This window comes from Actinoplanes couchii (assembly GCF_016862075.1).
Classification (GTDB): domain Bacteria; phylum Actinomycetota; class Actinomycetes; order Mycobacteriales; family Micromonosporaceae; genus Actinoplanes; species Actinoplanes couchii.
Window position 1 is genome coordinate 1 of the sequence record NZ_BOMG01000125.1, and the last position, 51476, is coordinate 51476.

The 51476-nt window shown below is 69.7% G+C and carries 52 protein-coding genes and 1 pseudogene; 25 read left to right on the top strand and 28 right to left on the bottom strand.

All coding sequences use genetic code 11. The features are described 5' to 3' along the window. Positions 1-11: 11 nt before the first annotated feature. Positions 12-152, bottom strand: coding sequence for a hypothetical protein (locus Aco03nite_RS48425; protein ID WP_203809221.1), 141 nt, complete (start codon positions 150-152; stop codon positions 12-14). Positions 153-565: 413 nt separating this feature from the next. Between Aco03nite_RS48425 and Aco03nite_RS48430 the strand changes: the two genes are divergently transcribed. From Aco03nite_RS48430 to Aco03nite_RS48440, 3 genes are all read left to right on the top strand, one after another. Continuing rightward, positions 566-880, top strand: a complete 315-nt coding sequence (locus Aco03nite_RS48430; protein WP_203809223.1) for a calcium-binding protein — start codon at positions 566-568, stop codon at positions 878-880. Then, positions 877-2016: a hypothetical protein gene (locus tag Aco03nite_RS48435; protein ID WP_203809225.1), complete on the top strand. Its 1140-nt coding sequence runs from the start codon at positions 877-879 to the stop codon at positions 2014-2016. Before Aco03nite_RS48430 ends, Aco03nite_RS48435 begins: the two co-directional genes overlap by 4 nt. Before the next feature lie 201 nt (positions 2017-2217). After that, positions 2218-2790 carry a GIY-YIG nuclease family protein gene (locus Aco03nite_RS48440; protein WP_239146049.1) on the top strand — a complete coding sequence of 191 codons (573 nt, stop codon included), beginning with the start codon at positions 2218-2220 and terminating at the stop codon, positions 2788-2790. Here Aco03nite_RS48440 and Aco03nite_RS48445 read toward each other — a convergent pair. Then, positions 2779-3786 carry a hypothetical protein gene (locus tag Aco03nite_RS48445; protein ID WP_203809229.1) on the bottom strand — a complete coding sequence of 336 codons (1008 nt, stop codon included), beginning with the start codon at positions 3784-3786 and terminating at the stop codon, positions 2779-2781. The genes Aco03nite_RS48440 and Aco03nite_RS48445 overlap by 12 nt on opposite strands. Positions 3787-3803: 17 nt before the next feature. After that, positions 3804-4655, bottom strand: coding sequence for an SDR family NAD(P)-dependent oxidoreductase (locus tag Aco03nite_RS48450; RefSeq protein WP_239146050.1), 852 nt, complete (start codon positions 4653-4655; stop codon positions 3804-3806). 231 nt (positions 4656-4886) lie between these two features. On the opposite strand from Aco03nite_RS48450, the gene Aco03nite_RS48455 reads away from it, so the two are divergent. Next, positions 4887-5738 carry a helix-turn-helix transcriptional regulator gene (locus Aco03nite_RS48455; protein WP_203809231.1) on the top strand — a complete coding sequence of 284 codons (852 nt, stop codon included), beginning with the start codon at positions 4887-4889 and terminating at the stop codon, positions 5736-5738. An 11-nt stretch (positions 5739-5749) separates the two neighbouring features. Here the strand turns inward: Aco03nite_RS48455 and Aco03nite_RS48460 are convergent, their stop codons facing one another. Further along, positions 5750-6160, bottom strand: coding sequence for a DUF4190 domain-containing protein (locus Aco03nite_RS48460; RefSeq protein WP_203809233.1), 411 nt, complete (start codon positions 6158-6160; stop codon positions 5750-5752). Positions 6161-6342: 182 nt separating this feature from the next. Here Aco03nite_RS48460 and Aco03nite_RS48465 point away from each other — a divergent pair, with 182 nt between their 5' ends. Both Aco03nite_RS48465 and Aco03nite_RS48470 read left to right on the top strand, forming a co-directional pair. Beyond that, positions 6343-7377, top strand: coding sequence for a GGDEF domain-containing protein (locus Aco03nite_RS48465; protein ID WP_203809235.1), 1035 nt, complete (start codon positions 6343-6345; stop codon positions 7375-7377). A 107-nt stretch (positions 7378-7484) separates the two neighbouring features. Next, positions 7485-7913, top strand: coding sequence for a response regulator (locus Aco03nite_RS48470; protein ID WP_203809237.1), 429 nt, complete (start codon positions 7485-7487; stop codon positions 7911-7913). On the opposite strand, the gene Aco03nite_RS48475 is transcribed toward Aco03nite_RS48470, so the two are convergent. Both Aco03nite_RS48475 and Aco03nite_RS48480 read right to left on the bottom strand, forming a co-directional pair. Beyond that, entirely contained in the window at positions 7880-11317 is a 3438-nt protein-coding gene (locus Aco03nite_RS48475) for an ATP-binding protein (protein WP_239146051.1), read from the bottom strand. The two genes, Aco03nite_RS48470 and Aco03nite_RS48475, sit on opposite strands and share 34 nt — an antisense overlap. Before the next feature lie 158 nt (positions 11318-11475). After that, complete coding sequence (locus tag Aco03nite_RS48480) at positions 11476-12069, bottom strand: TetR/AcrR family transcriptional regulator (RefSeq protein WP_203809239.1); 594 nt, start codon at positions 12067-12069, stop codon at positions 11476-11478. Positions 12070-12170: 101 nt separating this feature from the next. Between Aco03nite_RS48480 and Aco03nite_RS48485 the strand changes: the two genes are divergently transcribed. Then, complete coding sequence (locus Aco03nite_RS48485) at positions 12171-13556, top strand: MFS transporter (protein WP_203809241.1); 1386 nt, start codon at positions 12171-12173, stop codon at positions 13554-13556. Between the two features lie 90 nt (positions 13557-13646). Next, positions 13647-15230, top strand: a complete 1584-nt coding sequence (locus Aco03nite_RS48490) for a cellulase family glycosylhydrolase (RefSeq protein WP_203809243.1) — start codon at positions 13647-13649, stop codon at positions 15228-15230. Positions 15231-15342: 112 nt separating this feature from the next. On the opposite strand, the gene Aco03nite_RS48495 is transcribed toward Aco03nite_RS48490, so the two are convergent. The 4 genes from Aco03nite_RS48495 to Aco03nite_RS48510 all read right to left on the bottom strand — a co-directional run bounded on the left by Aco03nite_RS48495 (position 15343) and on the right by Aco03nite_RS48510 (position 18545). Then, the gene (locus Aco03nite_RS48495; RefSeq protein WP_203809244.1) at positions 15343-16167 is read right to left on the bottom strand and encodes a GNAT family N-acetyltransferase; all 825 of its coding nucleotides are present in this window, start codon (positions 16165-16167) and stop codon (positions 15343-15345) included. Between the two features lie 84 nt (positions 16168-16251). After that, positions 16252-16578, bottom strand: a complete 327-nt coding sequence (locus Aco03nite_RS48500) for a DivIVA domain-containing protein (protein ID WP_203809246.1) — start codon at positions 16576-16578, stop codon at positions 16252-16254. A gap of 260 nt (positions 16579-16838) precedes the next feature. Continuing rightward, positions 16839-17660 (bottom strand): hypothetical protein, encoded by an 822-nt coding sequence (locus tag Aco03nite_RS48505; RefSeq protein WP_203809248.1) that lies wholly within the window; start codon positions 17658-17660, stop codon positions 16839-16841. Next, on the bottom strand, positions 17661-18545 hold the full coding sequence (locus Aco03nite_RS48510) for an oxidoreductase (protein ID WP_239146052.1): 885 nt from the start codon (positions 18543-18545) through the stop codon (positions 17661-17663). It lies immediately after the preceding gene. Between the two features lie 122 nt (positions 18546-18667). Here Aco03nite_RS48510 and Aco03nite_RS48515 point away from each other — a divergent pair, with 122 nt between their 5' ends. Beyond that, positions 18668-19537 (top strand): helix-turn-helix transcriptional regulator, encoded by an 870-nt coding sequence (locus tag Aco03nite_RS48515; RefSeq protein ID WP_203809252.1) that lies wholly within the window; start codon positions 18668-18670, stop codon positions 19535-19537. Between the two features lie 73 nt (positions 19538-19610). Further along, a complete protein-coding gene (locus tag Aco03nite_RS54475; protein WP_275415994.1) occupies positions 19611-19739 on the top strand; it encodes a hypothetical protein in 129 nt (42 codons plus the stop codon). On the opposite strand, the gene Aco03nite_RS53825 is transcribed toward Aco03nite_RS54475, so the two are convergent. After that, positions 19723-21954 carry a HelD family protein gene (locus tag Aco03nite_RS53825; RefSeq protein ID WP_239146053.1) on the bottom strand — a complete coding sequence of 744 codons (2232 nt, stop codon included), beginning with the start codon at positions 21952-21954 and terminating at the stop codon, positions 19723-19725. The two genes, Aco03nite_RS54475 and Aco03nite_RS53825, sit on opposite strands and share 17 nt — an antisense overlap. Before the next feature lie 49 nt (positions 21955-22003). Here Aco03nite_RS53825 and Aco03nite_RS48525 point away from each other — a divergent pair, with 49 nt between their 5' ends. Next, positions 22004-22612, top strand: a complete 609-nt coding sequence (locus tag Aco03nite_RS48525) for a TetR family transcriptional regulator (protein WP_203809254.1) — start codon at positions 22004-22006, stop codon at positions 22610-22612. Between the two features lie 28 nt (positions 22613-22640). Continuing rightward, positions 22641-23438: pseudogene (lgt, locus tag Aco03nite_RS48530) on the top strand (prolipoprotein diacylglyceryl transferase); the annotation flags it as partial. On the opposite strand, the gene Aco03nite_RS48535 reads toward lgt, so the two are convergent. From Aco03nite_RS48535 to Aco03nite_RS48565, 7 genes are all read right to left on the bottom strand, one after another. Then, a complete protein-coding gene (locus Aco03nite_RS48535; protein WP_203809258.1) occupies positions 23424-24437 on the bottom strand; it encodes a heme-binding protein in 1014 nt (337 codons plus the stop codon). The pseudogene lgt and the gene Aco03nite_RS48535 sit on opposite strands and share 15 nt — an antisense overlap. An 89-nt stretch (positions 24438-24526) precedes the next feature. Then, the gene (locus Aco03nite_RS48540) at positions 24527-25261 is read right to left on the bottom strand and encodes an ABC transporter ATP-binding protein (RefSeq protein ID WP_203809260.1); all 735 of its coding nucleotides are present in this window, start codon (positions 25259-25261) and stop codon (positions 24527-24529) included. Next, positions 25258-26040, bottom strand: coding sequence for an ATP-binding cassette domain-containing protein (locus tag Aco03nite_RS48545; RefSeq protein WP_203809263.1), 783 nt, complete (start codon positions 26038-26040; stop codon positions 25258-25260). Before Aco03nite_RS48545 ends, Aco03nite_RS48540 begins: the two co-directional genes overlap by 4 nt. After that, positions 26037-26831, bottom strand: a complete 795-nt coding sequence (locus Aco03nite_RS48550) for an ABC transporter permease (RefSeq protein WP_203809265.1) — start codon at positions 26829-26831, stop codon at positions 26037-26039. The genes Aco03nite_RS48545 and Aco03nite_RS48550 overlap by 4 nt, the downstream gene beginning before the upstream one ends. 73 nt (positions 26832-26904) lie before the next feature. Next, complete coding sequence (locus Aco03nite_RS48555; RefSeq protein ID WP_203809267.1) at positions 26905-27861, bottom strand: ABC transporter permease; 957 nt, start codon at positions 27859-27861, stop codon at positions 26905-26907. Further along, complete coding sequence (locus Aco03nite_RS48560) at positions 27861-29345, bottom strand: ABC transporter substrate-binding protein (RefSeq protein ID WP_203809269.1); 1485 nt, start codon at positions 29343-29345, stop codon at positions 27861-27863. Before Aco03nite_RS48560 ends, Aco03nite_RS48555 begins: the two co-directional genes overlap by 1 nt. A 28-nt stretch (positions 29346-29373) precedes the next feature. Further along, positions 29374-30045: a DUF1684 domain-containing protein gene (locus Aco03nite_RS48565; protein WP_203809271.1), complete on the bottom strand. Its 672-nt coding sequence runs from the start codon at positions 30043-30045 to the stop codon at positions 29374-29376. 123 nt (positions 30046-30168) lie between these two features. On the opposite strand from Aco03nite_RS48565, the gene Aco03nite_RS48570 reads away from it, so the two are divergent. Next, entirely contained in the window at positions 30169-31287 is a 1119-nt protein-coding gene (locus Aco03nite_RS48570) for an LLM class flavin-dependent oxidoreductase (RefSeq protein WP_203809273.1), read from the top strand. After that, positions 31284-32609 (top strand): NtaA/DmoA family FMN-dependent monooxygenase, encoded by a 1326-nt coding sequence (locus tag Aco03nite_RS48575; protein WP_203809275.1) that lies wholly within the window; start codon positions 31284-31286, stop codon positions 32607-32609. The genes Aco03nite_RS48570 and Aco03nite_RS48575 overlap by 4 nt, the downstream gene beginning before the upstream one ends. On the opposite strand, the gene Aco03nite_RS48580 is transcribed toward Aco03nite_RS48575, so the two are convergent. Continuing rightward, positions 32596-33144, bottom strand: a complete 549-nt coding sequence (locus tag Aco03nite_RS48580) for a dihydrofolate reductase family protein (protein ID WP_203809277.1) — start codon at positions 33142-33144, stop codon at positions 32596-32598. The genes Aco03nite_RS48575 and Aco03nite_RS48580 overlap by 14 nt on opposite strands. 48 nt (positions 33145-33192) lie before the next feature. On the opposite strand from Aco03nite_RS48580, the gene Aco03nite_RS48585 reads away from it, so the two are divergent. Continuing rightward, on the top strand, positions 33193-33741 hold the full coding sequence (locus tag Aco03nite_RS48585; protein WP_203809279.1) for a TetR/AcrR family transcriptional regulator: 549 nt from the start codon (positions 33193-33195) through the stop codon (positions 33739-33741). Here Aco03nite_RS48585 and Aco03nite_RS48590 read toward each other — a convergent pair. After that, complete coding sequence (locus tag Aco03nite_RS48590) at positions 33722-34189, bottom strand: GNAT family N-acetyltransferase (protein ID WP_203809281.1); 468 nt, start codon at positions 34187-34189, stop codon at positions 33722-33724. The genes Aco03nite_RS48585 and Aco03nite_RS48590 overlap by 20 nt on opposite strands. A gap of 53 nt (positions 34190-34242) precedes the next feature. Between Aco03nite_RS48590 and Aco03nite_RS48595 the strand changes: the two genes are divergently transcribed. Then, complete coding sequence (locus tag Aco03nite_RS48595; protein WP_203809283.1) at positions 34243-36135, top strand: ankyrin repeat domain-containing protein; 1893 nt, start codon at positions 34243-34245, stop codon at positions 36133-36135. An 18-nt stretch (positions 36136-36153) separates the two neighbouring features. Further along, positions 36154-36744, top strand: coding sequence for a DUF4291 domain-containing protein (locus Aco03nite_RS48600; RefSeq protein ID WP_239146054.1), 591 nt, complete (start codon positions 36154-36156; stop codon positions 36742-36744). A gap of 108 nt (positions 36745-36852) precedes the next feature. Here Aco03nite_RS48600 and Aco03nite_RS48605 read toward each other — a convergent pair whose 3' ends face one another. From Aco03nite_RS48605 to Aco03nite_RS48615, 3 genes are all read right to left on the bottom strand, one after another. Beyond that, on the bottom strand, positions 36853-37134 hold the full coding sequence (locus Aco03nite_RS48605) for a hypothetical protein (RefSeq protein ID WP_203809285.1): 282 nt from the start codon (positions 37132-37134) through the stop codon (positions 36853-36855). Positions 37135-37228: 94 nt separating this feature from the next. Beyond that, positions 37229-37432 carry a transcription antiterminator/RNA stability regulator CspE gene (gene cspE / locus Aco03nite_RS48610; RefSeq protein WP_203809287.1) on the bottom strand — a complete coding sequence of 68 codons (204 nt, stop codon included), beginning with the start codon at positions 37430-37432 and terminating at the stop codon, positions 37229-37231. 233 nt (positions 37433-37665) lie between these two features. After that, a complete protein-coding gene (locus tag Aco03nite_RS48615) occupies positions 37666-38847 on the bottom strand; it encodes a UDP-N-acetylglucosamine--N-acetylmuramyl-(pentapeptide) pyrophosphoryl-undecaprenol N-acetylglucosamine transferase (protein WP_203809288.1) in 1182 nt (393 codons plus the stop codon). Positions 38848-39017: 170 nt separating this feature from the next. Between Aco03nite_RS48615 and add the strand changes: the two genes are divergently transcribed. The 4 genes from add to Aco03nite_RS48635 all read left to right on the top strand — a co-directional run bounded on the left by add (position 39018) and on the right by Aco03nite_RS48635 (position 42865). Beyond that, positions 39018-39950 (top strand): adenosine deaminase, encoded by a 933-nt coding sequence (gene add, locus Aco03nite_RS48620; protein ID WP_203809290.1) that lies wholly within the window; start codon positions 39018-39020, stop codon positions 39948-39950. Positions 39951-40055: 105 nt separating this feature from the next. Next, a complete protein-coding gene (locus Aco03nite_RS48625; RefSeq protein ID WP_239146055.1) occupies positions 40056-40772 on the top strand; it encodes a L,D-transpeptidase family protein in 717 nt (238 codons plus the stop codon). After that, a complete protein-coding gene (locus Aco03nite_RS48630; RefSeq protein WP_203809295.1) occupies positions 40769-41383 on the top strand; it encodes a class I SAM-dependent methyltransferase in 615 nt (204 codons plus the stop codon). Before Aco03nite_RS48625 ends, Aco03nite_RS48630 begins: the two co-directional genes overlap by 4 nt. A 9-nt stretch (positions 41384-41392) precedes the next feature. After that, entirely contained in the window at positions 41393-42865 is a 1473-nt protein-coding gene (locus Aco03nite_RS48635) for a DHA2 family efflux MFS transporter permease subunit (protein WP_203809297.1), read from the top strand. Here Aco03nite_RS48635 and Aco03nite_RS48640 read toward each other — a convergent pair. After that, a complete protein-coding gene (locus Aco03nite_RS48640; protein ID WP_203809306.1) occupies positions 42825-43580 on the bottom strand; it encodes a formylglycine-generating enzyme family protein in 756 nt (251 codons plus the stop codon). The two genes, Aco03nite_RS48635 and Aco03nite_RS48640, sit on opposite strands and share 41 nt — an antisense overlap. Positions 43581-43637: 57 nt before the next feature. Between Aco03nite_RS48640 and Aco03nite_RS48645 the strand changes: the two genes are divergently transcribed. Further along, complete coding sequence (locus Aco03nite_RS48645; RefSeq protein ID WP_203809308.1) at positions 43638-44132, top strand: hypothetical protein; 495 nt, start codon at positions 43638-43640, stop codon at positions 44130-44132. Between the two features lie 28 nt (positions 44133-44160). Here Aco03nite_RS48645 and Aco03nite_RS48650 read toward each other — a convergent pair whose 3' ends face one another. From Aco03nite_RS48650 to Aco03nite_RS48660, 3 genes are all read right to left on the bottom strand, one after another. After that, positions 44161-45552, bottom strand: coding sequence for a dihydrolipoamide acetyltransferase family protein (locus tag Aco03nite_RS48650; RefSeq protein ID WP_203809310.1), 1392 nt, complete (start codon positions 45550-45552; stop codon positions 44161-44163). 73 nt (positions 45553-45625) lie between these two features. Further along, positions 45626-46591, bottom strand: coding sequence for an alpha-ketoacid dehydrogenase subunit beta (locus Aco03nite_RS48655; RefSeq protein ID WP_203809326.1), 966 nt, complete (start codon positions 46589-46591; stop codon positions 45626-45628). Between the two features lie 10 nt (positions 46592-46601). Then, positions 46602-47681, bottom strand: coding sequence for a thiamine pyrophosphate-dependent dehydrogenase E1 component subunit alpha (locus Aco03nite_RS48660; protein ID WP_203809312.1), 1080 nt, complete (start codon positions 47679-47681; stop codon positions 46602-46604). Between the two features lie 114 nt (positions 47682-47795). On the opposite strand from Aco03nite_RS48660, the gene Aco03nite_RS48665 reads away from it, so the two are divergent. Genes Aco03nite_RS48665 through Aco03nite_RS48675 form a run of 3 tightly spaced genes read left to right on the top strand, consistent with a single transcriptional unit; the run spans position 47796 to position 50481 of the window. Further along, positions 47796-48257, top strand: coding sequence for an Lrp/AsnC family transcriptional regulator (locus Aco03nite_RS48665; RefSeq protein ID WP_203809314.1), 462 nt, complete (start codon positions 47796-47798; stop codon positions 48255-48257). A 10-nt stretch (positions 48258-48267) separates the two neighbouring features. Beyond that, positions 48268-49530: a PQQ-dependent sugar dehydrogenase gene (locus Aco03nite_RS48670; RefSeq protein WP_203809316.1), complete on the top strand. Its 1263-nt coding sequence runs from the start codon at positions 48268-48270 to the stop codon at positions 49528-49530. A 36-nt stretch (positions 49531-49566) separates the two neighbouring features. Then, positions 49567-50481, top strand: a complete 915-nt coding sequence (locus Aco03nite_RS48675; protein ID WP_203809318.1) for an SDR family oxidoreductase — start codon at positions 49567-49569, stop codon at positions 50479-50481. Here the strand turns inward: Aco03nite_RS48675 and Aco03nite_RS48680 are convergent. Next, a complete protein-coding gene (locus Aco03nite_RS48680) occupies positions 50472-51413 on the bottom strand; it encodes a helix-turn-helix transcriptional regulator (RefSeq protein ID WP_486303520.1) in 942 nt (313 codons plus the stop codon). The genes Aco03nite_RS48675 and Aco03nite_RS48680 overlap by 10 nt on opposite strands. Positions 51414-51476: the final 63 nt, after the last annotated feature.

Below are 51476 nucleotides of genomic sequence, written 5' to 3' on the forward strand. Positions count from 1 at the left end.
AGGGCCGTTCCTCAATCGTCCAGGTCGGTTTCCCGGTCGGCTACCTTGTCGACTTCGGTGCACTCGCTCTCCTCGCCGTCGATGACGTGGAAGCCGACCCGACCATCGTCGAGGACGATCGCGGAGGCGAGGATCTGCTGCGTCTGTTCCATCGGCGGGAGTTCAAGGTCTTGCTCTACTCGGCTTGGGTATGGCCTGATCCGGCGGGTGGGAGACGGTGTGCCCGATACCCGCCCGTGCGCGCCACGTTGTGCGCGCCGAACGGGCTGCCGATGTGCCGAAACCATCGTTAGCTACGTGCCCGCCGCGTGCCCGGACGTCTGCGGACCCGTTGGCATGTGATCGGATTCGTAATTACCGAGACGGGTGCCTACCTGGATAGATAGGCACCCGTCGGTATTGCTCGGTGCCGTTAAACCTGCCAAGTACCTAGCTCATAATCCCTCGGTCGCGGGTTCGAGTTCTGCCCGCCCTGCTTGATCTTGCGTGTGATCCGTCGGCCTGGCATTTGGCGCTGCTGTCGGCTGCAGACGGGAGGCCGGGGGCGCTTCTCTATCCTGCGCAGGTGTCTTCGTTCAGTGATGCTGAGCTCGAATCCTTGGTGGCCGAAGCGGTGGTGGACTGCTATGACGAGCATGAGCAGCTCAGTGGCCTCTTCGCCATGATCCAGGACAATTTGGCTGTGCCGTTCGACGCCGAGGTCCTTGGAGTGCCGGTAGTCGTCCGGAAGGTGGATCTGCGGTCGTCGGGGATCGTGGCGATTTGTCACCGTGGGCGGCTGCGGCAGGCTGTTGGCATTCTGGATCTTCCGTTGCCGGATCCTTTACCTGATGGTGTGCAGTGGATCGAGGCGTACCGGTGGTGGGTGGCCGGCTCGTGAGCGAGTACCAGTACTACGAGTTCGTGGCGCTTGATCAGGCGTTGACCGTCAAGCAGCAGGGCGAGTTACGGGCGGTGTCGTCGCGGGGGCGGATCACGTCGTCGAGTTTTGTCAACGACTATCAGTGGGGTGATCTGAAGGCTGATCCGGCCAAGTGGATGGAGCGGTACTTCGACGCTCACCTGTATCTGGCCAACTGGGGCTCACGGCGGTTCATGCTGCGGCTGCCCAGAACGGTGCTGGACCCGGCGACGGCTTCGCGGTTCTGTGTCGGGGATTCGGCCGGCTCTTTCGCTACCCGTACACACGTGGTCCTGGATCTTCGCAGTGAGGATGAGGACGGCGACGAGGAGTGGTGGGACGAGGAGGAGCGGCTCGCGGCGATCGTGCCGGTTCGGGCGGAGCTGGCCGGCGGTGACCGGCGGCTGCTGTATCTGGCCTGGCTGCTGTGTGTGCAGAACCGGGAGCTGGATGATGACGAGGCGGAGCCTCCGGTCCCTGCGGGACTGGCGAAGCTGAGCGGGCCGTTGCAGGCGCTGGCCGACTTCCTGCGAATCGACAGCGACCTGCTCGCCGTGGCGTCAGTGGTGAGCCGGCCGCTGACCGAAAGGGCGCCGTCGGCCGCTGATCTCCGCCGATGGGTGAAGGGACTGCCTACGGCGGACAAGGACGAGGTGTTGGTGCGGTTACTGCGCGGTGAGGCGGGGCTGCTGCGGTCGGAGCTGTTACGGCAGTTCCACGGTACGGCGCAGGAGAACCCGGCAGGGGAGCCCCGGACCGCCGGAGAGCTGCTCACCGCTGCTGAAGATCGCTGGGCCGTGCGGCAGCAGAGAGCCCGCGAGAAGGAGACGGCCGAACGCACACGCCGTGAGGAAGCGGCCACCGCGGACCGAGCGCAGCGGCTGAATGAGCTGGCGCGGAACCCGGTTCGGGTTTGGGGCCAGGTGGACGAGTTGATCGCGACGAAGCGCCCGAAGGACTACGACGCTGCGGTGGTCCTGCTGCTGGATCTTCAGGCGTTGGCGGTACGCGAGGGCGAGATCTTCGAGTACGCGGAGCAGATGGCTCGGCTGCGGGAACGTCATGCGCGTAAGCCGAGCCTGATCGACCGTTTCGACCGGGCCCGGCTCGACTGAACTGGCTGTCCGGCTCCGGAGAAGCTCGCCGCGACGGCCACACGTGGGGTCTGGGAAAATGATCTTGTGAGGGATGACAGCAGGCAGGCGCGACGGTACGAGCAGAAGTGGGGGTTTGGCATGGCGCCGGTCAAACCCCATGTGCAGGCGGAACGGGTCGCCTCGGCCCGCAGTGTGCTGCGGAGCGTTGAGAATCCCGGGATGGCCGATGTCGCCGCCCTTGAGGACATCTCGGTGGTCAAAGGGCTGTTCAATCGGTCCCATCGGCAGGATCAGTGGGACTGGTTCACCGTTTGGCAGCAGCTCGGGCGGCCCAGCCGGCGGGCGGCGTCCGCGGCGGCGAATGGGCTCACCAGCCTGCGCAACGGGCTGCGGGATCGGGAGATGGCTTGGGTGACCAATGGTGTGACCACCTTTCGGAACTCCGGTGGGCTGGGCCGGCTCACCGGATACCTCGCCGGTGAACAGGCGGAACCCGATGGCGTCGGGTACGTCTACATCCTCTCCACCCGGGAACAGCCCGATGTTCTGAAGATCGGGTACACGGACCGTTCCGTCGAGGAGCGGGTCAAGGAGATCAACCGGGCCACCGGAGTGCTCGTGCCGTACGGTGCGCGTGCCGTCTGGGCGGTTCCTCGGGCGCAGACCGTCGAAGCCGAGATCCACCGGCTGCTGGCTCCCTATCGGATCCGGAAGGACCGGGAGTTCTTCGACATCCCCTTCCGGGAAGCCGCGCCGATCATCCAGGCCCACATCGCTGAATCAGAGCAGTGACAGCTGGTTGCCGTTGTGGGAGAGGTGGGATCTCGGGTCGGCGTCGTGGCGGGACAGGACCTCGCGGATCAGGGGTAGCGCGGCCTCGACGTCGTCGATGACGGTGATGGTCACCGCCGCGGATAGCCGGCCCTCGCCCGGGATCATGATGTAGCTGCTGGATTCGGCGCGGCCCCGGTCTGCGGTACGGAGTGTGTGGTCCAGGTTGGCGGTTACTACCTGGGCGTACGACTCCGGGCGGTTGTCTGTCGGCAGTCGTAGTTTCAGCAGGTGACGGCGGGAATTTTGGAGTGGGCTGGGGCCGGAACGGGCTGCGATCAGGGAACCTCTGGGGGCTTTTGTGTGCTCCTCGTCGGCCCATGCCCCGTTGGGAAGCGCGGTGGCCGTCGCCAAGGTGGACTCGGCGGCGGTCAGCAGCTGCTGCCAGGCTGCCAACGGGAAGTCGCCGTTCGGGGTTCGGGTGCTGTAGAGGGCCCGGTCGGTGTACTTCGACTCGTCCTGCTCGACCGTCCAGGCGCCGGCTTCGTTGCTGGCCCAGGTGATGCCGTTGTGGCGGCCGTCGGCCCGGTGCCGCCAGTCGCGGGTTCGGGACGGGCCCGCCGCTGCGTCCATCAGTGGGGTGACCGCGTCCAGGTCGGTGTCCGGGCCCAGGATCACGAAACGGGAGGCCAGGGCCAGTACCGGGCCGGGATGACGTAGTACGGGATCCAGCCTGGCGGTGGCCCGGGCGATCAGGTCCAACTCCGTCCACCGCAGGGCGTCCGGATGCCAGTTCACCTGATCATCCCAGGCCAGCTCCAGCTTCTCGGCGCTGTCGGGAACGCGTATCTCCAGATTGATCTGTGGAATGTCCAGCGCGATGTCGAGAACCAGCGCATAGTCGCCACCCACCGGAAACTCCACGACGATCGGCGCATCTTCGGACGGATCCTCTTCGAACAGATAGATGCGCCAGAATTCCGGGTCGTCCAGGCGGATTCGGGGTGGCAGCGGCAAATGGGGCAGCGTAAGACCTACAGGTGGGTCAGGCCGGTGGTCGCCTGCCACAGGGCGCGAGCGGTGGCCGGGTTCCGGGCTGCGCGGCTCGGTTTGCGGACCTTCGGGTAGCCGGTGAAGCTGAACAGGCCGCCCGGGCCGACGTAGGCGTTTCCGGGCACGTCCTGGCTCGCCGCATACAGCAGGGGCAGCGCGCCCATTTCGGCGTCCTGCACGAACAGTGGGAATCGGTTGATGAAACCCAGTGGGGAATGGCTCACCAGGGCGGTTCTGGCGATTCCTGGGTGGGCGACCATTGAGCGGACCGGGCTTCCCGACTCGGTCAGGCGGCGTTGCAGTTCCAGGGAGAACAACACGACGGCCAGCTTCGACGACTCGTACACGGAAAGGCCATTGTATTTGGTGGTCTGCCAGTTGAGGTCGGTCAGGCGCAGTCTGCCGAAACGGTGCAGCTGGCTGCCCACCGTGATCACCCGGTCGGTCAGGCGGGGGAGCAGCAGGTTGGTCAGCAGGAACGGGCCGAAATAGTTCGTCGCGGTCTGCAGATCCAGACCCTGGGCGGTGCGGGACTGCGGGATGTCCATCACCCCGGCGTTGTTGATCAGGATGTCGATCGGGCCGGTGTACGAGTCGGCGAACGCGCGCACCGAATCCAGGTCGGCCACATCAAGCTGATGAATTACGAAATTTCCGGGCATATTGGCGACGGCTCGGCGGGCCTTGGCCAAGTCGCGGGCGGCCACCACGACCGTGGCGCCGGCCCGGGCCAGCTCGCGGGCGGTGATGAGGCCGATGCCCCCGGTGGCACCGGTGATCACCACGGTCGTGCCGGTCATGGACGGAAGCTGATTGGCGGTCCATCTGGTCATGCGAAGTCCTCGTTCCAAAGGGGTCGGCGACCAGCAGAAGGTCCGGCCGCCGAAAGGATCGGCGACCAGCAGAGGAGCCGGTCGCCAAGGAGATCGGCGACTGGTGGAAGGGCCGGCCGCCAAGGGGTCGGCAACCAGTAGACGGGCCCGAGCGGGCGCGGATGAAGGACCCACCGAGCCACTGAATGGCAGGGCGTGGATAACGCCGCCCACCTGCCGGACGATGGACGCATGACAGCACTGGACCGGGACGGCCTGGCCGACTTCCTGCGCGGCCGGCGGGAAGCCCTGCAACCCGAGGACGTGGGGTTGCGGCGCGGGGCGCGGCGGCGGACGTCCGGGTTGCGGCGGGAGGAGGTCGCCGAGCTGTGTGACATGTCGGCCGACTACCTGGCCCGGCTGGAACGCGGCAGCGGCTCCCAGCCGTCACCGCAGATGGCCGCGGCCATCGCCCGGGGCCTGCGGCTGACCCCGGACGAGCGGGATCACCTGTTCCAGCTGTGCGGGCACCCGCGCCAGCCACGGCATCTGCGGGACGCGCACATCAGCCCGGGTCTGCTGCGGGTGATGGACCGGCTGCAGGACACCCCGGCGCAGATCATCGGCCCGATGGGGGAGACGCTGCTGCAGACGCCGCCGGCCGTGGCGTTGCTCGGCGACGAGACGCGCTACACCGGCCCGGCCCGCAGCGCGCTCTTCCGGTGGTTCACCGACCCGGCGTCCCGGTCCCGCTACCTGCCCGACGATCACGAGCTTCACAGCCGGGTGTACGCCTCGGTCCTGCGAGCCGTCAGCACCGCCCAGGGCTTGGGCTCGCCGGCCGCCGAGCTGGTGACCGTACTGCAGCGATCCGGCGGTGAGTTCGCCGCGCTGTGGGAGCGGCAGGAGATCGGGTTGCGCTGGAGCAACGCCAAACGGTTCGTCCACCCGCAGGTCGGGCGGATCGACCTGTTCTGCCAGACGCTGCTCGACCCGGATCAGGGACAGTCTCTGCTGATCTTCACGGCCACGCCCGGCACCGAGAGCTACGACAAGCTGGCGTTATTGGCCGTCCTCGGCTCCGACAGCTTTGCCGGAGCCTGAGGAGAACCTTTTCAGGGGGCCATCGACGGAGCGAACTCGGTGAGGACCGCGCCGATGCCACCCATCGCGATCACCACGATCGACGGGATCAGCACCAGGTAGCCGAGGATCAGGCCGGCGATCGCCATCCCGTGCCCGGCCCGGTGTCCGTTGCGGGTCTCCCGCAGCGCCATGTGCCCCAGGACCACCGCGATCAGGCACGGAACCCCGAAGGCGCAGAACCCGCCGAAGATCCCGATGATCCCGAGAACCATGGACGCGACAGCCAGACCGGACGTCGGTACGACCATCGGCATCGGCGGGTAATAACCAGGTTGAGGCGGATACGGCCGATAATGCCCGTGGTACTGCGGCTGCTGCGGGTAGGGCTGTGGCGGATATTGACCGTACGGGTCGGGCTGCCCGGGCGGGGGATAGCTCATCGTCGAATTGTCCTTAGGTTGTGCGCTTGCCGAGCATCTAACCGTAGGCAGGGCGAACCGGCCCGCCCGCCCGGTCGATCGGCGGCCACAACGAGCTTTTCGGTTGACCTGGACGGGAAGCTACCGATCTGCAATCCGGTGAACGCTGGGGCGGGTGGCCCCGGCGGCCGAAGTGACCGGGCATGAACGATGCGCGTGCCCCCAGGGCCTCGGCGGCTCTGGTGGCTACCGCTGAGCGCCGGGTCGCCCTGTTGAGCAGTGCCACGGTGCCGATCTACACGGTCGGCGCATGGCTGCTGACCGGGCCGTTCCGGTGGTGGATGGCCCTGACCGCGATCCTGCTGACGGTCACCGGGATCGCCTTGCGCCGTACCCCCGGGGATCTGGAACGCTGGGCGTCCATCGTGATGTGCGCGGTGGTGAACGTGGTCTGGGGCTGGCTGACGCCGGAGATCCCGCTGCTGTCCACGGCCGCGATGATGACGGCGATCATCTACGGCACGATGATGCTGCCGGCCCGCCAGTCCCGCGGCATGATCGTGCTGCTGCCGTTGACGGCGCTGGCCGGGCAGATGGCCGCCGGTGTCCAGGGGCGGCTGGCGCTGCAGTCCGTCGGGGTGGCGCTGACCAGCATCATGCTGGGGTTCGTGCTGTACCGGATCCGGCAGGCGTTCGGGCAGCGCATCGACGACGACACCCGGGCCTTGGCCGAGGCCAACACCCGGCTGGAGAACCAGTCCCGCACCGACGGGCTGACCGGGCTGGCGAACCGGCGGCGCCTGGACGAGAAGCTGGACGACGCCCCGGGCGGCGTGATCATGGTGGACGTCGACCACTTCAAGAGCTACAACGACCACTACGGGCACCTGGGCGGCGACGACTGCCTGCGGTCGGTGGCCGGCGCGATCGCCGGCGCGATCGGCGACCGGGACGTGGCGGCCCGGTACGGCGGCGAGGAGTTCTCGGTGATCGTCGCCGGCGACGACACCGTCGAGGTGGCCGAACGCATCCGGCGGGCGGTCTGGGACCTGGCCGAGGAGCACACGGCCGCCCCGGACGGGCGGGTGACCGTCAGCGTCGGCTTGGCGGTGTCCCGTCCGGGTGAGAACCGGTCCGGCCGGGAGCTGCTGGGGTCGGCGGACCTGAGCCTGTACCGCGCCAAACGGGACGGCCGCAACCGGGTGGGACCGCTGGTCACCGACCGGTTGGCGGCGTGACACGCGGGAACCGGCGGACCGGTGACCGGATCGTGTCCTCGGTGCAGTAGCTTGCCGGAGCCGGGCTGTTCGGGCCGGTACCGCCGACCGACGGGGAACCGACTGCGATGAGCGTGGGCCACGTGCTGATCGTCGATGACGACGACGCCGACACCATGATGATCGAGGAGGCGCTGGCCGCCGAGCCGGTGCCGCCCGTGGTGAGCCGGGTGGGGGACGGCGCCGAGGCGCTGGCGTTCCTGCGGCGGCAGGGTGACTACGCCGACGCGCCCCGGCCGGACCTGGTGCTGCTCGACCTGAACATGCCCCGGATGGGCGGGCACGAGGTGCTGCTCGAGATCAAGGGCGACGACGCGCTCAAGAGCATCCCGGTCGTGGTGCTGACCACCTCGGACGCGCTGCCGGACATCACCGCCAGCTACGTCCGGCACGCCAATGCGTACGTGAAGAAGCCGATGGACCTGGACTCGTTCGAGGACGCGGTCCGCCGGATCCGCCGCTTCTACGCCGAGATCGCGGTGCTGCCGCCGGGCTGAGGGGCGACCCACCGGCGCTCGATGGTGACCCGGGTGCCGGTCGACGTGGCGGTGACCTTCACCTCGCCGTACGCGTTCATCAGGATCGCGCCCCGCCCGCGGTCCCGGGCCGGTGGACGGGCCCGCCAGCCGCCGAAGTCCTGGATCTCGACCCGCAGCAGACCACCGGCGGCCAGCATCCGCACGTGCACCTCGGGCCGGCTGGGCTGCTGGGCGTGTTCGACCGCGTTGTTGATCGCCTCGGTGACGGCCACCTGCAGGTCGTACCGCAGATCGGCGTCCACCTCGTCGGGCAGGGTGGCCTGCAGATCCCGCCGGGCCGCCGACGACGCTCCGGCCGCCAGCGGATAGACCCAGGTGACGTCCAGATCGGGCAGCTCGGTGTCGGCCGGCCCGGCGACCTCCGGCCCGCGCCGGATCGTGACGGCGGCGTTGTCACCGGAGTAGAGCACCAGCTGTTCGCCGTGCCCGAGCAGGTCACCGGCGAGGCTCCGGGTGGGCGTGCCGGGCGGCCCCACGTGCGCGGGCCCCGGATGCCCGTGGCCGGCCCACGCGAACCGGCCGGTCGGCGGCTCCACGGTTACGATCATCAGGGTGGCCGGCAGGGAGTCCGGCGGCGTGGGGAAGAACCGGTTGACCAGGCGGGCGGGGGAGGACTCCTCGACGGCGTACGCCCGGACCGCGGCCCGCAACAGCTCCGCGGTGACCACGGCGCCGAGCCCGTGCCCGATCGTCTCGCCGACACTGAGCAGCAGTTCGCCGTCGCCGGTGACACCGATGTCGGTCCAGCCGCCGGCCCGGGGCGGCGCCAGGTGCAGCTCCCACCCCTCCGGCACCGGCGCGTGCTGGTCGTGCCCGGCCTGCCTGTCGTTCTGCGCGATCAGGGCGAGCACGTCCGCGGCCGCGGCGAGGAACGCCCCGGTCGCGGTGGTCGGCTCGTCGATCCACAGCTTGATCTCGCCGCGCCGGAACCCGGCCGGGGATCCGCCGATCTCGGCCCGCAGCAGGTCACCGGTGGTCTCGTCGGTGGACACGCTGCTGAACGACAGTGGTTTCGACCCGCGGTCCAGGACGGTGACCGCGGCGGACCCGCCGGTGATCGCCCGGACCAGATCGGTGGCCAGGTGGAACGCCTGCTCCAGCTCCCAGCCGGTGGAGATCAGCTCGACGGCGCCGGCCGGGGCGGGCGCCGGACCGGAGTCGGTGGACCGCAGGTTCGCCAGTTTCAGCGTGCCGCGGATCCGGGCGATCAGCTCCCGCGCGCCGAACGGCTTGACCACGTAGTCGTCGGCGCCGGCCGACAGGCCCTCGACCCCGGCCTCCTGCCCGGCCCGCGCGGACAGCATCACGATCGGCAGGGTCCGGGTGGACTCGTCCGTACGCAGGCGGCGGACCAGGGCGAACCCGTCCAGCCGGGGCATCATCACGTCGGTGATCAGCAGGTCCGGGCGGGACCGGCGGATAGCGTGCAGCGCGGCCTCGCCGTCGCCGACCGTCTCCACCCGCCAGTTCTCCGCGGTCAGCAACCGGGCCAGGTACGAGCGCATGTCGGCGTTGTCGTCGGCCACCAGGATCCGCACGACCCCGATCCCGGCGACCTCCGGCTCCTGATCGGGATCGGTCCAGCCACCGGCGACCGCGGCGGCGGCCTCGGCGGCCGGCATCTGCTCCGGGAGCGGCTGCTCCTCGGCGGCGGTGACCGGGGTGAGCGCGGCCCACGGCAGCGCCACCGTGAACGTCGTCCCCTCGCCGGACACGCTGGCCACCGACACGTCGCCACCGGCCAGCCGGGTCAGCTCACGGACCAGTGCCAGCCCGATCCCGGTGCCCTCGTGGCTGCGGGCCCGGGTACCCCGGACCCGGTGGAATCTCTCGAACAGCCGCGGCAACTCCTCGTCGTCGATGCCGATCCCGGTGTCGCTGACCAGCAGCCGGACCTCGGTCAGATCGGACTCCAGGAGCACCCGGATCTCGCCGGTGAAGGTGAACTTCAGCGCGTTGGAGATCAGATTGGTGACGATCTTCTCCCAGTGGCCGGGGTCCACGGCGACCGGCCGGGGCAGCGGCGGGCAGTAGACGACCAGCCGCAGCCCGGTGCGTTCCACGGCGGCCCGGAACACCCCGGCCAGCTCGCCGGTGAACCGGGCCAGATCCAGCGCCCGCGGCTCGGTGACGGCCTGCCCGGAGCCGGTCCCGGCGAAAGTCAGCAGCTCGTTGACCAGGGTGAGCAGCCGGTTGGCGTTGCGCAACGCGGTGTCGGCCCGGGCTCGCTGCGCTTCGCCGAGGGGATCGTCGTGGTCGGCAAGGGCGTCCGCCAGCGGCGCCAGCATCAACGTCAGCGGGGTACGGAACTCGTGGCTGACGTTGGTGAAGAAGTCGGTCTTCACCCGGTCGAGTTCGGCCAGAGCCGCCGCCCGGTCGCGTTCCTCCTGATAGGCGCGCTCGTTGCCGACCGCCACCGCGAACTGCTGGGCCAGCAGCTGCAGGAACGACCGGTAGCCGTCGTCGAGCGGCCGGCTGGGGCTGATCCCGGAGACCAGCACCCCGAGGGGCCGGGCCGGATCCGCCGACGGCAACGGCTGGGCCAGCGCCGTACCCACCGGATCCTGCCAGGCGCCGCCGTGGACGGTGAGCAGCTCGCCGGCCCGGACCGTCGCCGGCGTCCCGCTCTCGGCCGCCGTCCGCAGCCGCCACGGATCGTCGTCGTCACCACCGAGGGTGACGGTCTCCGGCAGGGCCCGCTCGTCCGCGCCGACCATCGCCACCCGGCGCAGCATGCCGCCGTCGGTGAGGTAGACGGCGGCGAACGGCACGTCGGCCGGGCGCGCGCCGATGACGTCGCACAGGTCGACGACCACCCGGTCGGCACCGGCCCCGCCCATGGCAGGTGCCGTCAGGTCGCGCAGCAGCCGCAGCCGCCGTTCGCCGACGACCTGCTCGGTGACCTCGCTGCACACGGTCAGGACCCCGGCGGTGTTGCCGTTGTCGTCCCGGACCGGGGCGTGCGAGACGCTGAAGTACGCCTCCTCGTGGTACCCGGCCCGGTTCAGCGGCAGGCACAGGGCGGGCACCCAGCTGGCGATCCCGGTGGTGACCGCCTCGCGGATCAGCGGCTCCAGCACGTCCCAGCCCTCGGCCAGGGTGATCCGCACGTCGCGCCCGAGGGCGGCGGGGTGTTTGTCGCCGATCAGCGCCGAGTACGCGTCGTTGTAGAGCTGGATCAGCTCCGGCCCCCACAGCAGCAGCATCGGGTAGCGCGAGGACAGCACGATCCGGACGGCCGACCGCAGGCTGTGCGGCCACCACACGACCGGGCCGAGAGCGGTCGCCGACCAGTCCAGAGCACCCATCAGGCGCCCGGTCTCGCCTCCGCCGGCGAAGAGATCCTCGGGTGGGGTCGTCACACCCGCTCACCACACAATTCTGGTCCGCGCACCTACTCGATCGGCGCTACCGTACCCCGTTCAACGTCGTCCATGCCCGGGCAATGGGGTCAGCGGTGGCTGAAGCGCTCGGCAACGAGACCGGGTGGCTGCTGGACCCGGTCGGATCGCCGGCCGGGTCACGACACCGGCGTAGGCCCGTACACCAGGCGTTGAATCGCCTCGGCGATGTCCTGGACGGCGTCGTCCAGCTCGGCGTCGGAGGCGTTGGCCATCTGGGACCAGCGGGCGTCCCGGATCGCGCCGACCATCTCGGCCAGGCGGTTCGCCGGGATCGTCGTGGTGGCGGTGCCCAGCTGCTGGTCGCGGCTGATCTTCTCGGCGCAGCGCTCGTCGTGGCGGGCGGTGACCCGGGCGTTGAACTCGCGCACCTCCGCCGTGCCCGGTGCGCACGACAGCACCCCGGCGTGCTCGCGCCACAGCTGGGCCGACGCCAGCAGCTGCTCGCGCAGCAGCACCGGGGACGGGCCGGTGCTGTCGAACCAGACGTGCGAGGCGCCCAGCACGTCCCAGAACCGGGCCATCAGCGCGGTCAGCACCGCCGCCTTGGTGCGGAAGTAGAAGTAGAACCCGGTCCGCGACAGGCCGGCCGCGCGGGCCAGGTCGTCGATGGTGACCGCGTCGTACGGCTGCTCGGCGAACAGGGTCCGGGCGGCGTCGAGGATCGCCGCCTCGCGCAGGTCGCCCTTGGACGGGCCGGTCCGCCGCTTCATGATCGCCACCTTACCCATCTGAACCCCGGCACCCCTGTGATTCTCGACGCCTGACCAAAAAATTTGACGCCACGTCAATTCTACGGCTTAGCATGACGCACATGAACCCGCCCCCGCGGCCGACGATGCTGCTGATCGCAGCCGCGGCCAGCAGCTTCCTGCTGTCGATGATCCAGTCCATCCCGGTCCCGGTGCTCCCGCAGATCGCCCACCAGCTCGGCGTCGACGCCACCACGGCCGGCTGGGTCACCACCTCCACGCTGCTCGCCGCGTCCGCGTGCACCCCGCTGCTGGGCCGGCTCGGGCACGTCTACGGCATCAAGCCGGTGTTCATCGCCGCCCTGCTGATCACCCTGGTGGGCAGCGTCATCACGGCCACCGTGCACGACATCGGCTGGCTGATCTTCGGCCGGGTGCTGCAGGGCGCGAGCATGGGCCTGTTCCCGCTCGGCATCAGCCTGCTCCGGCACGAGCTGCCGGCCGCACGGCTCACCGGCAGCATGGCGATCGTCGCGTCCACCCTCGGTGTCGGCGGCGGGGTCGCCCTGGTCGCGGCCGGGCTGCTCGCCCAGGGCGACGGCGACTACCGGCGGGCGTTCGCGGTGTCGGTGGTGGTCGGCCTGATCGCCCTGGCGCTGGCGTGCACGCTGCCCCGGCGCCCCGGTGGCGGCGGGCGCGTCGACTGGACGGGTGCCGCGGTCCTGTCGGCCGGCCTGATCAGCCTTCTGCTGCCGATCTCACAGGGCCATTCCTGGGGCTGGACCTCTCCCGGCGTACTCGGCCTCTTCGTGGTCGCCGTGCTGATTTTGACCGGTTTTCTGCTTTTCGAGCGGCGGACCGCCGCGCCGCTGGTGTCGGTCACGCTGCTGAGTCACCGCCCGGTTCTGGTCACGAATCTGGCGGCGATGGCTGTCGGTTTCGCCATGTTCGCCACCAACCTCGCCACCAGTTATCTGGTGCAGATCCCGCGGGAGACCGCCGGTTTCGGATTCGGTGCCTCGGTGCTGGAGACCAGCATCGTTTTCCTGCTGCCCGGCGCCGCTGTCAGCATCATCGTCGGACCGCTCTCCGGTCGCCTCGTGAACCGGATCGGCGCCCGTCTGGTACTGGTCATCGCCTGCGTGACGTCGGCGTCGAGTTCGATCTCGCTCGCCGTCGCGCATCAGGGACGGGCCGAGGTGATCGTCGCGTTCGTGCTGCTGAGCTGTGGCACCGCGATGGCCTATGCCGCGATGCCGGCCCTGCTGATCAGTCACGTCGACCCGCACGACACGAGCATCGCCAACTCGATCAACTCGATCATGCGGACCATCGGGGGGACGGTCGGCAGCGCTCTGGTCATCACGATCCTCTCCGTGCCGACCCAGAGCGCGTTCCGGATCAGCTACGTGATGAGCGCGGTGGTCTTCGCCGCCGGCGCCGCCATGGTCCTGCTGCTGATCCGCCGCCCCGCCCCGGTGCCGGAGCCGGTTCTCGCCCAGGCATAGATGATTTACCATGTCGGGAGCGCTCCCAAAAGTTCGGTCCCATCCCCGAAACCCGGGACCGGCCTCGACCCCCGACGAGAGGGAACATCGATGACGTCCACCCCGCGGAAGGCCGGGCTCGCGATTCTCGCGGCCGCCCTGGCCTTCACCGGAGCCCTGTACGGCGTGACGAGGCCGGCCGCCGCCGACGTCGTGGCCGACCTGAACGCCACCCAGCTGGTCGCCGACATGGGCGCCGGCTGGAACCTGGGCAACCAGCTGGAGGCCAGCAACAACGGCGTGCCCAGCGAGACGGCCTGGGGAAATCCGACCATCACCCAGGCCCTGATCGACCGGGTGGCCGCCTCCGGCTTCAAGACCATCCGGATTCCGGTCGCCTATCTGAACCACATCGGCGCGGCCCCGAACTACACGGTCAGCGCGGCGTGGCTGACGCGGATCAAACAGGTCGTCGATTACGCGTACGGCAAAGGGCTCTATGTTCTGATCAACATGCACGGCGACGGGTACAAGTCCGTCGCCGGTTCCTGGCTGATCTGTGACGCGTCCTCGCAGACCACCATCCAGGCCAAGTACCAGAAGGTCTGGCAGCAGGTGGCGACGCAGTTCGCCGGCTACAGCGAGAAACTGATCTTCGAGTCGATGAACGAGAACTTCGACGGCCAGTACGGCAACCCGACCCAGCCGTGCTACTCGAACATCAACGCGTACAACCAGATCTTCGTCAACACCGTCCGGCAGACCGGCGGCACCAACGCCTCGCGCTGGCTGCTGGTGCCCGGCTGGAACACCAACATCGACTACACCGCGGGCAATTACGGCTTCGTCATCCCGACCGATCAGTACCGGTCATCGACGATCCCGGCGGCCGAGCAGCGCCTGATGATCTCGGTGCACTACTACGACCCCTGGGACTTCAGCGGCACCGAGGACGGCACCATCACCCAATGGGGCGCGGCCGCCACCAACCCGGCGAAGAAGTCGACGTGGGGCCAAGAGGACTTCATGGACGGCCAGCTGAAGAAGATGTACGACACCTTCGTCACGCGCGGTTACCCGGTCTTCGTCGGTGAGTACGGTTCGATCGACAAGACGACGTACGACTCGGCCAGCAACACGTACCGGGCGAACTACGCGCGGGCCCTGGTGTCGACCGCGAAGAAGTACGGCGCGGCCACCGCGTACTGGGACAACGGCTGGAACGGCCAGCACGGGTTCGGCCTGTTCGACCGCAGCAACAACACGGTCACCCAGCAGGGCATCATCAACGCGATCATGGCCGGGGTCGGCACCACGCCCACGTCGCCGTCACCGTCGGTGCCCACGTCGCCGTCGCCGTCACCGTCGACCAACCCCGGCACCGGCGCGTGCCGTGTCACCAGCGCGGTCAACGCCTGGAACACCGGGCTGACCAACACGCTCACCGTCACCAACACCGGGACCACCGCGATCAACGGGTGGACGCTGGCGTTCACGCTGCCCAGCGGCCAGACGATCACGTCCGGGTGGAGCGCCACCTACTCGCCGTCCAGCGGTGCGGTGAGCGCGGTCAACGCCAGTTACAACGGCGCGGTCGCGGCCGGCGGCTCGGTGTCGATCGGCTACCAGGCCACCCACACCGGCAACTCGGCGGCCCCGACCGGCTTCAAGCTGAACGGCGCCACCTGTAGCTGATCCTCGGGGTTCTGATCGTTTTGAGACAGGGCTGCGTTCGCTTTCAGCGGCGTGGCCCTGTCGGCCGTTTCCGTGGCGTTCGCTTTCAGCGGCGTGGCCCTGTCGGCCGTTTTCAGGGTTGTGACCGTGCCGGCCGCCGGAAGTCGGTGGGCTCCGGCAGTCTTCGCATGCCGGCCGAGACGTAGGCGGCCACGGCGCCGACATTGCTGCTCGGGGTACACACGGTCACGCTGGACGCGCCCATCTCCCGCGGGGCGCTCGCCGCGGCCAGGGTGATCGCCCGCCCGTGCCCGAGCCGCCGGTGTTCCCGGTGCACACCCAGCGGCTCGATCAATCCCGGTCGCCCGGCCCCCGCCGGCCACACCGTAGTCGTGGCCACCGCGACACCCGCAAGGTCAAAACCGACAAGACATTTCGCTTTCCGGTACGGCGGGGCAGCAGCCATCGTCCGCCACCGCTCCGCGGAGAACGTCGAGTTGTCAAAGCTGGCCCGCTGCACCGAAACCCGATCAGTGACGGACTGCTCGCCGACGACCTCGATCCGCAGCCCGCAGTCCTCCACCGGCTGACTCAGATCCCGCACCAGCGGAGACCACGCGTCCCCATCCGTCCAGCCGCGTCGCCTCAACAGCCCCCGAAAGGCGTCCCCGAAACGCGCCTCGACGACGGTCGTACCGTCCCGTTCCAGGTCGTCCAGCAGCCGAGCGGCGAACCCTTCGTCGTCACCGACCTCCGGGTCGATCCCCATCCGCACCAGCCCCGGGCCATCGATCAGCCCCACCGCCAGGATCCGATCATTCGCGGTCCACACCCGGAGGGCATCGGTCAGTGCCCGCGTCCCGAAACTCCAGTTCCACCCCAGGTCACCCGGATGAAGCTGAACCGGCATCCCCGGCCGCTGCCACCCCGCCACCGCGTCGACAACCGCATCCAGCATCCTGACACCCCATCACACCTCGTGGCGTCGATCTACTGTGACCGCACATCCGCTCGGCGCCCGTTCCCCGGGATCAGGGCGGCGTCAGCGGTCCTGAAGGCGCTTGACCGCGTCGATGATCTGCTCATCGCTGGGTTCGGAAAGCCCCAGAAGAGTCACCAGTGTCGTCCGCAGATCCCCGGTAGGGCTGGCGGTGAACGCATCGAGCTTGAGCGCCAGCCCGTGAACCGCCGATTCAACTTGACGCCGGTCGTACCCACGCAGAACAACGGTGAACGAGGCCCCCCGGAGTTTGTCCCGAGCCACCCGGCACCGAGCCCCGTCCCCACTGGCCAGAGCCTTCTCGGCCCGCTCAAGAGCCGAGTCGACTTCGTTCCGGTCATACCCCCGCAGTACCATCACAAAATCCATAGCCGTCACTCTAAATTGACCTGGCAACCGCTTCAGAACCTTGCCTGGCTGGGGGGAGCCGGGGCCCTTGCGTATTGATTTTGGAAAGAAGATCCCGCTTTTGTACGGTCGTGATGACTCCAAACGCAAGAGGCGGGAATTGTCTTGTACGTAAGTGCGGCAGGTTGTCTGCGCCACCTGCAGAGCACACCTCGGCCCCCGCTCTGAGAGATCGCGGAACTCCCGGCATCGACGACAAAAGAGCGCCGGGTCGCCGGTGTCTACGAATCGGGCGTTGTGGGGGTGGGGCGCTGTCGGGCGGCCGCGGCCCGGATCGTCGGTAGCTCGGCTGTCTGACTGGCGGCTGCCAAGCCTGCTTCCAGGGATAACAGGGACAGCAACCGGAGTGGGCGGCCGGTTTCGGCGGCGGCTTGCATCCTGTGGTGGCCGTCCAACAGGAAGTGGACCAAGGCCCAGTGGGTGTAGTAGTCGGAACCCTGGTCCACAGCGGGGGCGCAAACGTCCAGGAGCGAGACTGCTACGGCTGTGCCGGGGGCGCCGGCTGCCAGGTCGGCTGCGTAGGCGTCCACCCGGGCACGGTCGTTCCACGACGGTGGGACCATCGGGACCACGAACTCGTACAGGTGGGCGTCACTGCTCACCCGGGTTTCGAAGGTTCGGTAGTACTGGGTTCTGGGATATGTCGGTAAGCCCCAGAACGAGTCGACGCCCCACGTTGCCACCTGTTCCTCGGCGAAATAGTCGCCTGGCTTTGCGGGGTGGATCAGGCGTGGATTCACCTGCAGCAACAGGGGTTGGTAGCTGGCCCTCGGCAGGAGTTCGCCGAAACGGGAGATCGCTGCCTCGTCCAAGCCGGGGCCCGGTTGGACGGTGGGGTGGTCCGGAGAGCCGGAGAACGTCGTTGTGGCGCCCTCCAGACGTTCGAACAGGAACTGGCATGTGCCGCACCAGAAACTCAGTTCGAACGCCGGGGCTTCATCCACCGTCAGGACCCTTCGGGCCTGGTTCTCGGGCCGGCTGAAACTCAGGCGTGAACCCTGCTCGGATCCCAGGGTTCTCGGGCTGTCGGTGGCCAGCAGCATTCAGTCACGATAGGGCAGATAACGTACGCCGGTCAGAGTCTCGGCCTCGGACCACAGGCGGCGGCCCACGGACGGGTCGGCGGCCTCACTGCTCGGGCGCACCTCGGTCACGTTGCCGAACATCTCGAACGGGCCGCGCGGGCCGAAGAACTGGCCACCCTTCACCCCGGGGGCCGTCGCCGCCGTCAACTGGGGCTGGGTGCCCTGCTCCACCGACTGGGTGGCCAGCAGACCCACCCACGCCAGGATCCGGCCCCGGCGGCCCAGATGCTCCCAGGCGCGCGGGGTCAGGTTCGTGCGGGTCATGCCGGGATGCGCCAGCACGCTGATCACCGGGGAATCGGCCGCTTTCAGCCTGCGGTCCAGCTCCACGCCGAAGATGGTGGTGGCGAGCTTTGATCGGCCGTACGCCGTACTGCCGCTGTAATTCCGTTCGTACATCACATCGTCGAAGTTGATTGTGGCGGGTTTGTGGGTGATCGAACTCAGGCTGACCACGCGGGCGGCGGGGGCCTCGGACAGGGCCGGGAGCAGCAGGCCGGTCAGGGCGAAATGGCCCAGCATGTTGGTGGCCAGCTGCAGCTCGAAGCCGTCGACCGACGTGCGGCGCGGGCCCAGCAGCACGGCTCCGGCGTTGTTGATCAGCAGGTCCAGCCGGGGATGGTCCGTGGTCAGCTTGGCGGCGAACTCCCGGACCGACGCCTGCGACGCCAGATCCAGCTCGCGGACCTCGGTGGAACCGCTGATCTGCCCGGCCACCGCACGGCCGGCGGCCACATTGCGGACGGCCATGACGACGTGCACGCCCTGCCCGGCCAGGGTGGCCGCGGTGACCCGGCCCAGCCCAGAGTTCGCGCCGGTCACGACGGCGATGCGGTTGTTCATCTCAGCTCCTCGGAAGTGGGGAGCCATGACGCTAGGAGGGGTCCGGCGAGTGCCCGTCGTACTCGCTTGCCTAGGACAACCAGTCCTACCTTCGTACGCCCGGAGCGAGGCAGACTTGCCTCATGAACAGCACGCATCCGTTCGCACGCGAGCTCGGTGACTTCCTTCGAGCCCGGCGCAGCCGGCTGCGGCCACGCGACGTCGGGCTGGAGCCCGGTGGGCGGCGCAAGGTGGCGGGGCTGCGGCGGGAGGAGCTGGCGCTGCTCGCGGGGCTGAGCACCGACTACTACCAGCGGATGGAGCAGGGGCGGGAGGTGCGGCCGTCCGACGACGTGCTGGATGCGATCGCGGCCGCGCTGGTGCTCGACGAGGAGGAGCGCCGGCATCTGTTCACGCTGGCCCGGGCCGCTCGGCGACCAGCGCCGGTGACCGTCGACCGGGCGCCTGAGCGGGTTCCGGAGAGCACCCGGCGGCTGCTGCGGGCGCTGCACACCCCGGCGATCGTGCTCGGCCGGCACCTGGACGTGCTGGACTGGAATCCGATGGCCGAAGCGCTGCTGGGCAGTCCGGGTGACCTGCCACCGGAGCGGCTGAACATGTTGCTGCTGATGTTCGAGGACACCCTGACCGGCGATCGCACCTGCCCGGATTGGGAGACCCAGGCCCTGGAGTACATCGGGATGATGCGCACCGCGGTCGCCGCCGACCCCACCCATCCGCGGGCCACGGCGATCGTCGGCGAGTTGTCGATCCGCAGTGCCGAGTTCCGGCGGTTGTGGGCGCGGCACGACGTCCGTGAGTCGGTGCGGGGCAGCAAGACGTTCCGGGTGCCCGGGGTGGGCGACATCGTGCTGGATTGGGACACCTATCCACTCCCCGGCAGCCCGGGGCCGGTGATGGTGGTCTACACCGCTGACCGTTCCGGCCCCGACGCCGACCGTCTCCAGCTGCTGGCCACCCTGCACGCCACACGAGTCGGTGATGCCCTTTGACCTGCTTCAGCGTCCCTCCGCGGGGCCGGGAAGGTATAGACAGCGCGCCGCAAGTTCCGAGGAGGCTGGGGCGATGGCTCTGGTGATCCATGTCGAGAATCAGCTCCACGAGCGTGGAAGGACGGTTCTGAACGCCGAGGTTCGTGACGCCGACGTGGAGGCCGAAGAGCAGAGCGGATATCTATTCATTCAGGGGGACTGACCCCGGTGAGGACGTCCAGGCGGGAGACGGCTCGGGTCAGGACCACGTAGAGGCGGTTCAGGCCCCGGGGTTCGGCTTCGGTGATCTCCTGCGGGTTCACCACGATCACGTGGTCGAATTCCAGGCCCTTGGCCAGGTGGGCGGGGAGTGCCGTCACCCGGGGCGCGACCGGGCTCGGGTCCGGGCCGGGATCGAGGGTGACGGGTGCCAGGCCCGCGGCGTTGGGTTCGGTGTTCGCCGGCTGCGGGTCTGCGGCGGTGAGTCCGGCACTCACCGGCTGCGGGCCTGTGGCGGTGGGTTTGGTGTTTGGCGGCTGCGGGCCTGTGGCGGTGGGTTCGGTGATCGCTGGCTGCAGGCCTGCGGCGGTCAGTTCGGTTATCACCGTTTGTAGGCGTGGGGCGGTGGCGATCACCGCTATTGAGCCCTCGTGGGTCAGGGCGGACCGGACGGCGGCCGGGACGTCGGGGTGGGCGTCGATGGTCAGGGAGCCGTCGGTGCGGAACGACGTGGTCTCCGGTACTCGCACGCCCAAGGACGGCAGCAGGCGGTTCGCGTAGTTCAGCACCTCTGCCGGGACTCGGAAACCTCTGGTCAGGGCGATTGTCGGGGCCTCCGGGTGGCCCAGGTGCGACAAGTGGGCGGGCCAGTCCCGGGCTGCCCACGGGGTGGTGCCCTGGGCCAGGTCGCCCAGGATCGTCAGGGAGCCGTGCCGGCTGCGGCGGGCGATCACCCGGCACTCCATGGGGGACAGATCCTGGGCCTCGTCGACGACGATGTGCCCGAAGGGCTCCGGGTGGTCGAGCAGGCCGGCGATCTCGTCGAGCAGTACCAGGTCGGCGGCCGACCAGCGGCGGGAGCGGCGCCGGTGCCGGATCGTGACCTGTTCGGCGGGGGTCAGGATGCCGGCGGCGGCGGTTGCCAGGGTGGTGGTGTCGCTCAGCAGATCGGCCAGCAGGTCCGCCGGGCAGATCTTCGGCCATGCCTGGTCCAGGAGTGCCCGGACCGGTGCGCACCTGCTGATCCGCTGGGTCCAGGCGTAGCCGGTGCTCTCGCCGCGGCTTTCGATCCGGCGGGCGAGCAGGGCGGTCACTCTGGCGCGCAGGCGTTCCCTGCCCAGGCCGTGGAGTGGATCCTCGGAGCGGATCTTGTCGACCATGCGGATCAGGTCGGATTCGGGGATCCGTAGGCGGACCGAGCCATCCGGCACGACCAGATCGCCGGTCGGCGGGCGCACGGTTGCCCGGACCGCGCGGGCCAGTACCGCGGCCATCCGCGGATCGTGTTTGATCAGGTCGGCGGCGGGGTCGTCGGGGGCTCGCGGTGTGCCGAGCAGGCCGGTGAGGGTTCGCTGGCGCACGTCGAGCTCGCCCAGGGCCGGTAGCACCGCCGCGATGTAGTTCAGGAACGCCGGGTTCGGGCCGATGATCAGGACACCGTTGCGTTTGAGCTGTTCGCGGTAGGTGTAGAGCAGGTACGCGGCGCGATGCAGACCGACCGCGGTCTTGCCGGTCCCGGGACCGCCCTGGACGCACAGTGACCGGTTGAGCGAGGTGCGGACCAGTTCGTCCTGGTCGGGCTGGATGGTGGCCACGATGTCGCGCATCGGTCCGACGCGGGGGCGTTCGATCTCCTCGGCCAGCAGTCGGCCCGGTTCCCCGAACGACAGCAGGTCCTCGTCCTCGAATCCGGTCAGCGTGGCCGAGAGAGCGAACCCGGTCGGCGTGGCCGAGAGAGCGGATCCGGTCAGAGTGGCCGGGGGAAGGGATCCGCTCGGCATGGCCGGGAGGGCGGATCCGGTCGGCGTGGCCGGGGGAGTGGATCCGGTTGGGGTGGTCGGGAGGGGGAGTATCCAGCCGTAGCGGCGCCGGGCGGTGACGCCGAGCCGGTCCCGGGCGCCGGCCCGGTAGAAGCGGGAGGACACCGGCGCTCGCCAGTCGATGACCAGGGCGGTTCCGGTGGCGTCGGTGATCCGGCGGCGGCCGATGTAGTACTGATGGCCGTCGTGGTCCATCCGGCCGAAGTAGGGCGGGGCCTCGGGCGACGAGGCGAGTTCCTTGGCGTGGCTCTTCAGCATCCGGCCGAGGGTTTCGGCGGTGTAGCGGTCACCGGCGATCTGCTCGCCGGTGGCCACCCGCATGCGGGCGTGGTCGAGCATCCAGTTCTGGGCGGCACGGACCCGCCGGAGGTAGTCGAGTTCGTCTGCGAGCGACAGCATGCGCAAAAGTGTAACCCGGTAACGTTTTTGTCCAAGTTACACTTCGGTCATGTCCCTCCGCGAGCGCAAGAAGCAGCGCACCCACGACGCCATCTCCGGGATCGCCATCACGCTGTTCCTGGAGCGCGGCTTCGACCGGGTCTCGGTGGCTGACATCGCGGCCGCCGCCGAGATCTCCAAGCCGACGCTGTTCCGCTACTTCCGGTCCAAGGAGGAGCTGCTCCTGCACCGGATCGACGATCATCAGGGTGAGGCCGCCCGGGTCGTCCGGGAGCGTGCCGGCGGGCAGTCGCCGGTGCAGGCTCTCGAAGCGCACTTCCTGGACGGGCTGGCCCGCCGTGACCCGGTGACCGGGCTCAACGACGTGCCCGAAGTGCTCGCCTTCCACAACCTGATCTTCACCACGCCGAGTCTGGCCGCCGGAGTCGCCGCCTACGTCGCCCGCGACGAGGAAGCCCTGGCGGCAGTGATCGACGGACCGCGGCCGTTGACCGGGCGGCTGGCCGCCGCGCAGATCATCGCCGTGCAGCGGGTGCTGGCCCGGGAGAACTGGCGCCGTCTCGCCGCCGGTGAGACCGCCGACCAGGTCCACCCGGACGCGGTGGATCATGCCAAACACGCCTACCGCCTTCTCGACGGTGGTTTCTCAGCGTTATGACAGCTCCGGGCCACTACCGTCGCCTGTCGTGACTCTCGCTGCCCTCCCCAGCCCCACGACCGCCGTCTGGCATCTGGGCCCGATCCCGATCCGGGCGCACGCGCTGTGCCTGATCGCCGGCATCGCGCTCGCCGTCTGGATGACCGACAGGCGGCTACAGGCCCGCGGTCATCGGGCTGGACTGGCCGCTGACCTGGCGGTCTGGGCAGTGCCGATCGGGATCGTCGGCGCCCGGGTCTACCACCTGATCACCTCCCCGCAGGCCTACTTCGGCGAGAACGGAGACCCGATCCGCGCCCTCTACATCTGGGAGGGCGGCATCAGCATCTGGGGCGCCGTCGCCGGGGGAGCGCTCGGCACCTGGATCGCCGCCCGCCGGCTCGGTGTGCCGCTGAGTGACGTCGCCGACGCGGTCGCGCCCGCGCTGCCGGTGGCGCAGGCGGTCGGGCGGCTCGGCAACTGGTTCAACAACGAGGTGTACGGGCTGCTCACCACGCTGCCGTGGGGGCTGGAGATCCACGACATGAGCACCGGCCGTCTGCTGCCGGGGCTCTACCATCCGGTGTTCCTCTACGAGGCGCTGTGGAATCTGGGTGTGGCGGCGCTGGTCTGGTGGCTGGACCGTCGCCGGCGGTTCACCCGAGGGCGAGCGTTCGCCCTGTACGTGATGGGTTACACCGCCGGCCGGCTGTGGATCGAGCTGCTGCGCGCCGACGAGGCGAACACCATTTTCGGCGTACGCGTGAACGTGTTCACCACCGTCGTGCTGTTCGTCCTCGCGCTGGTGTACTTCGTCCGGACCAGACCGAAGTCAGAGAGTGTCCTGGCCGGGCATCCGGGCGTATGACGAGGTGTCGACCACGTCGGAGACCTTCTCCATCGTGTTGATGCTGACGTGCGGCCACTTGATGCGGCCCGGCCCGCCGTCGGTGCGGGGGAAGAAGTCGAGCAGCACGTCCTGCACGTACTGAAGCCGCAGTCGGTTGGTGCCGTCCTCGTTCTCGATCTCCTGGATGAAGAACGTCGCCTTCATCTCGGACGCGTTGGCCTGCCGGACGATGAACGGGATGTTGTTGATGCCGCCCCGTTCCACGGTGGAGTCGAATTCGAGAACCGTGGTCCGCACGATGTTGACGCCCTCGTTCGCCGCTTTGAGCAGCGCGGTCGGGTCGGTCGGGTCGAACAGGCCCCGGAACAGGTTGTCGTGGAAGTGCTTGTAGGCGGCCAGGTAGCGGCTGTCCAGGTCCTGGCTGACCCCGACGGGCAGGGCGTTGACCGTGGGGATGACCGGCGGGCCGTTCAGCACGGACGGATTGCCCATGGCGAGAACGGCGTCGCCGTGCGGGATGGTCGCGAGCCGGGCGATGGTCGGTTCGCCGGGGAACGTCTGGTCGGCCATGTTGAGCAGGAGCCCGGGTTCGTGGTGGATGGCCAGGTCCGGGTCGCCGGCCAGCCCGCTCTGCGGGAAGTCGTCGGCGGCGATCTGCGAGATGGCCTGTTCGTAGTCGAGAGCGATGATCCGTTGGTCACCGTTGGCCGGGTCAGCCGGATTGATGCCGCGGTTCGGGATCTTCTTGTCGACCAGCTGGAACTTGAGTTCCTCGTTGTACTGGTTGACCAGCAGCCGGAACGGCGGCCCGCCGACGCCGGGCGGTGGTGAGAACGGTAAGGCGATCATGTTCCAGCCGCGGCCCGGCAGCCCGGGCACGTTGGCCCAGGTGCCGGGCAGCAGCTGGAACGGGCCCAGCTCCGGGTCGCCGGTGCGGGCGGCTTCGAGATGGCGCGGTTCGTCGGTGAACGGTTCGAGGTGCACAGGACTGGTCACGGAGAGCCCTTTCGGATGATGTCTGTCCCTGTGGTGCCTTCCCTCACAGGAACGACGTCGTGACCCCCTGATACCTGTCGGTCACCCGACTAAGGCAGCCGAGGAACCGAAGAGAGCAACTTCCGGGTGTACGGGTGGGAAGGCGCGCCGAGGACCGAGGCGGTGTCGCCCTGCTCGACCAGACGGCCGTGTTCCAGGACGGCGGTGTGCTCGCACAGTTCGGCGACGACGCCCAGGTCGTGCGAGACCAGCAGGATGGTCAGGTCGCGTTCGGCGCACAGTGACGCCAGCAGGTCGACGATCCGGACCCGGGTGGTCAGGTCCAGGGCGCTGACCGGTTCGTCGGCGAGCAGCAGCCGCGGATTGCCGACGATGGCGCGGGCGATGGCGATGCGCTGCCGCTGGCCGCCGGAGAACTCGTGCGGATAGCGGCCGGCCGTGTCGGCGGGCAGCCCGACCGCGTCGAGGGCGTCGGCGACCCGGGCCGGATCGGTGTCCAGGCCGAGGCCGCGCAGGGGTTCGGCGACGATCCGGCCGATCCTCTGTCGGGGGTCGAGTGACGAGTACGGGTCCTGGAACACCGCCTGCACGGCCCGCCGGTAGTCGCGCAGATTCCCGCGGGCGAGCGGGTTCCCGTCGTACCGGATGGTGCCCGAAGTGGGTCTGGTCAGGCCGAGGAGCAGGCGCAGCAGCGTGGTCTTGCCCGCACCGGACTCGCCGACCAGGGCCACGTTGCGCCCGGCCCGGACGTCCAGGGACACGTCGGTGAGGGCGGGCCTGCCGGTGCGGTAGGCGAATCCGACACGATCGGCGGAAAGGATCACGGCCGTCTCCGTTGCAGGGCGGTGTCGAAGCGGCGGGCGCTGTCGACGAGCGTGCGGGTGTACGGGTGGGACGGCTCGGCGATCACCCGGGCGATCGGACCGGACTCGACGATCCGGCCGTCGCGCAGCACGTGGGTGTCGTGCACGACCCGGGCGGCGACCGGCAGATCGTGGGTGATGAACAGCAGCGCCGTGCCCTGTTCGGTGACCACCCGGTCCAGCAGGTCGAGGATCTCGGACTGGACGGTCACGTCGAGCGCGGTGGTCGGTTCGTCGGCGATCAGCAGCCGCGGCTTGCAGGCCAGGGCCATCGCGATCGCCACCCGCTGGCGCTGGCCGCCGGACAGCTGATGCGGGTACGACCGGGCGATCCGATCACTGTCGGTCAGGCGTACCGCAGCAAGGTTGTCATGCACCGCGGACCGTAGGGCCGCGCCGCGCAACCCCTGGAACCGCCGCAGTGGCGCGGCGATCTGCCGCCCGGCGGTCATCAGCGGATCGAGAGCGGTGAGGGGTTCCTGGAAGACGACCGCCGCGACCTGCCCGCGACCCTGCGGCGCGGTGATCATGTCGGCGCCGTCCAGGCGGATCTGACCGGAAGCGGTCAGCCCGGGCGGGAGCAGGCCCATCATGGCGAGCGAGGTGAGCGACTTGCCGGAACCGGACTCGCCGATCAGAGCGACCCGGTCCCCGGCGCCGACGGCGAACGAGACGTCCTCGACCAGGGTTTTTCCGGACGCGTCGCGGATGGTCAGGCCGTCCACGGTGAGAAGGGTCATCGGACGCTCCGGCGTAGTCCGTCGGCGGTCAGGTTGACGCCGATCACCAGCATGACCAGGGCGATCCCGGGCGCGAGCGCGGCGACCGGCGCGGTCAGCACGGTGGCCTGGGCCTCGAACAGCATCCGGCCCCAGGAGGCGTTCGGCGGGGGAGTGCCGAGGCCGAGGTACGACAGGCTGGCCTCGGCGAGCACCGCCAGACCGGCCTGCAGGGCGAGGTTGACCAGCACGGTCGGCGCGATGTTCGGCAGCACGTGGTCGACCACGATCCGCGGCCAGGAGATGCCCGCCACCCGGGCGGCGGTGATGTAGTCCTTCGACAGCACCTGCTTGACCAGCACCCGGGTCAGCCGGGCCACGATCGCGGCCATCGCCAGCCCGATCGCGAACACCGCGGTGGCCAGCGACGCGCCTGCTCCGGCGACGATCAGCATGGCCAGCAGCAGGGTCGGGAACGCGATCAGGATGTCCAGCACGACCGCCACCGCGTCGTCGAGCCAGCGGGACGCGAACCCGGCGAGCAGCCCGGCGGTCACCCCGAGCAGGCCGCCGACGGTGACCGCGCCGAGCGCGGTGCCGATCGCGATGCGCCCGCCGATCAGCAGCTGGGTGAACAGGTCCCGGCCGAGTTTGTCGGTGCCGAGCAGGTGCTCCCCGCCGGGTGGGGCGAGTCGACCGCCGGAGGTGTCGTCCGGGGAGAACGGCAGCCAGACGTACGACAGCAGCACCCCGCCCACCACGATCAGCACCAGCAACAATCCGGCGTACAGGTGCAGCGACCGGCAGCTCATGCGGCCCCCTCCGCTTCGCTCCGGCGCCCGCATGAGTTTTGACCTGTGCTGGATGATTCGCTCGCAAGCTCGCTCATGAAGCGGCCCGGTGCAGCAGGCGCGGGTCGACCAGGCGCTGGGCCAGGTCGCCGAGGAACCCGACGACCAGCACGGTCGCGGTGCTAACCAGCATCACGCCCTGGATCACCGGGTAGTCGTGCTGGCTGATGCCCTTGGTCAGCATGCCGCCGAGGCCGGGCAGGGTGAAGACGCTCTCCACGACGACCGCTCCCAGGAAAGTGGTGGCCAGTTCCATGGCCAGGACCGCGATCACCGGGACCGCGGCGTTGCGCAGCCCGTGCCGCAGGAACGCCTCGACCGGCCCGGCGCCGAGCGCGCGGGCGGTGCGCAGGAAGTCGGCGTTCAGCACGTCCAGGGTGGCGGCGCGCACGTAACGGATCAGCGACGCCGACATCACCAGGGCGATGGTGACCACCGGCAGGATCAGGGCCTCGACCGCCGCGGCCGGGTCGCCCCAGCCGTCGGTCGGGAAGCCTCCGGCCGGCAGCAGCCGCAGGTTCAGGGCGAAGACGGTGACCAGCAGCAGGCCGACCCAGAACGCCGGGACGGCGATGCCGAGCTGGGCGACCGCGTTGATGACCGGGCCGTACCAGCGGTCGGCGCGGGCCGCGGCGAGCACCCCGACCGGCACCGCGATCAGCACCGCGAGGACAAACGCGGCGAGGGTGAGCGGGACCGTGACCGGCAGCCGGCCGGCGATCTCGTCGCCCACCGGCAGTGTGCTGATCAGGGAGTGGCCCAGGTCGAGGGTGGCCACGTCGTGCAGCCAGGTGAGGAACTGGGAGAGCAGTGGCGCGTCCGTGCCCAGCTCCCGCCGGGCGGCCTCGATCTGCTCGGCGGTCGCACCGACCGGGAGCAGGGCGTTGGCCGGGTCGCCCGGCAGGAGCCGGAGGAGCACGAACAGCGCCACCGCCGCGAGGAACAGCGACCCGAGCAGGATCGCCGTCCGTCGCAGCAGGTAGCGGATCATCAGCTCTTGACGATCCCGTACGCGAAGAACTGGGCGTTCAGGCCGTTGACCGGGTAGCCGGAGAGCTTCGACGAGGCGACCACGATCTGCGGGTAGAGGTAGAGCCAGTCGCTGGCCGCCTCCTCCGCGATGATCTTGTTGGCCTGCTGGAGCAGGGTGGTCTGCTCGTCGGCGGTCGCGGCCTGCTCGGCCTTGTTCACCAGGTCGGTGACCTGCTTGTTGTCGTAACCCCAGTAGAAGTCGGGGTTGCCGTACCAGACCACGTCACGGTCGTTGACGTGCTCCTGCAGCGTCGCCGCGAAGTCCCGCTTCTGGTAGACCTTGGTGTACCACTCGTCGGCGGTGATCGTGTTGATGTTCACCGTGACGCCGACCTTGGCCAGTTCGGTCTTGATGAACGTGGCGGCCGTCGGGTGCGGGTCGTAACTCGGGGTGTCCAGGCTGAACGTGAACCCGCCCGCGAACCCGGCGTCGGCCAGGAGCTTCTTGGCGTTCTCCACGTTGTACGCGTTGACCGCGGTCAGGTCCTCGTACCACGGGTCGGTGGGCGGGACCATCGAGCCGATCAGCGTGCCGTACTCGCCCCAGACCGAGGTGAGCAGCTTCTGGTCGTCGATGGCCTGGCTGACCGCCTGGCGCACCTTGACGTTGTCGAACGGCGCGACCTTGTCGTTGAAGGCGAGCAGCAGCTTGGTCGTCGACTTGCCGTCGTTGACCTTGAAGTCGGCGTTGCCGTCGAACTGGGCCAGGGCGTCCGGGCTCTGCTCGCTGGTGACGATGTCGACAGCGCCGGTGAGCAGCGCGTTGTTCAGCGCGGTCGCGTCGGTGAAGTAGTGGAACACCACACCGGCGTTCTTCGCCGCGGTGCCCCAGTAGCCGTCGAACTTCGTCAGCGCCAGCGTCGAGCCGCGCTTCCACTCACCCAGCTTGTACGGGCCGGTGCCGTCCGCCGTCGTGGTCAGCTCGCCGGCCGCGGTGTTCACGACCGAGATGTAGCTGAGGTTGTAGACGAACGAGATCGACCGGCTGGACAGAGTGAACTCGATCGTGGTGTCGTCCGGCGTGGCGATCGACTTGATCACCGCAAGGTTGCTCTTGCGGGCCGACTTCGAGTTCTCCGCGGTCACCCGCTCGACGCTGGCCTTCACGTCGGCCGAGGTCAGGGCCTTGCCGGAGTGGAACTTCACGTTCGGCTGGAGGGTGAACGTGTAGGTCAGGCCGTCGTCGCTGACCTTCTGGTCCTTGGCGAGCAGCGGCTCGACCTTGCCGTCGTCGGTGAGCTTGAACAGGCCCTCGTAGACGTTGCCGCTCAGGGCCTCGGTGACGCCCTGACCGCCGCCGGCGGTGTTGTCCAGGTTCTGCGGCTCGTAGACCGAGCCGACCTGGATGATCTTCTGTTCGGGGCTGGCGTTTGTCGCCTCGCCGCCGGAGGAGCAGGCCGCCAACATGCCCGCCAGGGCTAGCGCTGCTATGGCCTTTTTCATGATGTTTCCTTTTAGTTGCTGAATCCCTTTAGTTGCTGAAGAGGGGGAGCTTCTCGCCTGCCGAAACCGGCACGGCGATCCGGTTCTGCGGCGGCGGCATCGGGCAGTTGTAGTGCTCCGAGAAACCGCACGGCGGCACGAAGGCCCGGTTGAAGTCGAGCACGGCCGTGTCGGTGAACGGTTTGCGCTCGACGACCAGGAACCGGCCCGCGCCGTACGTCACCTTGCCGTTGGTGGGGTCGCCGAAGACCAGCAGCAGCGTGCCGTCGTCGTCGAACGCGTTCAGCACGTAGTCCTGCCCGGCGATGGTGACGTGCAGGTCACCGGGAACCGGCAGGTCACGGGTGAACCCGGTGTCCTGGGCGTGCTGGAACGGGACGCGGCGCTCGCCCGGCACGTCGACGTACCGGCCTTCCAGGACCCATTCCGGGTCGTACGGGAAAGTGTCGATCTTTTCGAAGGTCTTGATCGCGGGCGAGGCGGCGTCCCAGAGGCGCACCCCGTGCTCCTCGGCGCCGGTGCGCGGATCGCGGCGGACCAGCCGGGTGGCGGTGACCGTGGCGGGCTGACCCTCCAGGGCCGCCTCGGTGTCGCTGGCGCCCCAGCGGGTCTCGATCAGGGCCAGGTTGCCGGTGGGGGCGGTCACAGCCCGGTGCCGGGCCTGCTGCCAGCGCGTGTGCGCCTCTGTGGTGCTTGTCATGACGACCCCGATGTTGATCTTGTGGTGGCTCGTCAACCCTATCTTCCGGGTAGGTTTACCCGCCATGGTCACGGTGGTCACAGCACCGGTTGACGTTTCCTCTAACTCCTATAGGTTCAATGGGTGACACGATTCCATCTCGCCGTCGCCCTCGACGGCGCGGGCTGGCATCCGGCCGCCTGGCGCGACCCGTCCGCCCGCCCCCACGACCTGTTCACCGCCGCCTACTGGACCGGCCTGGTCACCGAAGCCCAGCGTGGCCTGCTCGACTTCGTCACCATCGACGACGCCCTCTCCCTCCAGCAGGCCACCCACTTCATTCCGGACGACCGCGTCGACCAGGTCCGCGGCCGGCTCGACGCGCTGCTGATCGCGGCGCGTGTCGCACCCCACACCGCGAACCTCGGCATCGTGCCCACCGTCACCACCGCCGACACCGAGCCGTTCCACACCTCGAAGAACATCGCCACCCTCGACTACGTGAGCACCGGCCGGGCCGGGGTGCAGTTCCGGGTCGGCGGCTTCCGGGACGCCACCCACTTCGGGCGGCGCCCGGCCCTGGAGATCAGCCGGGAGAACCTGCGCAGCCCGGAGATCGAGCAGGCCGTCGCCGAACGGTTCGACGAGGCCGCCGACTACATCGAGGTGGTGCGCCGGCTCTGGGACAGCTGGGAGGACGGCGCCGAGATCCGCGACGCCGCCACCGGGCGGTTCATCGACCGGGATCGGCTGCACCGGATCGACTTCCAGGGTGCGCACTTCTCGGTGCGCGGGCCGTCGATCACCCCACGACCGCCACAGGGGCAGCCGCTGGTGACCGTTCTCGGACACTCGGAGATCCCTTACACGCTGGCGCAGCGGCAGGCGGACGTGGTTTTCGTGACCCCGGCCGACGCTTCTTACATCGCGGTGGAGGGGCCCAAGGTCTTCGCTGACCTGGTGGTCTTCCTCGGTTCCGACAAGGCGCGGCTGGATGAGCTGGATGGGGAGCAATTTCTTAGCGATGCCCGGATTGTCACGGAGGGTCTGGCCGACAAGATCGAAGAACTTCAGCAGCTCGGGTACGACGGAGTAAGGCTGCGCCCGGGTGTCCTACCGGTGGACCTGATCGCGATCGTCGACGAGCTCGTGCCGGAGCTGCAGCGCCGGGGCCTGTTCCGTACCTCCTACGAGGCGTCGACGCTGCGCGGGCACCTCGGACTCGACCGCCCGGCCAGCCGCTACCAGGGGGCATCCCGATGACTCGTAAGCAGATCATTCTCGGTCACTACCTCGGCGGCGTGAACCACTCGACGGTCTGGTCCGATCCGGCGGCCGGAAGCCAGATCGACTTCGCGTCGTTCGTACATGCCGCACAGGCCGCCGAACGCGGGAAGTTCGACTTCTTCTTCCTCGCCGAAGGTCTCGCGCTGCGTGAACGGGACGGGCAGATCTTCGACCAGGACGTGATCGGGCGGCCGGACGCGATCACCGTGCTCACCGCGCTGGCCGCGGTCACCGAGCACCTCGGCCTGGTCGCCACGGTCAACGCCACCTTCAACGAGCCGTACGAGCTGGCCCGCCAGCTGGCCACCCTGGACCACCTGTCCGGCGGGCGGGCCGGCTGGAACATCGTCACCTCGTCGGACGCGTTCACCGGCGGCAACTTCCGGCGCGGCGGGTTCTTGAAACGAGAAGACCGATATGTGCGGGCCGAGGAGTTCCTGGCCGTCGCCCGGCAGCTGTGGGACTCGTGGAACCCCGACGACATCGTCGCCGACCAGGCGAGCGGGACGTTCCTGCGGCGGCCGGACGCCGGGGCGTTCGACTTCGCCGGGAAACAGTTCACCGTCAACGGGCGGTTCACCACCCCGCGCAGCCCGCAGGGGCAGCCGGTGATCCTGCAGGCCGGGATCTCGTCGGAGGGCCGCGAGTTCGCCGCCGGCGGGGGACCGGACGCGATCTTCTCGCCGTACCACACGCTCGCCGAGGCGCAGGCGTTCTACCGGGACATCCAGCAGCGGGCGGCTCCGTACGGCCGGGCGCCGAAGATCCTGCCCGGGGCGTCGTTCGTGCTCGGCGACACTCTCGCTGAAGCCGAGGAACGGCATCGAGAGATCAGCCGCGCGCAGATCACCGGGCGGGGCGCGCAGATCCTGCTGGAGACCGTCTGGAACCGGGACCTGTCCGGTTTCGATCCGGACGGACCGCTGCCCGACGTGGATCCCACCCCGGACGCGCCGCTGTTCATCCAGGGCCGGGCCCGGATCCACCCCGACCCGTTCGCAACCGTCGCCGAGTGGCGGGCGATCGCCGAGGCCAACAAGTACTCCCTGCGTGACCTGGCGATCCACGTCTTCAGCCGCACCGAGTTCATCGGCACCCCCACCCAGGTCGCCGACCGCCTCGACGCGTTCGTCCAGAACGACGGATCAGACGGCTTCATCATCGGCTCGCACCTGACCCCGACCGGCATCGACGAATTCGTCGACAAGGTGGTGCCGCTGCTGCAGGAGCGAGGTTCCCTCCGCACCGACTACGAGGGCTCCACACTCCGCGACAACCTGGGGCTCACCGTTTCATAGCGCTTTGGTAGCGCAGCACCACCACGCCGCTCGGCAACGGTGTCGCGTCACGCAGGGTGAAGTGGTGGGGCGCGAACGCGGTCGCGGCCAGCGGGATGCCCGCGCCGGCGATCATCGGGTTGAGTTTGATCACCAGCTCGTCGATCGCCGGCAGCAGCTGGCCGGCCAGATCACCGCCGCCGGCCAGCCAGATGTCCAGGCCGGGGCGCTGTTTCAGCTGCTTCACGACGGTCAGCGGGTCGGCCGTCTCCCGCTTCAGGGACCGGGAGAAGACGATCTCCTCCAAATGTTCGTACGGCCGGGAGATGCCCGCCTTCAGGGCAGGCTCGTAGGTGTTGCGGCCCATCAGCACGGTGTCGAAGACCCGGTTGGGTGGGGTGCCGGGGCCGCGCACGTGGCTGGGCAGCGTCTCCGGATAGGTCTCGCGCATGTAGTCGATCACGTCGGCGCCGGACTGGAAGAAATCCCACGACCCGTCCGGCGCGGCGATGAAGCCGTCGATGCTGGCGGCCACGAAGTACACGAGCTTTCGCATGGTCCACTACCCTTCATCCACTACATCTGTCGTGGTTAAAGTATAGCCATGGTCAAGAACCCGCAACGCCGTGCCGAACTCGCCGACGCCGGGCTGCGGGTGCTCGCCGACGCCGGGGCCCGCGGGCTTACCCACCGGGCGGTCGACACCGAGGCCGGGGTGCCCACCGGTACCGCCTCCAACTACTTCCGCTCCCGCGACGACCTGCTCGGCGCGCTGGGCGAGCGGATCTTCGAGCGGTTCGCCCCCGACCCGGACTTCACCGCGACCGACATGACCGGCTACCTGCGCTACATCGTCGAACGCACCACCCGGGAACCGTTCCTGACCCGCGCCCTGATCGAGTTACGGCTGGAAGCGGCCCGCCGGCCCGGGCTGGCCACCGCGCTGGGCGGCATGCTGCGGCAGGGGTTCCGGGCCGACGTGACGTTCCACACCGGCACCGGGCTGCCCGGCGGAGCCTTCGAGATCGCCCTGCTGCACTACGCGATCGACGGGCTGCTGCTCGACATGGTCACCACCTCGATCGGCGCCGGGGTGGACCCGGACCAGGCGATCCGGGCATTCGCCGAGCGGCTCATCCCTCGCACTCCCTGATCAGGACCGTGTAGGCGACGTCGCCGGCCATGTGCACGCCGACCGGTTCGAAACCCGCCGACCGGGTCAGCCGCAGACTGCGCTCGTTCCACGACTGGACCACGGCCCGCAGGCGCTGTGCTCCGGACGTACCGCAATAGTGGTTTAGAACGGTCGTCACGAATGGCAGACCGTGACCTTGGCCGACCAGGGACGGGTCCATGCCCACGCCGACGTCCAGCAGCTCGTCCTCGGCCGGGAGCCCGGCGACCCGGGCCTCGGCGCCCGAACAGCAGAAGCCGACCAGGGGCCCGCCGTCCGAGCCCGCGACCGCCAGATAGTCCGGATTGCCGAGGAACGAGTCACGCGAGTCGTAGATCCGCCACGGGCCGTCGTAGCGCCACCCGGCGATGAGCCGCGCGTCGTCGGCGGTGAGCGGGCGGACGACCAGGCCCGAGGGGAACGTCATGATCGCGAGAATCTCCGGTGACCGGCCCGGCCCGCAACCGATATGTTCCGGCGATGGCCTTCACTCCGATCATGGCTGCCGTCAACGGTGGCGACCTGGACGAGGTCCGGCGCCTGCTGGCCGACGGCGTGAACCCGAGCGGCGGCGAACCGGGCACCACCCCGCTGCACCTGGCCGCCAAGCAGGGCTCGCTGCCGATCGTGGAACTGCTGCTGGCCGCCGGCGCCGACCCTCTCGCGCTTGGTTGGAGCAAGGAGATCCCGGTGCACGCGGCGACCACCGCGGACGTGGCCCGCGCCCTGTGCGCCGCCTCCGGGCAGGCCGACGGCATGGCCCTCTACCAGCAGGTGATCCACAGCCGGACCGAGGTGATCGCGGTGCTGCTGGAGTACGGCGCCGACCCGAACTGGCACAACGTCCACGGCTACACCGCCCTGCACCGGGCGACCACCCCGGAGACGGCCCGGATGCTGCTCGCGGCCGGTGCCGTACCGGATCCCGCCAACGAGCGGGGCGTGACACCGCTGCACGACGTCCGCCAGCCGGCCATCGCCGCGCAGCTGCTGGCGGCCGGCGCCGACCCGATGGCCGTCGACGAGGGCGGGCGGACCCCGCTGCACCTGGTGCGCGATCCGGAGGTGATGGCGTTGCTGCTGGACGCCGGGGTGCCGGTGGACACCCCCGACGATGCGGGCAACACCCCGCTGTGGTGGTGCCTCACCATGACGGTGAGCTATCGCAACACCCACGAGATCGGTGTCGACGCCGTGCGGCTGCTGCTCGCACACGGCGCCGACCCGGCCCGGCGCAACCACCGGGGTGTCGCACCCGTTCACCTGACCCACCGGAACCGGAGCGTGTCCGGCGAACACCCGGACGAGGCGGCGCTGCGGGACCGACTCCGGCCCCTGCTGGACGTCCCGCTGAAGGTGTTCACCCTGGTGGAGGCCGGACGGCTGGCGCAGTACGCCGCCGTCGTGCACCCGGACGGGCGGTCGGCGGTCACCGGCGCGGCCGAGGGCCTGATCGTCCGATGGTCCCTCGACGGCGACCAGCCGAGCCCGGTCGAGGTGGTCAACACCGGAGAACCCCCGTTCCACACCCTTGCCGGTACGCCGGACGGAACGCTGCTCGCCCTCGGCGGCTTCGCCAACCAGTCCGTCCACCTGCGCCGATGGGACCGTCTCGACGCGGTCGACCACGAGTTCCCGCTGCCACAACGATCGGAACGGCTGTCCTTCAACGCCGACGGCAGCCACCTCGCCGCCGGCTGGTGGTCGCCCGGTGGAGGGTCCGCGGTCGCCGTGTTCGACGTGGCCGCCAGGGAACTGCTGGAACACGACGCCCTCCATCACGGCGCCAACGCGATCGTCTTCGAACCCGGCGGTGACCTGGTGGTCGCCTGGCTGGGCGATGTGCAGACCGAACTCAACGTGATCGACATCGAACGGTTCATCAGCGGCGACTACGACGCGGAGGTGGAGGAACTGCCGCTGGCCGAGGAGTACTACTGGACGGACTGCCAGATCGACGCGCTGACGTACGCGCCGGACGGCAAGACCTTCCTGGCCAGCGGCGCACGGCCGGAGGGCCTGCGGTGGTCCAAGGGCGAACCCGGGTCGGTGGCCCTGTTGCTGGCGCAGGGCGGGAAACGGTGGACCCTGTCGCTCGACGCCGCCACCCGGGCCGCGATGGGCGACTTCACCGGCCCGCTGCTCCCGACAAGCGTCTGCTTCACGGCCGGCGGCACCCGCGTAGCCGTCGGCACCACCGGCGGCCTGCTCCTGCTGGACGCCGCGACCGGGCAGATCCTGGAACACTACCCGCAACACCCCCACATCCACACCGTCCACGACGACCCACACCACAACGCCGTCCTGCTCACCACCCCGACCGGCCTGCACCGGGTGCGCCCGGGCGGTAACGAGTCGCCCGGGGAGAGGTGACTGTGTCATCGTCGCCGGGTGTTACGGGAGATTCGGGCCGACTTCGACGCGGACACCATCGTCATGTACCAGGCCTACTCGCCGGTTGTCGCTGATGCGGCTCTGGCGGCGGGGCGGTTCGTGGCGCCGTTCTCGTTCTCGCGGATGACCTGGATCAAACCCTCGCTGCTGTGGCTCATGCATCGCAGCAACTGGGGGAGCAAGAGCGGGCAGGAGCGGACTCTCGCCGTGCGGATCACCCGTTCGGGGTGGGAGCATGCGCTCTCGCGAGGGGTGCTCACCTCGCCGGAGACCGGGGTGCACGGGAGTGCGGCCGCCTGGCACGCCGCGTTCAGCAAGGCCGATGTGCACGTGCAGTGGGATCCGGAGCGGTCGTTGCGGGGGGCCGCGCTCAACCACTACAGCATTCAGGTCGGGATCGGGCGGGACCTGATCCGGGCGTACGCCGAGGAATGGGTCGTGGGGTTGACCGATCTCACGCCTACGGTGCAGCGGATCGCCGGGCTGGTGCGGTCGGGGCACGGCGCCAAGGTTCGGCGGTTGCTGCCTCCGGAACGGCCCTACCCCCTGGACCCGGCCGTCGCGCGGCGGATCCAGGTCGGCGGCTGATAAATCAGAACGGGACGGGCCGCGCCGATGTTCGAAGATCAGAACGGCACGGGCCGCACCGACGTTCGAACGATCAGAACGGCACGGGCCGCGCCGGTGTTCGAGAGATCAGAACGGGACGGGACCGCTCCCGGCCAGTGAGATCAGCACCTGGGTGGCGAGCAGTTTGCGGGTGCCGGTCACGGTGACCGTGCCCTCGCGGTCGTACGGCAACTCCAGCTTGATCTCGTCGCCGGCCTCGGTCAGCTCCGCCGGAGTCTGATCCGGGCGGAACGAGCCACCCCAGCCGTTGGCTCCACCGCGCTGATAGGTGTTGAGGGACACCATGCCGGGGATCAACGCGCCGTCGACCAGGATCAGCCGTGCCGGACCGGAATAGGTGGTGGCCATGCCCCTGTCCTCCAGATTTCACCGAAAGCACACTTCACGGAAAAGGCCGAACGGCGGCCCGCTGACACAGCAGGGCCGCCGTTCGCGGGGTGGTTCAGAGCGGGCGGATGTTCTCCGCCTGCGGGCCCTTCTGACCCTGGGTGATGTCGAACTCCACCTTCTGGTTCTCCTCCAGGCTGCGGTAGCCACTGGTGGCGATCGCGGAGAAGTGGGCGAAGACGTCAGCGCCGCCGTCGTCCGGGCTGATGAAACCGAAGCCCTTGTCGGCGTTGAACCACTTCACGGTGCCGATGGTCATGTCTGCTCCTTCGCAGGCCAGGTGAGGCCACGTTGTGTGGCCCCGGTTGCCGCCGCGTTGATCACCCGCGTCGAAACGACACGAAGAACGAAAAAGCGCCCGTACGGGTTCAGATAACCCATCGAGCGCCGGCAAACGTCTACGGAAATCAAAACTGCAACGGAGCCAAACTAGCACATGCCCCGCCCCGCGTCCGGGCGGCGCCATACCCAAGTCGCGCCGCCCGGTTTCTGTTACCCGCGCGAGGTACGCCCGGCGGCTGCCGTCAGGATCTCGGTGACCACCCGGTCGGCGGCGTCCGGACGCCCCTGAGCAGCCGCTGCCTGCGCCATCCCGGCCCGCCGCTGCGGGTCCAGCAGCAGCTCCGACACCGACGCGTGCAGCCGTTCCGGGGTGGCGGTGTCACCGTCGAGCATGACGGCCGCGCCCGAGGCGGACAGGTGCCGTGCGGTGATCCGCTGCTCGTCACCGGCGGACACCGGGTACGGGATCAGGATGCACGCCTTGCCCAGCGCGGTCAGCTCGGCGACCGTGCCGGCCCCGCTGCGGGCCACCACGACCGCCGCCGCGGCGAGCAGATCGGGCAGCTCGTCGTGGATGAAGTCGACCACCCGGTAGCGCTGCGCCAGCTGCGGCGGCAGACCCCGCGCCACCTCCTGCATCTCGGACAGGCTGAGGTTGCCGCACTGGTGCACGATCTGGCAGTGCTGCAGCAGGCCGGGTAGCGCGCCGGTCAGCATCCGGTTGATCTGCTGCGCCCCGGAGGCGCCGCCGGTGATCAGGACCAGCGGGACGGACGGATCCAGCCCGTACGCGGCCAGGCCCTTCGCCGGATCGCCACTGAGCACCGCGGGCCGCACCGGGTTGCCGGTGACGACCGCGCGGGCGCGTGCCTTCGGCGGCAGGTGCTCCAGCGACGCCTCGTGGCTGAGCAGGATCCGGGTGGCGACCCGGGCCAGGATCCGGTTCGCCAGGCCGAGACTCAGGGTCTGCTCGTGCATCAGGTACGGCACCCGGAACAGCGCCGCCGCCAGCCCGATCGGCACCGACACGAACCCGCCGGTGCTCAGCACCACCGCCGGTCTGGTCCGGGCCACCGTCATCGCGGCCTGCAGGATGCCCAGCGGGATCCGGAACGCGTCGACGAAGTTGCGGGCCAGCTCCTTCGGGTTCGGGGAGCGGCGCAGCTTGCCGGTGGTGACCGCCCGGAACGGGATGTTGTTACGGACGGCGATCTTCGCTTCCAGGCCGTCGGCGACACCCACCCACAGCAGCTCCGGAGCGTCACCGCTCTCGGCGAGCCGGGCCTGGAGGGTGTGCACCGTGGTCAGCGCCGGGTAGGTGTGCCCGCCGGTGCCACCGCCGGTGACGATCATGCGCAGTGAGTGCAGACGGCCGGTGCTGTAGAGGGACATTCGGAGCCAATCGCGGTTCGGACAACGGCGGTGCAGTTTAACCGGTGCTATGGTGCGGCTGTGATCATGACAAGAGCCGTTTTCGGTGATCACTCGTATCGCAAGGACTTCTACCAGTAATCCGTCCGCGCCCCGGCCCGCTGACGAGACCTACTGGAACAGGAATCCTTGTGCTCATCGATCTGCACCGTCATCTGGAAGGGTCGCTGCGGGTGGCGACCACCCTCGAACTCGCCCACCGGGACGGTCATCCGCTCGCCTCCGCCGCCGACCCGGAGGACCTGCTCGTCGCGCGCGGGCCGCTCGGCGGGCTGCTGCCGTTCCTCGCCAAGGTCGACGCCGCGCCGTCGGCGTTCCCGCGCCTGGAAGACTGGGTGCGGGCCGCCCGCGAATGTGTCGAGGACGCCGCCGCCGACGGCCTCGACCACCTGGAGATCCGGTTCAGTCCCTGGTTCATCCGGCAGGAGACCGGGCTCGCCCCGGAGGCGGTGATCGACGCGGTCGCCGACGGCGCCCGGTCGGCGGCGGAGAAGGCCGGGCTGCCCGTCGTCCTGATCGGCATCCTTCTCCGGGATCTGGGACCTTCCCTCGGGTACGCCCAGGCCGACACCCTGTTGTCCCGGCGTGACCTGCTCGGTGGCATCGACATCGCCGGCAACGAGGCCGGAGTCCCGGCGGCCGAGTTCGCCGGCCCGTTCGCCCGGGCCCGCGACGCCGGACTGCACGTCACCGTGCACGCGGGGGAGGCCGCCGGCCCGCAGAGCGTGTGGGACGCCGTGCGGCATCTCGGCGCGGAACGGATCGGGCACGGGGTGCGCGCGGCCGAGGACCCGCGCCTGCTGGAGCACCTGGCCGAGCACCGGATCACCCTCGAGGTGTGCCTGACCAGCAACGTGCACACCAGCGCGGTCACCGGGTACGCCGACCATCCGGTGCGCCGCCTGCTCGCCGCCGGGGTGCCGGTGGCCCTGTGCACCGACGATCCGCGCACGTCCGGGATCACGCTGTCCGGCGAGTACGCCGACGCCGCCGCCCGGGCCGGACTGACTCCGGCCGATCTGGACCGGATCCGCGCGGACGCACAACAGGCGATCTTCGCCTGATTCCCTCAGCGCGGGGCGGGGTAGGACCGTTCGTCCTATGGAGATCCGCTCCGCGCTGGGTGAGGGTGAACGATTGTGCGAAGGATTGCGGCGGTTCTGAGTCTTGTGTTACTCGCTGTCCTGTTGCCGGGGGCGCCCGCGTCGGCGGCGTTGCCGGACAAACTGGCGCATGTCGGCAACGCCCGGCAGTTGATCGTGGTCAGTGGCAACAGCTGGAAGTCGACGTACGGCACGGTGCGCGCCTACCAGCGCGGCTCCGACGGCAAATGGCGGCTGCACTTCACAGCCATGAAAGCGCGCATCGGGTACGGCGGGTGGGTGTGGGGCGCGCAACGTGTCCAGGACACCGGGACGACACCGGCGGGCACCTACCGGATCACCGAGGCGTTCGGGGTGCGCGCCGACCCGGGCACCACCCTGCCGTACCGCAAGGTCGACAAGAACGACTACTGGACCGGCGACAACCGGGACGCCAAGACCTACAACATGTTCCAGCCGTACGCGTCGGCCAAGCGCACCTGGCGTGTCGGGCAGGCCGAACGGCTGGCGTCCTACCCCACCCAGTACGCGCACGCCGCGGTGATCAATTTCAACCGCCCGTCCGGGGTGAGCTGGAGCGCGGCCCGGGGCCAGTACGTGGCGAGCAAGCCGGCCGACACCCGCCGGGGCTCGGCGATCTTCCTGCACGCGAGCGGCAAGGGCTCCACCGCCGGTTGCGTCTCGGTCAGCCGTACCGACATGGTCCGTCTGTTGAAGTGGCTCAAACCGGCCAAGAAGCCGCGCATCGTGATGGCCCCGTCGACCGCCCTGACCCGCGCATGAGATACGACGACCTCCTCGGCCCCCTGCGCCGGGCATACGACTCCGATGCCGGCCGGCGTGACAGCTCCGCCAAGCAGCCGTGGAAGCTCGCCGAACGACAGGCGTTCCGGGACCGCCTGGCGCCGGGCTCCCGGCTGCTGGAGGTGGGCGCGGGAACCGGTCAGGACAGCGTGTTCTTCCAGCGGGAGGGCCTCGCCGTCGTCGCGGTGGACCTGTCACCGGTGATGGTCGAATACTGCCGGGCCAAGGGCGTCGAGGCCCACGTGCGGGACTTCCTGCATCTGGACCTCCCGGCCGGAACCTTCGACGCGGTGTACGCCATGAACTGCCTGCTGCACGTGCCCAACCGGGACCTGGCCGCGGTGCTGGCGTCGATCCGGGCGGTGCTGCGTCCCGGCGGGCTCCTGTTCGCCGGGGTGTACGGCGGCACCGAGAGCGCCGAGGGCCCGATCGACGGCGACCAGCACGATCCGCCACGCTTCTTCTCCCGGCGTACCGACGACGAACTGCTCGGGTTCGTCACCACTGCCGGTTTCGGCGTGGTCGACTTCCATCCGGTCGACGCCGGGCACGGGCTCCGCTTCCAGTCCCTGACGGCGTCGTCCTCATAAGATCTCGGCATGCGTTACGGATCAGCGGCCGGGCGGTGGGTTCTGCTGGCCACCGTGCTCGGGTCGAGCCTGGCCTTCATCGACTCCACCGTCGTCAACATCGCGCTGCCGACCATCGGGGAGGACCTCCGGGCCGAGGCGTCGGGCCTGCAGTGGACGGTCAACGGGTATGCGCTCAGCCTTGCGTCGCTGGTGCTGCTCGGGGGATCGCTGGGGGACCGGTTCGGGCGTAAGCGGGTCTTCGTCACCGGCGTCGCCTGGTTCGCGCTGGCCTCGCTGCTCTGCGGGCTCGCCACCTCGATCGAGTTGCTGGTCGCCGCCCGGATCCTGCAAGGGGTCGGCGGGGCCCTGCTGACGCCCGGCGCGCTGGCCATCCTGGAGGCCGGCTTCGACCCGGAGGACCGGCCCCGGGCCATCGGCGCCTGGTCCGGGCTCGGTGGCATCGGTGGTGCGCTGGGCCCGTTCCTGGGTGGCTGGCTGGTGGAGATCGGCAGTTGGCGCCTGATCTTCCTGATCAACGTGCCGGTGGCGTTGCTGGTGCTGTGGGTGGCCGCCCGGCACGTGCCCGAGTCCCGGGATCCGGCCGCCGCCCGTTCCTTCGACGTGCCGGGCCTGCTCTGCGGCGCGATCGGGCTCGCCGGCCTGACCTACGGCTTCACCGCGTGGCCCGCCGACGGCCCGGGTGACCCGGTGGTGCTGGCCTCGCTGATCGCCGGGGTGGCCGGACTGGTCGCGTTCGTGCTGGTGGAGCGCAGGTCCGCGGATCCGATGCTGCCGCTCGGGATCTTCCGGTCGGCGGCGTTCAGCGGCGCCAACGCGGTCACTTTCCTGGTGTACGCCGCCAACGGTGGCGTGTTCTTCCTGGTGGTGCTGAATCTGCAGGTGGTCGCCGGGTTCAGCCCGCTGGCCGGCGGTCTGGCCCTGTTGCCGATCACGGTGCTGATGCTGCTGCTGTCGGCCCGCTCCGGTGGGCTGGCGCGGCGGATCGGGCCGCGCATCCCGATGACCGCCGGGCCACTGGTCTGCGCTGCCGCTCTGGTGTGGCTGTCGGCGGTCGGCTACGGCGCCGGCTATCTGGTCGACGTACTGCCGCCGGTGATCCTTTTCGGTCTGGGGTTGGCTCTGCTGGTGGCACCGCTGACCGCGACCGCCCTCGGGTCGGTGGACGACTCCCGCGCCGGCATCGCCTCCGGCGTCAACAACGCGGTCGCCCGGGCTGCCGGTCTGCTGTCGGTGGCGGTGCTGCCGCTTGCGGCCGGCCTCGGAGCCGGCAGCCTGACCGACGCGGAGGCGCTGGCCCCGGTCTACCGGTCGTCGATGCTGATCTGCGCGGCCCTGATGACGGCCGGCGGAGTGCTGGCCTGGTTCCTGATCCCGAACCGCCTGACCAAGCCCACCCCCGCCGACACCTTCTGCGACCCGTGCGGCCCGCCCCTGGCCGCTACCCCCGGGGCAGCGGTGCGACCGGACGAACAGAGGTGAACTCCGGCTGTTCGTAGCGGGTGGCGGCGAGCAAAAGCAGCCACTCGTCGCAGCCCTGCCACGGGTAGAGGTCGGCGGCGCCGCCCCGGGCGGTTCGGGGGCCGTCGCCGGTGCGGGGGCGGGCGTCGGACGGGGCGCCGGTGAAACCGGAGATCCACACGTCGGCGCACAACTCGTTCGACGAACCCATCCCGGCCAGGCCGAACGCGTTCTCGGCGGCGGCGATCCGCTGCTCGTCACCGAAGTCGTCGACCAGTTGGTCCGCGCCCGGTTTGCCGTCGCCGCGGAAGGTCAGGGTGGTGGTGCCGGCCCGGGCCGCGTACTCCCACTCGGCCTCGCTCGGCAGCCGGAACGGCAGCGCCTCGAGCAGGTCGTCCAGGTCGTCCTCGAGGTGGGCGGCGCCGGAATCGGCGTCGGCGTAGTCGTCCTCGTACTCCGGCAGCCAATGCCGAACCTGCGTGACCGTCAGCGGGTGCCGGGCGATCAGGAACGGCTCGACACGCACCTCGCGAACCGGCTGGGCGTCCCCGGCCCCGGCGAAGAACGAGTCCAGGGAGTCCTCGGTGCCGCCGTTGCGGTCGATCGCGCGGACCGCCGCCAGTTCCTCCTCGGACAGGCCCATCCGGAAGGTGCCGCCCGGAACCGCCCGGAAGACCACTCCGGACGGGGTGTGCTGCCAGGCCGGGAGCCCGGCCACGGTGATCTCGTTCCACATGCCGCCGAACGCTACCGGCCGGGCATGAGATCGGCGGCGACGGGGAAGAAGGGCGGCATGCAGCTGCTCGGGGTTCTGGTGTCCGCTGATCAAGTCGGTACGGGGTTTCGGGCCCGGGTGGGAGCGCCGGTGCCGCTCGGGCTGAGTCTGCGCTGCCGGCGGCGGGTGGTGGCCGGGCCGGACACCGGAGGGCTGGTCGGGCTGGTGGTTCCGGCGGTTCGGGACTCCTTCTACGGCGGGTGGGTTCTGCGGTCCGGTGGGATCCCGTTCCACGTCACCGAGGAGTCGGCCAAGGACGAGGTGGCGTTCATCGCCGAGGTCCGCGCGCGGGTCGGGCTCACCCACGTCGGGGTCGAAGGGACCGTCGGCGTCGCCGGGGAGCAGCTCGTGGAAGCGGTTCGGGAACGTTGGGGTCTTGATCTGAATCGGTCATGGTTGGTGCGGGGGATCGTGCGGATCAGCGGCGCCGGCTATCAGCATCCGGTGCAGGAGATCGAGCACGATCCGGCCGGGCGCGGCTACCTGCTCGACCTGGAGAGCGTGCCGGACTGAGGCCCGGCACGCTCACCGAAGTCTCCGATCACAGCCGGTCCAGAGCCGACGGCGGGTCCTCCATGGCGTCGGCCACCGAGCGCAGGAAACCGGCAGCCGCACCGCCGTCACACACCCGATGATCAAAGACAAAGGACAACTGCGTCACTTTCCGTACGGTCAACGCCCCGTCCACCACCCAGGGGCGGTCGATGATCCGGCCGATTCCGATCATCGCCACCTGGGGGTGGTTGATGATGGCGGCGCTGCCGTCGACCCGGAACGCACCGTAGTTGTTCAGGGTGAACGTGCCCGACGACAGTTCCGCCGGGGTGGACTCGCCCCGGCGGGCCCGGGCCGTCAGGTCACGGATCGCGACGTCCAGGCCGATTGTGGTCATCGTCTCGGCGGCGGTGATCGCCGGGACGACCAGGCCGCGGTCGGACTGGACGGCGATGCCCAGATTGATCCGGTCGAGTTCGACGATCTCCTGGCGTTCGGTGTCCAGGCGGGCGTTGAACACCGGGTATTCGCGCAGGCCGGCCACCACGAACCGGGCCACGTAGGCGAGCAGACCGGGCGATCCGGGGGTGGACCGGCCGCGTTCGCGCAGTTCCCACAGGGCGGTCGCGTCCACGTCCACCCAGATGGTCGCCTCGGGGATCTCGGCGCGGCTGCGGCTGAGCACCGCCGAGACCTGCTTCCGGAACCCGCTCAGCGGAACACGCCGCTCACCGCTGGCCGCCGTCGTCACCGGCTGTGGGGTGGGTGCCGTCACCGGCTGTGAGAAGGGTGCCGTCGCCGCAGCGACGTCACTCCGGGTGATCACCCCGCCGGGTCCGGTGCCGGTCAGGGAGGTGAGGTCCACGCCCTGTTCCCGAGCGAAGCGGCGAACCAACGGCGACAACACCATCGGCACGACTTTCCGGGCGGTGGGCTGCGAAGGCACAGTCTCCGGTGCGGCAGGTTGCGGAGGCGCGATGGTGAGTGCGGAGGGTTGCGGCGGCGCTGCTTCGGGCGCGGCGGGTAGCGGAGGCGCGGCCGTGGGTGCGGTGGGCTGTGGCGGCGCGGTTTGCGGGGCGGCGGGCTGTGGCGGCGCGGGGGAGAGGGGCAGGTCGGCCGGGCGGGAAGCCCGGGGGCGGCGGTGGCGGCCGGTGGCCCGGTCGGGGGTGGTGCCGTAGCCGATCAGGACGTTGCCGGAGGTGCCCGGCTCGGCCACGGTCAGCAGCGGGGAACCCACGTCCAGGGTGGTGCCCTCGGCGGCGTGCCGGGTGGCGACCCGGCCGGCGTGCGGGGACGGGACCTCCACCACCGCTTTCGCGGTCTCCACCTCGACCACCGGCTGGTCGACCTCGATCAGGTCGCCCTCGGCCACCAGCCAGCGGACGATCTCCGCCTCGGTCAGACCCTCACCCAGGTCGGGCAGCAGAAAGGTGGTCATGCGCCCTCACCTCGGTCGGGCGGCAGGAGGGTGGTCATGCGCCCCTCACCTCGGTCGGGCGGCAGGAAGGTGGTCACGCGTCCTCCCACTGCAGGTCGTCGACGGCGTCCAGGACGCGGTCCACCGACGGGAGGTGGAAGTGTTCCAGCTTCGGCGGCGGGTACGGGATGTCGAAACCGGTCACCCGCCTGATCGGGGCGTGCAGCCAGTGGAAGCAGCGTTCGGTCACCCGCGCCACCACCTCGGCGGACACGCTGCCGAACCCGGCGGCCTCGGCCACCACCACGGCCCGGCCGGTGGACCGGACCGCGTCACACACCGTGTCGTCGTCGAACGGGACGATCGACCGCACGTCGACCACCTGCAGACTGCGGCCCTCCTGCGCGGCGGCCTCGGCGGCCTCCAGGGCGACAGGCACGGCCGGACCGTAAGCGATCAGGGTGGCGTCGGTGCCGGGCCGCCTGATCACCGCCGTGCCGATCGGGGGAACCGGGGCGGTCAGGTCGGCTTCGGCCCGCGCGAAGTAGAGCTTCTTCGGCTCCAGGAAGACCACCGGATCGTCGGACGCGATGGCGTGCCGCAGCAGCCCGTACGCGTCGGCCGGATCGGACGGGGCGACCACGTGCAGCCCGGGGGTGTGCGCGTAGTACGCCTCCGACGAGTCGCAGTGGTGCTCCACCCCGCCGATGCCACCGGCGTACGGGATCCGGATGACGATCGGCACCGTCAGCTTGCCGCGGGTCCGGTTGCGCATCTTCGCCGCGTGGCTGACCACCTGCTCGAACGCCGGGTACGCGAACGCGTCGAACTGCATCTCCACGACCGGGCGCATGCCGTTCATGGCCATCCCGATCGCCATGCCGAGGATGCCGGACTCGGCGAGCGGGGTGTCGAAGCAGCGCTGGTCACCGAACTCCGCGGTCAGGCCGTCGGTGATCCGGAAGACGCCGCCGAGCGGGCCGACGTCCTCACCGAACATCACCACGGTGTCGTCGGCGCGCATGGCGTCGCGCAGCGCCCGGTTGAGGGCGGCGGCCATGGTGAGTTTTTCAGTCACGGGACACCTCGTCAGCCACCAGAGCCTGCTGGTCCAGCAGTTGCGGAGTGGGTTCGGCGTAGACGTGCGCGAAGAGATCCCGGTAGTCGGTCTCGGGTTCGCCGGCCAGCCCGGTGCGCATCCGCTCGGCCACCAGCGAGGCCTGTTCCACGTACGCCGCAATGGTGTCGTCGTCGAGCAGACCGCGACCCCGCAGGAACGTCTCCAACCGCATGATCGGGTCCTTGGCCAGCCACGGCGTGACCTCGTCGGCGGAGCGGTACCGGCCGGGGTCGTCGGCGTTGGTGTGCGCCTGCACCCGGTAGGTGTGCGCCTCGATCAGCTGCGGCCCGTCACCGGAGCGGGCCCGGTCGACGGCGGCGCCGAGCACGCTGAGCAGCGCGGCCACGTCGTTGCCGTCGACCCGCTCGCCGGGGATGCCGTAGCCGACGCCCTTGTGCGCGAGCGACGGCGCGGCGGTCTGCCGGTCCAGCGGCACCGAGATCGCGTAGTGGTTGTTCTGCACGAAGAACACCACCGGCGTACGGAAGACGGCGGCGAAGTTGAGGGCCTCGTGGAAGTCGCCCTCGCTGGTCGCGCCGTCGCCGCAGGTGGCCATCACCACCGTCGGTTCGCCGCGCAGCCGGGCCGCGTGCGCGACCCCGACGGCGTGCAGCAGATGGGTGGCGAGCGGGGTGGCCTGCGGCGCGACCCGGGTGGCGGCCGGGTCGTAACCGTTGTGCCAGTCGCCGCGCAGCAGGGTGAGCGCCTGCACCGGGTCGACACCGCGGGCCACGATCGCGGCGGTGTCACGGTAGGTGGGGAACAGCCAGTCGCCGTCGTCGAGGACCTGCACGCAGGCGACCTGGCAGGCCTCCTGGCCGTGCGACGACGGGTAGACCGCGAGCCGGCCCTGCCGGACCAGGGCGCCGGCCTGGTCGTTGAGGCGCCGGGCGGCGATCAGGGCAGCGTACGCGTGGAGAAGTGCCTGCGGGTCGGGCATGTCCTGGCCGACGGGAACGGGGTGGCCGTCCGGGTCGATGAGCGTCACCGGCTCCGTGGACGGCAGCAGGAGAGCTGCGTCACGTGTCATGCAGGGATTGTTTCCAGCGAGCCAATCGAACACCATAGGTGGCCGAAGAACGAGAAAAAGTTCCAGATTTCGGCCGTACGTGTGGCCGAACGTCCAACGGGTGAGGGAGCGACGATGCTCGACGATACCGATCGGCTGATTCTGCGGGCGCTGGCATCCGACGGCCGGATGTCGATGCGGACACTCGCCGAGACGTTGCACATCTCCCGGGCCAACGCGTACGCCCGGGTCGCCCGTCTCCAGCAGACCGGGGTGATCCGTGGATTCCACGCCGACGTGGATCCGGTCGCCGCCGGGCTGACCACCGCGGCCTATGTGACCCTCAACCTGCAGCAAGCCAACTGGCGCGAGGTCCTCGGCAAGCTGCGGGCATTGCCGGGTGTCGTGCACATCGGCCTGGTCGGTGGCGACTTCGACGTGATCCTTCTGGTCCGGGTCGCCGACAACACCGAGCTGCGGCACCTCGTGCTGGACGAGATTCAGGGCATGCCGGGCGTCATCAACACCCGCACGCTGCTGCTGTTCGAGGAGTCGACACCCGACCGGGAGGTTGCGGCGCCGCCTCCCGGTCGGTAGAGATGCACCGGTGAGGACGATTACGCGCGGTTTGGCGGTACTGGTGCTGGGTCTGGCGGGCTGCTCGTCGGAGCCCGCCGGAGAGCCGGCGCCCCAGCAGACGACGGGTCTCGTCGCCACCACGGTCGCGGCGACCGGGCAGGCGCCGTTCGACACCGACCGGCAGCTGATGGCGCCATCCGGGTGGACGGTCAGCGTGTTCGCCCGGGTGGACAAGGCGCGGCTGCTCGCGTGGACACCCGACGAGCGGCTGCTGGTGTCACGGCCCAAGTTCGGCGACGTGATCTCGCTCGGCAAGGACGCGACGCAGCAGACCCTGGTCAGCGGACTGAACCAGCCGCACGGGCTGGCATTCGACAAGGACACCCTGTACGTGGCCGAGAGTGATCAGGTCAATGCGTACACGTACGGCAAGGGTGTGGTCTCGGGTCGCCGGATCGTCGTGGACGATCTGCCGGACGACAAGAGCCCGGAACTGCGCGGCGCCTACTCGCACGCCCTCAAGAGCGTCACCGTGGGTAAGGACGGGGCGATCTACGTGTCGGTCGGGTCGACGGGCAACATCTCCGAGCAGGACCGGACTGCCACCCCGGAACGCGCGTCGATCCTGAAGGTGGCCCCCGGCGGCGGAAAGCCGACGGTCTACGCGCACGGAGTGCGCAACGGTACCGGGCTGGCCGTCGACCCGGACGGCGCGGTGTGGACCGCCGTCAACCACCGGGACAATGTCGGACTGCCCGCCGACGGGTACGGCGGCTACAAACACGACGTGGTACAGGCGTACGTCAACGACCACCCGATGGAGCAGCTGGCCCGGCTGACCGAGGGCCGCGAACTGGGCTGGCCGTACTGCAACCCGGACCCGCAACTGGAACCCACGGTCAGCTACAGCAACCGGCCGTTCCTGCGCGACGTGCAGACCAACCCGGACGGCACCAAACTCGACTGCGACAAACTGGCGCCGACCGAACAGGGGATGGGTGCGCACTCGGCCCCGCTCGGCCTGAGCTTCGTCACCCTCCCGGAGCCGGGCGCACTGGTCGGCATCCACGGCTCGTGGAACCGCAAACCGCCGCGCCCGCCGGAGGTGTCGTTCTACAAGTGGGAGAACGGCACACTCGGCCCCCAGCAGACCCTGCTCACCGGCTTCCAGCTGGCAGACGGCTCACGGTGGGGGCGCCCGGTGATGGCGGTGCAGGGACCGGACGGCGCCCTGTATGTCAGCGACGACCAGGCGGGCGCGATCTACCGGGTAACCACCGGGAAAGGCTGACAACCGGCGTCAGGTTTTGCTGGCAGGGTCCGGTTCATGGAACAGGATCTGACAGGGAAAGTTGCTCTCGTTGCCGGGGCGACGCGTGGCGCTGGGCGGCAGGTCGCCGTTCAGCTGGGGGCCCGGGGTGCGACCGTCTACGCGACCGGGCGCACCACCCGGGAGCAGCGTTCGGAGATGGACCGGCCGGAGACGATCGAGGAGACGGCGGAGCTGGTCACCGCTGCCGGGGGGACCGGGATCGCCGTTCAGGTCGATCATCTGGTGCCGGAGCAGGTGCGGGCGCTGGTCGAGAGAATCGATGCGGAGCAGGGGCGGCTGGACGTTCTGGTCAACGACATCTGGGGTGGCGAGCAGCTGTTCAGCTGGGACGAGAAACTGTGGGAGCACGACCTGGACAAAGGGTTGCGCATTCTCCGGCTGGCGATCGACACCCACATCCTGACCAGCCATTACGCGCTGCCGCTGCTGATCCGGCGGCCGGGTGGACTGGTTGTCGAGATGACCGACGGGACGCTGGAATACAACAGCGCCAACTATCGGGTGTCGTTCTTCTACGATCTCGCCAAGACCGCGGTGCTGCGGATGGCGTTCGCCCAATCCAAGGAGCTGGCGGAGCATGCGGGGACCGCCGTCGCGTTGACCCCGGGCTGGCTGCGGTCGGAGATGATGCTCGAGCATTACGGGGTGACCGAGGAGAACTGGCGGGACGCATTGACGGCCGAGCCGCATTTCGCGATCTCGGAGACTCCCGCCTATGTCGGGCGGGCGGTTGCCGCGCTCGCCGCCGATCCCGAGGTGGCCCGCTGGAACGGGCAGTCGCTGTCCAGTGGGCAGCTGGCGCAGGTCTACGGGTTCACCGATCTGGACGGCAGCCGCCCCGACGCCTGGCGCTATCTGGTCGAGGTGCAGGACACCGGTAAACCGGCCGACGTGACCGGTTACCGCTGATACAGGTCCCGGAGCCGTCGCGCGGCGGCCGCCATCCGCTCGCGCAACGGCTCCGGCTCCAGCACCTCCACCTCCGGGCCGAGACAGAGCAGCTGGTGGTACGCCACCTCCAGGGACTCCAGCGGCAGGCGTACGACAATCCGGTCCTGATCGTCGGGTTCGGAAGCCGTCTGTTCGGCGGCCCGGACCGCGGGCGGCTCCACCGCGTGCCGTAGCGCCCGCCGGCCCTCCGCGCTCAACCGCACGGTGACCTGCACGGTCGCCATCCGCCGGACGAAACCGTCGGCCCGTTCCGCCCACACCGCCGCCAGGTCGAACGACGCGTCCCGGTCGAAACGTTCGCCCGCCGTCACGTCGAGGATCCGGTCGGCGCGATAGATGCGCTGGTCACCGTCGATCCGGGCGACCAGGTACCAGACACCACCCTTCAACACGATGCCGTACGGCTGGACCAGTCGCGTCACCTCGCCGTCCCTCCGGCGGTACCGCACCGTCACGGTCAGGTCCCGCCAGACCGCTTCGACGAGCGCCGTCAGCACCGGCGGCGGTTCGGCGTCGTGGAACCAGCCGGGCACGTCCAGATGGAACCGCCGGATCGGCCGCGACCTGGCCGGCAGCGCCTTCAACGTGGCGCTGGCCAGCAGTTCGTCCAGGCCCATGTCCTTGGCCGGGCCGTCCAGGCCGAGCAGGAACAGCGCTTCCGCCTCGTCCGGGCTCAACCCGGTCAGCCGGGTCCGGTAGCCGTCGACGAGCCGGTAACCCCCGAGTCGCCCCTGCTCGGCGTAGACCGGCACGCCCGCGGCGCCCAGCTCACCGATGTCGCGGTAGACGGTCCGCTCGGAGACGCCCAGTTCGGTGGCGAGTTCGGCGGCGGTGGCCGAGCCCCGCGACTGGAGCAGCAGGACCATCTTGAAGAGGCGGGGCGCACGCACCCCGCCATCCTGCCGTGGCCGGTCAGCCGTTCGCGAACCAGATCGTCAGGGTTTGGCACAGTC

Coding starts and splice junctions, on each gene's coding strand:
- Aco03nite_RS48580 (WP_203809277.1), bottom strand. CDS start 33,144: ATGCGAAAGCTCGTGTACTTCGTGGCCGCCAGCATCGACGGCTTCATC.
- Aco03nite_RS48470 (WP_203809237.1), top strand. CDS start 7,485: ATGAGCGTGGGCCACGTGCTGATCGTCGATGACGACGACGCCGACACC.
- Aco03nite_RS48635 (WP_203809297.1), top strand. CDS start 41,393: ATGCGTTACGGATCAGCGGCCGGGCGGTGGGTTCTGCTGGCCACCGTG.
- Aco03nite_RS48460 (WP_203809233.1), bottom strand. CDS start 6,160: ATGAGCTATCCCCCGCCCGGGCAGCCCGACCCGTACGGTCAATATCCG.
- Aco03nite_RS48640 (WP_203809306.1), bottom strand. CDS start 43,580: ATGTGGAACGAGATCACCGTGGCCGGGCTCCCGGCCTGGCAGCACACC.
- Aco03nite_RS48465 (WP_203809235.1), top strand. CDS start 6,343: ATGAACGATGCGCGTGCCCCCAGGGCCTCGGCGGCTCTGGTGGCTACC.
- Aco03nite_RS48630 (WP_203809295.1), top strand. CDS start 40,769: ATGAGATACGACGACCTCCTCGGCCCCCTGCGCCGGGCATACGACTCC.
- Aco03nite_RS48450 (WP_239146050.1), bottom strand. CDS start 4,655: ATGACCAGATGGACCGCCAATCAGCTTCCGTCCATGACCGGCACGACC.
- Aco03nite_RS48500 (WP_203809246.1), bottom strand. CDS start 16,578: ATGGATTTTGTGATGGTACTGCGGGGGTATGACCGGAACGAAGTCGAC.
- Aco03nite_RS48645 (WP_203809308.1), top strand. CDS start 43,638: ATGCAGCTGCTCGGGGTTCTGGTGTCCGCTGATCAAGTCGGTACGGGG.
- Aco03nite_RS48505 (WP_203809248.1), bottom strand. CDS start 17,660: ATGCTGCTGGCCACCGACAGCCCGAGAACCCTGGGATCCGAGCAGGGT.
- Aco03nite_RS48425 (WP_203809221.1), bottom strand. CDS start 152: ATGGAACAGACGCAGCAGATCCTCGCCTCCGCGATCGTCCTCGACGAT.
- Aco03nite_RS48440 (WP_239146049.1), top strand. CDS start 2,218: ATGGCCGATGTCGCCGCCCTTGAGGACATCTCGGTGGTCAAAGGGCTG.
- Aco03nite_RS48605 (WP_203809285.1), bottom strand. CDS start 37,134: ATGGCCACCACCTATTCCGGTCCGGCACGGCTGATCCTGGTCGACGGC.
- Aco03nite_RS48495 (WP_203809244.1), bottom strand. CDS start 16,167: ATGCTGGATGCGGTTGTCGACGCGGTGGCGGGGTGGCAGCGGCCGGGG.
- Aco03nite_RS48510 (WP_239146052.1), bottom strand. CDS start 18,545: ATGAACAACCGCATCGCCGTCGTGACCGGCGCGAACTCTGGGCTGGGC.
- Aco03nite_RS48490 (WP_203809243.1), top strand. CDS start 13,647: ATGACGTCCACCCCGCGGAAGGCCGGGCTCGCGATTCTCGCGGCCGCC.
- Aco03nite_RS48615 (WP_203809288.1), bottom strand. CDS start 38,847: ATGTCCCTCTACAGCACCGGCCGTCTGCACTCACTGCGCATGATCGTC.
- Aco03nite_RS48550 (WP_203809265.1), bottom strand. CDS start 26,831: ATGAGCTGCCGGTCGCTGCACCTGTACGCCGGATTGTTGCTGGTGCTG.
- Aco03nite_RS48585 (WP_203809279.1), top strand. CDS start 33,193: ATGGTCAAGAACCCGCAACGCCGTGCCGAACTCGCCGACGCCGGGCTG.
- Aco03nite_RS48525 (WP_203809254.1), top strand. CDS start 22,004: ATGTCCCTCCGCGAGCGCAAGAAGCAGCGCACCCACGACGCCATCTCC.
- Aco03nite_RS48575 (WP_203809275.1), top strand. CDS start 31,284: ATGACTCGTAAGCAGATCATTCTCGGTCACTACCTCGGCGGCGTGAAC.
- Aco03nite_RS48455 (WP_203809231.1), top strand. CDS start 4,887: ATGACAGCACTGGACCGGGACGGCCTGGCCGACTTCCTGCGCGGCCGG.
- Aco03nite_RS48590 (WP_203809281.1), bottom strand. CDS start 34,189: ATGACGTTCCCCTCGGGCCTGGTCGTCCGCCCGCTCACCGCCGACGAC.
- Aco03nite_RS48560 (WP_203809269.1), bottom strand. CDS start 29,345: ATGAAAAAGGCCATAGCAGCGCTAGCCCTGGCGGGCATGTTGGCGGCC.
- Aco03nite_RS54475 (WP_275415994.1), top strand. CDS start 19,611: ATGGCTCTGGTGATCCATGTCGAGAATCAGCTCCACGAGCGTGGAAGG.
- Aco03nite_RS48675 (WP_203809318.1), top strand. CDS start 49,567: ATGGAACAGGATCTGACAGGGAAAGTTGCTCTCGTTGCCGGGGCGACG.
- Aco03nite_RS48665 (WP_203809314.1), top strand. CDS start 47,796: ATGCTCGACGATACCGATCGGCTGATTCTGCGGGCGCTGGCATCCGAC.
- cspE (WP_203809287.1), bottom strand. CDS start 37,432: ATGACCATCGGCACCGTGAAGTGGTTCAACGCCGACAAGGGCTTCGGT.
- Aco03nite_RS53825 (WP_239146053.1), bottom strand. CDS start 21,954: ATGCTGTCGCTCGCAGACGAACTCGACTACCTCCGGCGGGTCCGTGCC.
- Aco03nite_RS48650 (WP_203809310.1), bottom strand. CDS start 45,552: ATGACCACCTTTCTGCTGCCCGACCTGGGTGAGGGTCTGACCGAGGCG.
- Aco03nite_RS48595 (WP_203809283.1), top strand. CDS start 34,243: ATGGCCTTCACTCCGATCATGGCTGCCGTCAACGGTGGCGACCTGGAC.
- Aco03nite_RS48660 (WP_203809312.1), bottom strand. CDS start 47,681: ATGACACGTGACGCAGCTCTCCTGCTGCCGTCCACGGAGCCGGTGACG.
- Aco03nite_RS48480 (WP_203809239.1), bottom strand. CDS start 12,069: ATGAAGCGGCGGACCGGCCCGTCCAAGGGCGACCTGCGCGAGGCGGCG.
- Aco03nite_RS48655 (WP_203809326.1), bottom strand. CDS start 46,591: ATGGCCGCCGCCCTCAACCGGGCGCTGCGCGACGCCATGCGCGCCGAC.
- Aco03nite_RS48515 (WP_203809252.1), top strand. CDS start 18,668: ATGAACAGCACGCATCCGTTCGCACGCGAGCTCGGTGACTTCCTTCGA.
- Aco03nite_RS48485 (WP_203809241.1), top strand. CDS start 12,171: ATGAACCCGCCCCCGCGGCCGACGATGCTGCTGATCGCAGCCGCGGCC.
- Aco03nite_RS48565 (WP_203809271.1), bottom strand. CDS start 30,045: ATGACAAGCACCACAGAGGCGCACACGCGCTGGCAGCAGGCCCGGCAC.
- Aco03nite_RS48555 (WP_203809267.1), bottom strand. CDS start 27,861: ATGATCCGCTACCTGCTGCGACGGACGGCGATCCTGCTCGGGTCGCTG.
- Aco03nite_RS48545 (WP_203809263.1), bottom strand. CDS start 26,040: ATGACCCTTCTCACCGTGGACGGCCTGACCATCCGCGACGCGTCCGGA.